General features: G+C 64.4%; 51 protein-coding genes. 22 read left to right on the top strand and 29 right to left on the bottom strand.

Going from position 1 to position 56752, the window contains the following annotated elements:
- Positions 1-302: 302 nt before the first annotated feature.
- From VEA80_RS15385 to VEA80_RS15400, 4 genes are all read right to left on the bottom strand, one after another.
- Positions 303-3461, bottom strand: coding sequence for an NACHT domain-containing protein (locus tag VEA80_RS15385; protein ID WP_325061649.1), 3159 nt, complete (start codon positions 3459-3461; stop codon positions 303-305).
- A gap of 241 nt (positions 3462-3702) precedes the next feature.
- Positions 3703-4650: a DUF2971 domain-containing protein gene (locus VEA80_RS15390; RefSeq protein WP_325061650.1), complete on the bottom strand. Its 948-nt coding sequence runs from the start codon at positions 4648-4650 to the stop codon at positions 3703-3705.
- Positions 4651-4849: 199 nt separating this feature from the next.
- On the bottom strand, positions 4850-5068 hold the full coding sequence (locus VEA80_RS15395) for a hypothetical protein (protein WP_325061651.1): 219 nt from the start codon (positions 5066-5068) through the stop codon (positions 4850-4852).
- A 211-nt stretch (positions 5069-5279) separates the two neighbouring features.
- Positions 5280-6212, bottom strand: coding sequence for a hypothetical protein (locus VEA80_RS15400; protein ID WP_325061652.1), 933 nt, complete (start codon positions 6210-6212; stop codon positions 5280-5282).
- 440 nt (positions 6213-6652) lie between these two features.
- Between VEA80_RS15400 and VEA80_RS15405 the strand changes: the two genes are divergently transcribed.
- Entirely contained in the window at positions 6653-7408 is a 756-nt protein-coding gene (locus tag VEA80_RS15405) for a toll/interleukin-1 receptor domain-containing protein (protein ID WP_325061653.1), read from the top strand.
- A gap of 10 nt (positions 7409-7418) precedes the next feature.
- Entirely contained in the window at positions 7419-8186 is a 768-nt protein-coding gene (locus VEA80_RS15410) for a hypothetical protein (RefSeq protein ID WP_325061654.1), read from the top strand.
- 157 nt (positions 8187-8343) lie between these two features.
- On the opposite strand, the gene VEA80_RS15415 is transcribed toward VEA80_RS15410, so the two are convergent.
- Genes VEA80_RS15415 through tcmP form a run of 3 tightly spaced genes read right to left on the bottom strand, consistent with a single transcriptional unit; the run spans position 8344 to position 10840 of the window.
- Complete coding sequence (locus tag VEA80_RS15415; protein ID WP_325061655.1) at positions 8344-8994, bottom strand: hypothetical protein; 651 nt, start codon at positions 8992-8994, stop codon at positions 8344-8346.
- Positions 8995-9003: 9 nt separating this feature from the next.
- Positions 9004-9909: a hypothetical protein gene (locus VEA80_RS15420; protein WP_325061656.1), complete on the bottom strand. Its 906-nt coding sequence runs from the start codon at positions 9907-9909 to the stop codon at positions 9004-9006.
- Positions 9910-9955: 46 nt separating this feature from the next.
- Positions 9956-10840 (bottom strand): three-Cys-motif partner protein TcmP, encoded by an 885-nt coding sequence (gene tcmP, locus VEA80_RS15425; protein WP_325061657.1) that lies wholly within the window; start codon positions 10838-10840, stop codon positions 9956-9958.
- On the opposite strand from tcmP, the gene VEA80_RS15430 reads away from it, so the two are divergent.
- From VEA80_RS15430 to VEA80_RS15440, 4 genes are all read left to right on the top strand, one after another.
- On the top strand, positions 10805-11677 hold the full coding sequence (locus VEA80_RS15430) for a TrbI/VirB10 family protein (protein WP_325061658.1): 873 nt from the start codon (positions 10805-10807) through the stop codon (positions 11675-11677). The two genes, tcmP and VEA80_RS15430, sit on opposite strands and share 36 nt — an antisense overlap.
- The gene (locus tag VEA80_RS20490) at positions 11674-12048 is read left to right on the top strand and encodes a helix-turn-helix domain-containing protein (protein ID WP_349257269.1); all 375 of its coding nucleotides are present in this window, start codon (positions 11674-11676) and stop codon (positions 12046-12048) included. The genes VEA80_RS15430 and VEA80_RS20490 overlap by 4 nt, the downstream gene beginning before the upstream one ends.
- 89 nt (positions 12049-12137) lie before the next feature.
- A complete protein-coding gene (locus tag VEA80_RS15435) occupies positions 12138-12488 on the top strand; it encodes a hypothetical protein (protein ID WP_325061659.1) in 351 nt (116 codons plus the stop codon).
- Between the two features lie 758 nt (positions 12489-13246).
- Positions 13247-16609, top strand: a complete 3363-nt coding sequence (locus VEA80_RS15440) for a PAS domain S-box protein (protein WP_325061660.1) — start codon at positions 13247-13249, stop codon at positions 16607-16609.
- A gap of 166 nt (positions 16610-16775) precedes the next feature.
- On the opposite strand, the gene VEA80_RS15445 is transcribed toward VEA80_RS15440, so the two are convergent.
- Positions 16776-16916: a hypothetical protein gene (locus VEA80_RS15445; protein ID WP_325061661.1), complete on the bottom strand. Its 141-nt coding sequence runs from the start codon at positions 16914-16916 to the stop codon at positions 16776-16778.
- A gap of 408 nt (positions 16917-17324) precedes the next feature.
- Between VEA80_RS15445 and VEA80_RS15450 the strand changes: the two genes are divergently transcribed.
- Positions 17325-18659 (top strand): MFS transporter, encoded by a 1335-nt coding sequence (locus tag VEA80_RS15450; RefSeq protein WP_325061662.1) that lies wholly within the window; start codon positions 17325-17327, stop codon positions 18657-18659.
- A 10-nt stretch (positions 18660-18669) separates the two neighbouring features.
- Here VEA80_RS15450 and VEA80_RS15455 read toward each other — a convergent pair whose 3' ends face one another.
- The 6 genes from VEA80_RS15455 to VEA80_RS15480 form a co-directional block, all read right to left on the bottom strand.
- Entirely contained in the window at positions 18670-19974 is a 1305-nt protein-coding gene (locus VEA80_RS15455; protein ID WP_325061663.1) for a TolC family outer membrane protein, read from the bottom strand.
- A 13-nt stretch (positions 19975-19987) separates the two neighbouring features.
- Entirely contained in the window at positions 19988-21226 is a 1239-nt protein-coding gene (locus VEA80_RS15460) for an ABC transporter permease (RefSeq protein ID WP_325061664.1), read from the bottom strand.
- Positions 21210-21926, bottom strand: a complete 717-nt coding sequence (locus VEA80_RS15465; protein WP_349257270.1) for an ABC transporter ATP-binding protein — start codon at positions 21924-21926, stop codon at positions 21210-21212. The genes VEA80_RS15460 and VEA80_RS15465 overlap by 17 nt, the downstream gene beginning before the upstream one ends.
- Positions 21923-23470: an efflux RND transporter periplasmic adaptor subunit gene (locus VEA80_RS15470; protein ID WP_325061666.1), complete on the bottom strand. Its 1548-nt coding sequence runs from the start codon at positions 23468-23470 to the stop codon at positions 21923-21925. The genes VEA80_RS15465 and VEA80_RS15470 overlap by 4 nt, the downstream gene beginning before the upstream one ends.
- 110 nt (positions 23471-23580) lie before the next feature.
- Complete coding sequence (locus VEA80_RS15475; RefSeq protein WP_325061667.1) at positions 23581-24195, bottom strand: hypothetical protein; 615 nt, start codon at positions 24193-24195, stop codon at positions 23581-23583.
- Positions 24196-24498: 303 nt separating this feature from the next.
- The gene (locus tag VEA80_RS15480; RefSeq protein ID WP_325061668.1) at positions 24499-24987 is read right to left on the bottom strand and encodes a hypothetical protein; all 489 of its coding nucleotides are present in this window, start codon (positions 24985-24987) and stop codon (positions 24499-24501) included.
- A gap of 173 nt (positions 24988-25160) precedes the next feature.
- On the opposite strand from VEA80_RS15480, the gene VEA80_RS15485 reads away from it, so the two are divergent.
- The 5 genes from VEA80_RS15485 to VEA80_RS15505 all read left to right on the top strand — a co-directional run bounded on the left by VEA80_RS15485 (position 25161) and on the right by VEA80_RS15505 (position 32478).
- The gene (locus VEA80_RS15485) at positions 25161-25883 is read left to right on the top strand and encodes a response regulator (RefSeq protein WP_325061669.1); all 723 of its coding nucleotides are present in this window, start codon (positions 25161-25163) and stop codon (positions 25881-25883) included.
- Positions 25880-27274 (top strand): ATP-binding protein, encoded by a 1395-nt coding sequence (locus VEA80_RS15490; protein ID WP_325061670.1) that lies wholly within the window; start codon positions 25880-25882, stop codon positions 27272-27274. Before VEA80_RS15485 ends, VEA80_RS15490 begins: the two co-directional genes overlap by 4 nt.
- 74 nt (positions 27275-27348) lie before the next feature.
- On the top strand, positions 27349-30408 hold the full coding sequence (locus VEA80_RS15495) for an FG-GAP-like repeat-containing protein (protein WP_325061671.1): 3060 nt from the start codon (positions 27349-27351) through the stop codon (positions 30406-30408).
- Positions 30409-30493: 85 nt separating this feature from the next.
- The gene (locus VEA80_RS15500) at positions 30494-31528 is read left to right on the top strand and encodes a preprotein translocase subunit SecD (protein WP_325061672.1); all 1035 of its coding nucleotides are present in this window, start codon (positions 30494-30496) and stop codon (positions 31526-31528) included.
- Positions 31529-31605: 77 nt separating this feature from the next.
- The gene (locus VEA80_RS15505) at positions 31606-32478 is read left to right on the top strand and encodes a hypothetical protein (RefSeq protein ID WP_325061673.1); all 873 of its coding nucleotides are present in this window, start codon (positions 31606-31608) and stop codon (positions 32476-32478) included.
- A gap of 3 nt (positions 32479-32481) precedes the next feature.
- On the opposite strand, the gene VEA80_RS15510 is transcribed toward VEA80_RS15505, so the two are convergent.
- The 4 genes from VEA80_RS15510 to VEA80_RS15525 all read right to left on the bottom strand — a co-directional run bounded on the left by VEA80_RS15510 (position 32482) and on the right by VEA80_RS15525 (position 35603).
- A complete protein-coding gene (locus VEA80_RS15510; RefSeq protein ID WP_325061674.1) occupies positions 32482-33384 on the bottom strand; it encodes a TraB/GumN family protein in 903 nt (300 codons plus the stop codon).
- A gap of 13 nt (positions 33385-33397) precedes the next feature.
- Complete coding sequence (locus tag VEA80_RS15515; protein ID WP_325061675.1) at positions 33398-33616, bottom strand: helix-turn-helix transcriptional regulator; 219 nt, start codon at positions 33614-33616, stop codon at positions 33398-33400.
- Positions 33613-34500, bottom strand: coding sequence for a hypothetical protein (locus VEA80_RS15520; RefSeq protein ID WP_325061676.1), 888 nt, complete (start codon positions 34498-34500; stop codon positions 33613-33615). Before VEA80_RS15520 ends, VEA80_RS15515 begins: the two co-directional genes overlap by 4 nt.
- A 92-nt stretch (positions 34501-34592) precedes the next feature.
- Positions 34593-35603: a 2'-deoxycytidine 5'-triphosphate deaminase gene (locus VEA80_RS15525; RefSeq protein WP_325061677.1), complete on the bottom strand. Its 1011-nt coding sequence runs from the start codon at positions 35601-35603 to the stop codon at positions 34593-34595.
- Between the two features lie 86 nt (positions 35604-35689).
- On the opposite strand from VEA80_RS15525, the gene apaG reads away from it, so the two are divergent.
- Both apaG and VEA80_RS15535 read left to right on the top strand, forming a co-directional pair.
- Positions 35690-36085 (top strand): Co2+/Mg2+ efflux protein ApaG, encoded by a 396-nt coding sequence (apaG, locus tag VEA80_RS15530; protein ID WP_325061678.1) that lies wholly within the window; start codon positions 35690-35692, stop codon positions 36083-36085.
- Between the two features lie 77 nt (positions 36086-36162).
- On the top strand, positions 36163-36708 hold the full coding sequence (locus tag VEA80_RS15535) for a cupin domain-containing protein (protein ID WP_325061679.1): 546 nt from the start codon (positions 36163-36165) through the stop codon (positions 36706-36708).
- A 609-nt stretch (positions 36709-37317) separates the two neighbouring features.
- On the opposite strand, the gene VEA80_RS15540 is transcribed toward VEA80_RS15535, so the two are convergent.
- Positions 37318-37995 (bottom strand): hypothetical protein, encoded by a 678-nt coding sequence (locus VEA80_RS15540; protein WP_349257274.1) that lies wholly within the window; start codon positions 37993-37995, stop codon positions 37318-37320.
- A gap of 107 nt (positions 37996-38102) precedes the next feature.
- On the bottom strand, positions 38103-38366 hold the full coding sequence (locus VEA80_RS15545) for a hypothetical protein (RefSeq protein WP_349257271.1): 264 nt from the start codon (positions 38364-38366) through the stop codon (positions 38103-38105).
- Positions 38367-38779: 413 nt separating this feature from the next.
- On the opposite strand from VEA80_RS15545, the gene VEA80_RS15550 reads away from it, so the two are divergent.
- Positions 38780-40828 (top strand): alkaline phosphatase D family protein, encoded by a 2049-nt coding sequence (locus VEA80_RS15550; RefSeq protein ID WP_325061682.1) that lies wholly within the window; start codon positions 38780-38782, stop codon positions 40826-40828.
- Between the two features lie 24 nt (positions 40829-40852).
- On the opposite strand, the gene VEA80_RS15555 is transcribed toward VEA80_RS15550, so the two are convergent.
- Positions 40853-41101 (bottom strand): hypothetical protein, encoded by a 249-nt coding sequence (locus VEA80_RS15555; protein WP_325061683.1) that lies wholly within the window; start codon positions 41099-41101, stop codon positions 40853-40855.
- Between the two features lie 401 nt (positions 41102-41502).
- The gene (locus VEA80_RS15560; protein WP_325061684.1) at positions 41503-42003 is read right to left on the bottom strand and encodes a GcrA family cell cycle regulator; all 501 of its coding nucleotides are present in this window, start codon (positions 42001-42003) and stop codon (positions 41503-41505) included.
- A gap of 282 nt (positions 42004-42285) precedes the next feature.
- Between VEA80_RS15560 and VEA80_RS15565 the strand changes: the two genes are divergently transcribed.
- Complete coding sequence (locus tag VEA80_RS15565) at positions 42286-43098, top strand: ABC transporter permease (protein ID WP_325061685.1); 813 nt, start codon at positions 42286-42288, stop codon at positions 43096-43098.
- A 411-nt stretch (positions 43099-43509) separates the two neighbouring features.
- On the opposite strand, the gene VEA80_RS15570 is transcribed toward VEA80_RS15565, so the two are convergent.
- Positions 43510-44520 (bottom strand): alpha/beta hydrolase, encoded by a 1011-nt coding sequence (locus VEA80_RS15570; protein WP_325061686.1) that lies wholly within the window; start codon positions 44518-44520, stop codon positions 43510-43512.
- A gap of 82 nt (positions 44521-44602) precedes the next feature.
- Here VEA80_RS15570 and VEA80_RS15575 point away from each other — a divergent pair, with 82 nt between their 5' ends.
- From VEA80_RS15575 to VEA80_RS15585, 3 genes are all read left to right on the top strand, one after another.
- Positions 44603-45796, top strand: a complete 1194-nt coding sequence (locus VEA80_RS15575; protein WP_325061687.1) for an aspartate aminotransferase family protein — start codon at positions 44603-44605, stop codon at positions 45794-45796.
- Positions 45797-45919: 123 nt separating this feature from the next.
- A complete protein-coding gene (gene argF, locus VEA80_RS15580; protein WP_325061688.1) occupies positions 45920-46855 on the top strand; it encodes an ornithine carbamoyltransferase in 936 nt (311 codons plus the stop codon).
- A 26-nt stretch (positions 46856-46881) separates the two neighbouring features.
- Entirely contained in the window at positions 46882-47808 is a 927-nt protein-coding gene (locus VEA80_RS15585) for an Hsp33 family molecular chaperone HslO (RefSeq protein ID WP_325061689.1), read from the top strand.
- Here VEA80_RS15585 and VEA80_RS15590 read toward each other — a convergent pair.
- Together VEA80_RS15590 and VEA80_RS15595 are read right to left on the bottom strand one after the other, a co-directional pair.
- Positions 47805-48638: a universal stress protein gene (locus tag VEA80_RS15590; protein ID WP_325061690.1), complete on the bottom strand. Its 834-nt coding sequence runs from the start codon at positions 48636-48638 to the stop codon at positions 47805-47807. The two genes, VEA80_RS15585 and VEA80_RS15590, sit on opposite strands and share 4 nt — an antisense overlap.
- A gap of 1 nt (position 48639) precedes the next feature.
- Positions 48640-49494 carry a universal stress protein gene (locus VEA80_RS15595; RefSeq protein WP_325061691.1) on the bottom strand — a complete coding sequence of 285 codons (855 nt, stop codon included), beginning with the start codon at positions 49492-49494 and terminating at the stop codon, positions 48640-48642.
- Positions 49495-49587: 93 nt separating this feature from the next.
- Here VEA80_RS15595 and VEA80_RS15600 point away from each other — a divergent pair, with 93 nt between their 5' ends.
- A complete protein-coding gene (locus tag VEA80_RS15600; RefSeq protein ID WP_325061692.1) occupies positions 49588-49932 on the top strand; it encodes a cytochrome c in 345 nt (114 codons plus the stop codon).
- A 36-nt stretch (positions 49933-49968) separates the two neighbouring features.
- On the opposite strand, the gene phoB is transcribed toward VEA80_RS15600, so the two are convergent.
- From phoB to VEA80_RS15620, 4 genes are all read right to left on the bottom strand, one after another.
- On the bottom strand, positions 49969-50667 hold the full coding sequence (gene phoB, locus VEA80_RS15605) for a phosphate regulon transcriptional regulator PhoB (protein WP_325061693.1): 699 nt from the start codon (positions 50665-50667) through the stop codon (positions 49969-49971).
- A 15-nt stretch (positions 50668-50682) separates the two neighbouring features.
- Complete coding sequence (gene phoU / locus VEA80_RS15610) at positions 50683-51375, bottom strand: phosphate signaling complex protein PhoU (protein ID WP_325061694.1); 693 nt, start codon at positions 51373-51375, stop codon at positions 50683-50685.
- A 70-nt stretch (positions 51376-51445) separates the two neighbouring features.
- The gene (gene pstB, locus VEA80_RS15615) at positions 51446-52249 is read right to left on the bottom strand and encodes a phosphate ABC transporter ATP-binding protein PstB (protein WP_325061695.1); all 804 of its coding nucleotides are present in this window, start codon (positions 52247-52249) and stop codon (positions 51446-51448) included.
- A 157-nt stretch (positions 52250-52406) separates the two neighbouring features.
- A complete protein-coding gene (locus tag VEA80_RS15620) occupies positions 52407-53744 on the bottom strand; it encodes an ATP-binding protein (RefSeq protein ID WP_325061696.1) in 1338 nt (445 codons plus the stop codon).
- A 286-nt stretch (positions 53745-54030) separates the two neighbouring features.
- On the opposite strand from VEA80_RS15620, the gene VEA80_RS15625 reads away from it, so the two are divergent.
- A complete protein-coding gene (locus VEA80_RS15625; RefSeq protein ID WP_325061697.1) occupies positions 54031-55455 on the top strand; it encodes an efflux transporter outer membrane subunit in 1425 nt (474 codons plus the stop codon).
- Positions 55456-55472: 17 nt separating this feature from the next.
- Entirely contained in the window at positions 55473-56744 is a 1272-nt protein-coding gene (locus VEA80_RS15630; protein WP_325061698.1) for an efflux RND transporter periplasmic adaptor subunit, read from the top strand.
- The last annotated feature ends 8 nt before the right edge of the window (positions 56745-56752 follow it).

Consider the following 56752-nt stretch of genomic DNA (forward strand, 5'->3'; position numbering starts at 1 on the left):
CACGCCATGCGCCTGAAAGACGTTCTTGGCGATATCGAGCCCGACTGTAACCACGCTCTGCATGCTGCCCTCCTTTGACGGAGCTGAACCCTAGATCAGGTTCACCGCCGCCGGGTGGGCGCCGTCCACAGCATCAAGAACGGACATCGCTCTACCAGTCTCGGACAACGGACATTTAGCTCCGCGTGCGCCGCGGAATTGGCCGCGGTGCCGAGCGCCAAAATGAGTGGCCCATACCATAAGCCCTAAATTTTGAATCTCTGAAATTAGATGACCTCTGCACGCGAGCGGTCTACTTCCCATTAGGGAAGATGCGTCTTGTGGAATTCCACGACGATTTCATCATATGATCGACGCGCTTCATTCGTGGCCCGCGCACCCTCTAACTCATGCAGCAGGCGATCCAATAGCGATGTGTTCTGTGCGTGCCACTTGGAGCCCACAATCCACAAGCCAGATATCCGCAACCATCCCCGATATGTAACGCGCTCGAATGGTTTGCCGCTCGCGTCAACGCCGCGTTCCGTAACACGAAACTCGTCAAAGCTCTGCTCTTGATCGTCGACGATCACAACACCAGCGAACTTACTGAGAACATCTTTCGACGCTGCGTATTCAGCCATTGTGAGCCGCAAGCCAAAAGTGGCGACGTTGATGCAGCGTATGTCTCGAAGCCGCAACGGCAGCACCTTCGGTGCTCGGAGCGAATCGTCACGACTGCGCAGGCGCGTCTTGCTGTCGCCAGCAAACACCAGCAGCGTGTCCACCAAGGCGCCACCGACAAACGACAGCCTAGAACTCGCCTCCAGCTGAAGGCGACTTGCGCTTAGACTTGAGTCTGTGACGATCACTTCGCGCGTCTCAAACAACGAAAAGTCCGTAGCGTTGAAGTCGGCTCGATCCAATGCGGCGACCCCGAAAATACGTAAGCTGCCGTGACGCACTTTCAGCCCCTCGACAACACTGGGCAACTCGAATTCCCCCGAACAATCCGTGAGGGCGACGTCTTTCAGATACCCAGCCCAACCGACAGCTTCAAACCTGCAATGTTCGAACTGACAATCCACGATCTCGGCAGATGAGAAACTCACTTGCCCGAAAGTGCAATTTACAAACCGACGGCGCCGCAGAGCAATACCATCGACGCGCATGTCCTCGAATGCATGATTGCGGGTCACCAAGTCGATGAACAGCTCTACGACCTTAAGGTTAGTCCGATAGGTCGGCGACGCCGCTTCGCCGACCAAGACCAGATGCTGTCTTACCGCGTCGCCATAATTTTCCCGCACCATGCTGAACCCCCCGACAAATTGCAGGATTTCATAGTTCAGCGGGCGATCTAACTCCTCCGCAACTTCGCGCCCTGCGATCTTTCGACTAATCTCGTCGGCGATCAGAAATTCCATGAAGGACTTGTGCGCAAAAACCACCTTTTCGTCGGTCGTTATCGATAGGAATCCTGAATTGCGCAGCTCCGTGATGACGCGCTCAAGATCTTCCTCCGCTTTAAGTTCGTCGAGTTCCTCCATCGGCATTTTCCGTACAATGTCCCCTATGGCATCGACGGAAGCCACCATCGCGCCGCCCGCATCAAGCATTGCGAGTGCCGCCGCCGCAGCAAACCTGTATTTTATTGTGCGCGCCACAGCGGGGCTGCGCTCCTCCTCTCTGCGTAGATGGAGATCTATGTACTCCCGATAGAGCCACACAGGCCCCACCTTCAGCACAGGGTCGTCTAAATCAATCATGCCCTCGACAAGCAAGAAGAGAAACATCTCCAGGTGCAACGGGCGTGAGACGATGTTCGTCAGATCGTGCACGGACCGCAGCAGATCGTAGACCTGCTCCGGCGTCTTCTGATGCCGTTCCCAGATCTCCTCCGCTTCTGTAGCCAAGAAGCGGATTATCTGTTCCTTGGAAAACGGAGCCAATGTCAAAATAACGGAGCGATGCTCCGCGAACTTCCGAAGACGTGGCTTGCCATACCTTGCCCGCAATCGCGTGCGCATCCGCGACTGCACTTCCGCCCAATCCGCGTACGCGCGCCGCGACGTCGGCGTCTCTCCGTGCGCATCGCGGATGCGCAGGTCTGAAACCTTCCCGACTAAAGCGTCAAACTCAGCGAAATTCGTGAATGCGGTCGCACGCGAAGTGATGAGTACACGTTGCGCACGCTCGGCCATTTCGAAGACCTGACCGAAATAGTAGTCGCGCTCGGCTGCGGTAGAGTTCGCCGCCACCTCATCAAAACCATCCAGGATAAAGAGAAGCTCCGATCGCTTGGCCATATCATCCAAGAACGTGGGTCCAACTTCTTTGGTAGCATCAGCGATCTGCTGGGTCAGGAATTTGTCGGTCGAGGTCGAACTTTTGAGCGTACGCAAATAGAAGATCATCGGAAAAATCTGCGTTAGCCCCTCCAAATAGCCGTACGAGAGGTCCCGGTGCACAATCTCAGCGACAGTCGTCTTGCCGGTGCCATAGTCACCGAGCAAGAAAACAAAATTCTTCTGATTGTTAGCAAACAAGCGCGTTATATGCGACGCGACATCCGATACCTTGTCCAATCGCTCGCCGTGTTTGCCGACGACGCGCGCATCGAGTTCAACATAAGAATCGGTGAAATAGGACAGGTATTTCGCGGCAGCGCCCCTTAAATAGGCATCAGACTTGGAAAACTCACTCTCAATGTCTGAGAGATCTCGGAACAGCACGGGGACAACCCCTGCGCCGGCGAGTTTGGGCGGATCTTCCGTTCGATGACAGATGACCAAGCTGGCGCACTCTCGCTCTTTGCAGAACCTCAACGCCTCGTCTAGGCTGGAATGCAGGAGATCTCGATCGATCCCCGGCTCCAAGCGCGGCCAACAACTCATGGCCACGCGTTGTTGCGAAAACGCATCTGAAAACTCTGCAACGAAGTCGACGGTCCCTTTGCTCGACTCGATCACGTCAGTCGTCCGATAACGGGAGTTGGAGAGCGCTCGGCGCGCGCGCTCTCGAAAGGCGGCCAGCTCGGACCGCGGTTCTACCTCTCCCTTGAGACGCGTGCGGCGGCTTCGCCTGGACGCGCGTTGCAAGCGCTCGATAGCAGCCCTCAGTTCATCAACAATCGCCGGCTTCGTCCAAACGAGAGCTTGCTCGCTGCCAATGTCGGCCGGCAGCTCCTTCAGAAGCGTTTCGTCCAACAGAACTGGAATGCGCGACTTCATCGCGGTAATCGCCCCACGATACTCCGCCAAGCACCAACTCGAGCCAATCCAATCTCGGGTAACAATTAGGACCAAGCAGTGCGATTCTGAGTGCTTTTCCGCCAATTGCCCTGCAAACGGCGCACCGGGCCGCAGGCCGTTACCCGGATCGGCGTCCAAAAACACATCACCGAGGTCGAGGGCTTGAATAATGCGCGAGATGCGTGCCGCCAAAAGCGTGTCGTTCGTGTGGTGACTTATAAAAATCATCGCGAAGTCTCTCAGAACCTCGAGCAGATACCAAGCTAGAGCCGCAACTTTCAGTAGTGTAAAGATAACGCCAGCTTTTTTTCACGTCCGCCTGGTATTTCTCGCCACCTGTCGCTCTTCTCAAACTCCGCAATTTTCTGTCGATTGGGACGGCGAAATTCCAAGTACGGACTCTACACTGGAGCCGTCTCAAAGCGGACATCGGATGTCGGCCAAGCGCCGAGATGAGGCGCGTGCCCGTTCAGATGCGGAGCGGAATATTCGAGATCACAATGCGCTCATGCGCATTCGGAACGCCCGCCTCAGTCAGCAACTCGACAAAGCCTTCCCACATGAGGATAGGATCTGCGCAGGGGCCGATTATCACACGCTCCAACAACTCGGCGACTTCCATCCCCGCCAAGCCCTCCTCTGGCAGACTTTCAAGCGGAATCCGATAGACGCGCTGTGGCGTTCCGTGAATTAGCTCCACGCTGGTGCGCAGTCGCTCCGAGGGCTCAAGCCTCGGATTATGCAGCACGCGCCACTCACGTTCCTCAGCAAATCCAAGGTGCTTGGTGCAGAGCATGGCGAACCGCAGCATCGTGAACGCATTGCCGAGTGTTAGCTCTTCGCCGTGCGCACTCAATACATCCCGGTTCGCTTCGATGTTCGCCGCGAGCGCCGCGAACTCGGAGGCGAAACCAGCCCGCGACAAATAGGCAACCGGGCTGGAATAAGCCTTGAGCGCATCTGACTCCGACTCAAATGGAGTCATCCGCACGACCAGGGCGACACCCGATCCCTGTCCATACGCGCGCCACATCGAGAGCCGCCCCAGCTCGTTCTCCGAAGCCAAATGCTCCGAGAGCGACGTAACAAAAGTGTCCTTCTCAAAGTGCGGGAGCCATCCGTTGAAGGCGCTCTCCAGTTTGCCTTTTATGCCTGGAAACACGCTCTCCAGAGCGCGGGAAAATCGCGTGCCTGCCTCGCCGGCGTAAGCTTCGCGCAAGCACTCCTTGCCGTGCTCGACTTCGCTGAAGTCGTTCATGGCGCGCGTTTTGCGCATCCACACCTCCCGCGAGCGCAGGATGTTCGCGGCGCCCGCGGCGCTGGTGTAGTGCACCAAAAAGCCGGCCTCTTTCATCGCTGCCAGTTGGCGCGTGGCGTACGGGAAGAAGAGAGATCGCAGCTCTGGCGGGTTGCTCATGAGATAATACTGCGAGGATTCGCGGCTTGTTTGGCCGCGCTATACATGTGTAGCAGCGGCTACCCGAGACCGGCCAATTGGAGCTACCGCAAGGCTTTCGCCTTCAAGTGGCTGAATTGTTCGAGGTCCAGCAGCAGATTCATCCCGGAAGCAGAAGTCGGTCGGGTTTCCCAAAGCAGATGAGGTGGATGGCTCCCGCTCACGGCTCAATTGCATCCGGGAAGCCGCCGGTCGGCGAGAGAGGTTTGCCAGTTTGCTGGTGCCGCCCCGTCACGTTGTGCCGGTTTGTGACCAAAACCGGCCCTTTCTTGGAGTTTGCAACGAATGCCGTGCCGGTGGAAAGCGCCGTTCCCTTCACCGTCATCTTGATGATGAGCGATTTGACGGACTCTCCCATAATCACTGGCTGAACGGCCATTTCGTAATCTCCGAGTGCTCAGGATTACCCGAAATGCCACTTCGCCCGCTAGGCATACTCAGTCCGGATCTCTTTCGACCTTGCGAAATGCTCGCGTCGCGGCTGCTCGCGGAATCCCAAGAAGCGACGTCGGCGGCATTGCGTCGGAAACTGGACATTGCGCGGGAACCATCAACCATCGAGGTCCATCCCCGCCCCTATTGCCGGGGCGCTAGCTCTGACTGCAACAGCAAAGGAGACATTCGTTCTCAAAGTTCGGATCGGCGCAGATTACGTTGGACAGACAATCCTCCTCAGTACACTGCCTTCGCTCCACCGCCGTCTCTTCCTCACAAACGAAGCAATACACCTGCGTAGAGGTTGGCAAGTTGGGTCGTAGCTGTGCGAGAGCGATAATCTCCTCGTCGATTCTGTCTGCATCTGCCCGGCACTGCGGGCACGAATACAGACGCGCCTTCGTCGTCCCAAAGTATGTCTGGCGTTCCGCCGGCTTCAGTAGCCCATGTGCTTTACCAAACTCGCGGAGCACTTGGTACCCAACATGATCTGTTGAGTAGGTGATGGCGATACGGTCATTTTCACAATACTCGCGACGGCGCTTCGCCCAACTCTTCGCAGGAAACAAGTCACGCGCCGTTTGAAGAACTCCGATCAGAAGTTCCGTTACCTCAACCTGACGACCTATTCCACCTGCGTGGACAATTGCGTTTCGCTGCAGGCGGACCCTTTCGAAGAACTCTTCAAATCCAGTCGGCAACCGCCCGTTCAAGTCACAGACCGTGTGCAGCACCTTGATTAGATCAGCTGCGTCAATCGTGCGAAACCGCGCGAACGATGTATCTTGCTTCGATGATCCGCTTGGCCATTCGCGGGGTGCGCCTGAGATCAGCAAAAAGGGGCTTATTGCCGCAATGCGCCCCTTAAGCGCCATTTCTTGCGCTTGCTGGACGAGAGCAAATCCATTTCCGAGAGCGGGTTGAGCCAAAGACCAGAAGTCGGCGGTCTCTTTCTTGTTGAGCTCTACGCCGAAGCCGTGCGCCTCATCTAACTCGGTCGCAATATCAATTCCAATCGACCAAGCGAGATTAAGCAGATTGAGCGCCGCAGTCTCAAACTCAGCGGATGTCGGAATGTCGCATATCATCGACCGTTACCTCGGCACTCAGTGCATCGTCAGCGAGAAGCACCCCCGACATTAGGACATTCGCGGCCCTGCCAATAGTCGGAGGATCAAGTCGTAGAGAGCCCCTGAGTTCAGTAAATCCCAACAAGAGACGTCAGCGTGCGGGCAGCCGCTAGCGGACATTCGCCAACCCGACAACTACCCAAGATCGATGTGTGGCTCGTAGTCGAAGTATGGGCATTGTGATGGAGCCCCTCAGCGCGGCGGCGGTACTTGTTGCAACAGTCTCATCAATTCCCATACAAGTTCGGGCCCTGGCACTCTGAGGACAGCCATGCGAGTCCCCGCCGCGCCGTTTGTTGACGCAACGTGCACGGGGCGATCTCATTGCGCACCCTGGCGCGAGCACTATTTGAACAGGCGAGCAACTGGGATCTGAATGGCGTTTGGGGGCTGAAGAAATGGCGCGCGTTTCGGACCGGACCTGGATTTTCGTGTCGCATGCAAGCGCTGACCTGAAGGCGGTTCGCCAAGTCAGAAACTACCTCGAAGAAAAGGATGCGTCGCCACTCCTCTTCCACCTGCTCGCGCTGGAGCACGAAGAGGAGTTCTGGCCGGTCATCGAACGTGAAATCGTGGCGCGAGATTTCTTCCTCTATTGTGAGAGCGATGCGGCGGCGCGCTCACCATGGGTCGAGCGCGAACGCGCAGCAGTCGCCAAGGCGCAGGGCCGCAAGCCGAAACGCATCGGCGCAATTCGCGTCGACGACGGCGAATTAGACCTTCGAGCTCTCGACGCCTTCATCGCGACAACTAGGGTGTTTCCCTCGTTCAAACGCGAGGACAAGCCTATCGTTGCGCCCTTCTTGGACGAGTTGGAGGGACGGGGATTTGAGGTGTTCAACGATCTTGAGGTGCTTGTGCCAGGCGATGATTGGCAGGCGCGCATCGTCGCGGAATTGGAGCGAGCCGCAACTCATGGCTGGGTGATCGCCTTTCTATCTCAACGCTCGATGCAAAGCCCCTGGGTTCAGCGCGAGATCCACCACGCCCAAAACCTGGGCGCACGCTTCGTGCCGGTTCTAATCGATCCCGGTTTATCGCTCTCAACGCTCCCGCCAAACTTACGCGTCCTCCATGTGTTCGACGCAACCCGCGACCCGATCACCGCGCCACGGCGGCTTGCGGATGAACTGCACCTGCGCTCGCCACGTTGAACCAACGAACATGTCCACGACGCCCACCCAACCCAACAAGGCTTACTGGCTAAAAGACGGCGAAGTCGTCGAACAAGTCGATCAGCTTCGGCTCGCCATTGGCGCGGGAGAAGCAGCGCCCGACATGCGCCGGTCCGCTGTCTGGAAGTTTTCAACACGGAAGAAGACGACAGACTTCTTCGTGACGGCAAACACGATCCAAGGCGACATGAAGGGCTCAGTGCACCGAACGCGGGCCCATTTTGGCTTCGCGGATCCCTCAACCGAGCCGGAAGCATGGGTCGGGCCCCCGCTCCACAGCCGACACTATCACGTCCTCGAATTCAACGAGTTGGCGGCCGGCGAGTATCGGAACGTCATGCGTGTTGGACTACCGGGCTTTGCGCTGATGCCGAAGCCCCTCCCGATCGAACCGAAGAAACGCATTCACCTGATCGCCCCGCCTCCCCACGATCACGAGATAACTTTCGGAATGACCGTGGTGGAGGGTGATTGGCGACAGTTTGAGCCAGATGTCGGACAATATGTCGGCCTGCTCACGGGAAGCGCCGATCGGCACGCCCTTATCTCAGTGCGCCTAATGCGCTACGATGATGTCGATGCGGTCATCGCCAACATGAAGCGCAACTTAGCTCTCATCGACACGCACGGGCGAGCGATCCCTGAGGAAGATTTGAGCGTGCTGCTTTGGATGAACCGCGCACCCGATCAGCACATCACCATGATTGAACTCAATGGCGTGCGCTGGCAGCCCAAATCAACGCCGACAGAAATTTGACCACTCTATCGCTCTATCGAGACTAAAGCGTCGAAGCTCGGCGTGATCCCAACAACAGACATTGTCCGCCTGGCGCTCCAAAGCAGACCTAATCCGTCGTTCCACCGCCTGAGCCACTCCGGTACAACGGCCAAACGATCCGCGCACCCGAGCGTGGTCAATCGGGCGCGGGCGCAGTTGGGAATATCCAGTCACGGCCGGTTTTCTCTTTGAGCCGCCCTAGCACCTTTTGCAGTCGGTCATAAAACAACTCGTGCAGAAAATCGACCAGCTCGGACCATCCCTTTGCGCCGCCGGCATAATACCCAAGACTGAGCGTGAATCCGACTTCGAAGCGATCATTATGTAGCGCGACCTCCATCGCGTTACTGGTTGAAGAATGACCCGTATTGTGGGCGAAACGCTTGTTCCTAAACTCAATGACTTCGTCATGAACACTGCGAAGGTTCACAGGAAGTGAATCCCGCGCGAACCCGCCGCTGCTTCCTCCTTGGTGCAGGCGAACATAAGTCACGACAAAAGCGGTCGTGAGCATATCCAGCTCTAGCAGCGCGTCCATCTCCGCAGCAAATTTATGTTCGGACAGCCGCCTCTGAGCGTGCTTCAACGCGGCCAATGCAGGAACAGAGTTTGTTAGTCGGACAAGCTGCGACAATTCCTTGTCAACCGAGTGGAGAACGGCGCGACCGTCTTCGGCAATCTTCTCAAAATGGAGTCTCCATTCCGGTGGAAGAAACTGCAGCGCCGCTTCCGGCAGGATGTAATATCCGCCGTCATGATCGCTCGTACGGTCTTCTTCATTGTGCATGCGCGCCCACTATAGAGAAGGGAGTGGTTCAAGCCTAAGGTGCGTGACACGTGCGGCGCCGTTTGACCCATCCGCATCCAAGACGATGATGATCCGCTTTAGCGGCCTCGCTCGCTCAGCCAGCCAATTGCTTATAGCCATCGTCTTTTGCGAAAAAGCGGAGGGTCGCAGCGGCGTGACTATCCCCTTTACGGCAAAGAGGCGCTGGCGCGCCATCACCGACAGCAACTCGCACGTGGCGCCGGCAGCTAAATCCGCAATCGAACAGAGATCTTCAAGCGCGAGGTCGCCATCGTCCGATCGCGTAGTTCCGCAGCGCAAATGTCCTAAGGAGTGATCGGTCATATTGCCCCAAATACGCGCGAAAACAGAAGTCATCTGCGTAAGCTGCGTGTCGTTCGAGGCAATCTCATCTTGATCGGTGATCCACATCAGGTCTTGGCCTGGCTTTGACACACCTGCAACCACCAACGCGCCCAAGTGCAGGATGCGCATCAAGCGCTCCCTTACCGTGGGCTTCCACGCATTCAGAACGTCGTCATCCCGTTCAACGGGGGACGTCATAAACATGGAGCCATGATCCTTTTTGATGGCAAAGACGATGAGCGCGCCGTCGATCTCCTCAGCCGCCATGAGAAACAACTTTAGAGCGCGTCGCCTTGCCCGATCCTTCAAATTCTTAAATGACATCCTTCTCCGGCTTTTGAGGACCTCCGAGCGAAACGCTCGTTGAGCCCTCAACCACCAACTGTTCCGATCAATGTCGAAAACTAAGAACGCGTAGGTATCGTAACCAGCACTAGCGTGCGCACCGCTAAAGTCAGCAACGGAATAGAGTTGGCGACCTCGAACGCCTTGCGGAAAACCTGCCCCCACCAACGCATCTGCGAGGACCCCGGAGATCACGTCCAGCATATTTCGTGATGTTGTCACGCGTCAGACCTCGGCCTTCGGCTCGATGTCATTTTGAACGAAGAAACATCGGGAAGAAAGAGCGCTGCGCTTTTAGGCGAATAGTGTCGCGCACGTCGATCGTACTTGCTTTCTGACGCACGCCGCCAGTTTCGGTCTGCACCTCCAGATCCTCGCACGCCATGATCGCAGTGTGGATGTCGTCCGTGTGCGCGGCCGTGGCGTTGTAGATTGTCTCGTAGAACTCGCGCACGCCCAGCGCATCGCCGCAATCGGTGATGAGTCGCGGAATGTCTTCAGTCAGCTGCGTTCGCGCGGCCTCGCGCCCAGACATGTCGAACAGGTAGAGCGCGCCCTCCGCGCTCGGATCGTAGGAGAGCATATGAAGGCCGGCGCGGCCGAAATGCGCTTGGCTCGTGGAATTGTCGTGCAGGATGTCGTTGTAAACCTGCCGCGCGCGAGCACTGTTGGCGAAGTGAATGAGCCAATAGCGCCAGCCCGTCGGATTGTGAATCGAAAACGGGCTTACATAGCGGGCGCACGCGGCAAATTGGTCGAAGACGAGCTTCTCAGCGGCGCCCAGCCAGCCCTGATGGCTCATCAGGCCGTCGATGTCGTTGAGATCGGCTTGTCTGACTCCAACGTGCTTGAGCTGGCGCGCCAACTTAAGCGGATCTCTCTTGTGCAGGAACGCGAGCAGCGGCTTGATCGAGAATGTGAAGAATATCTCGGCCGAATGGGTGGACGTCATGATGTCGCCAAGCGTCCCAATATCGACCTTGGAGTGACCGCACTGATCAAGGTTGAAGAGCACGTTGCGGTAGCGTCCCTGCGCAATCAGGTTCTTGATCGCCGGATATGAGGTTTCAAACGCGCCCGTCATGAACTGGCAGGCGATGTGGAGCCGGCGCTCTTCTTCCTTGATCTTGGCCAAGACCGGGGCGCATCCTGGGGCGATCAGCGTCCGGATGGCGAAGCGGAAACGCTGGATGACGCGCCAGTAGCGGCGCACGCTTCGACGCCCGCGCCCTCACCGCTCGAAGTGGAAGCCGATGCGGCGCGTATTTCGGCAATCCGCTTTGGCGCAGACCAGCGATTGCCTCCGGTCGAAGGCGCAGCCTCCCCGCCTGGCCCCGACGCTGCTTTCATCGCCAGTCAGCGCGGCCGCGACGACGATGTGCTCGACGCCGCCTATCGTCCGCCGCGCTCGCCTTACGCCATCCAGGCGGGATCGACGATCTCGGCTGCACTGGTGACGGCGCTCAGTTCTGACCAGCCTGGCCGCGTGGTCGCGCAAGTCACCGAAGACGTGTACGACAGTGTGAGCGGCGATCATCTGCTCGTGCCGCAAGGCGCGCGTCTCCTCGGCGCGTACGACGCCGCCGTCAGTCATGGCGATCAGCGCCTCCTCATTGTCTGGAATCGGCTGGTCATGCCGAATGGCTGGTCAATTGCGCTCCGCGGCATGCCTGGCGCGGACGCGGCTGGCGCCTCCGGCGTTCGCGACAGGGTCGACGCCCATTTTGGCCGCATCGCCGTCGCATCGCTCTTGTCCGGCGCGCTCTCCGTCGCTGCGAATGAAGCGGAGGACGACGACAGCGATCGCCTGACCGAGAGTGTCGGCGACGCCGCTGCGCAAGAGGCTGCGCGGGTGGGCGGCCGCATCATCGACCGCGAGCTCAGCGTGCGTCCCACGCTTCGCATTCGCGCCGGGGCGCCGGTTCGTGTCCTCGTCAGCCAGGACATTGTGCTGAGGCCCTACCGGCGATGACAAAACGGCGAGGCGCGAAACCAGCGGCCGAGCAAAATCAGGCCGATCTCTTCGGCGCCGCCGCGCCCCCATCGCCTCGCCTGCCGAAGAAAGCGCACACGGCCCAGCGTGCAGCGCCGTCCTTGGCGAAAACAAGCCCCGGTCAGGCGCGCTCCAATCCAAGCGCCCAACCGATCCCACCCAACGCACTGCTCAATGTCCGTCAAGCGGCCGCTCGGCTCGGTCTCTCCAAATCGACGCTCGACAAAATGCGGGGCGCCGGCAAAGGGCCGCGCTTCATCAAGTCGACCGATCGGGCTGTGCGTTACGATTGTGACGACCTCGACGCTTGGATAGCCAATCGGCGACGCGGGAGGGCCCCGCGAGACTGATGCAGCACGCCAGGGAGCGAGCGCGCTTGCCTTGCCACCTTCGGCAGGTGCTAACCTTTAAGCCCACCCGAAAACGATTCGGCGAGGCGATGTTCGGCAAGGCCAAGCCATCTTCAAATAAAGGCGCCTTGAGCGAACGCATGCGCCGGGCGGTCGAGCGGCCGACGGCGCCGCCGCCATCTGGCCTTTCCTTGACCCGCCAGATCGAACGCGCAGTTCGTCAAGCTGTGTTCAGAGAGGGCGCACTCATTCTTGCCGAGGGGGAAAAGCTCCCGGTGGCGCTCAAGAACATCAGCGCCACGGGCGCGCGTGTGGAGTATTTCACGCGCAGTGAGTTGCCTGCGGTGGTGATCCTCGTCGAACCCACGCTGCGGATAAAATCGCGGGCCCGCGTGGTGTGGCAACGCGATGGGGTGGCGGGTCTAGCCTTCGCTGAGTGACTTGCCGAGCCGCGCACGCTTGACGAGAGCGCGCCTGTCCGCCTTGCACGCCCGCCCATCATGTCATCCTCGCCCGCACGGCCTGCTATGCCCGAGGCAACGATGGCGGTTCGACCATCGCTCGGCTTCGTCAGAACCCGCCTCCTGTTATCGCCCGCAGTCAGCCGAGCCGGACGCGGCGGCGAAATCACCTGCGCGCGGGCAGCGCTCGCCCGCATCTTCGGCAACGAAGCTGCCGCGATGATCTGCAGCGACCGCAACGGACGAGCGCCTTCTCGCGTAAGCATCATCGCGATGTGACCCGCGAAAAGCAGCGCCGGTCAGGACATTCGGCGCGCGCGTCGGCGCTCGGCGGGATCACGCGTCCGTCTCGCGGTTCAACCCACGAAGGCGCAATGCGGATGAAGTGCGGACGGCGCCGTCCAGTAGTTCCGTGAGATCAACTGATAGCGAGGAAGTACCGACCACTCCACAAATCGCGCCACCACCCAGGCGCCACAGAAATACTGCGCGCTCGGTGCTCCAATACTTCGAATCAGCAAAAAGGATCAGGCGACAACAGAAATGGCGCCCGATGTGGCGCAGATCATTGCATCGTTACACGGCAGGGGCGAGCAAGCTCGTTTACGCTTGATCGCTTTGTGGTTGTGGTCTTCCCTAGAGCTGGGAGCATTTGGCGGTTCCTGCATGCGAGCCCTCGCACGCGAGGTTGGCCCCGCGCCCGCATGAAGAGCAATAAGAAACGGGCGGGCGAAGAGATGCGCGACACCGCAGACAGGCCCAACATTCCGCGCGGGACGATCGCCACGCTTCTCAGCTTCGTTGGCGTCAGCATCGTTTTGGGTTGGGTGGTGGGCAGTGATCTGCCCGAGCTTCACACCATTCTCGACACCGCCATGTTCGTGCTCTCGGGCGTCTTGGCGCTGCTGCTCTGGGACATGGGCCGGAGGCTCGATCGGCCTTTCCTGAAACATCTCTCGATCACGTTCGCGAGCGTTGCGCTGCTCGAGGCCCTGCACGCTTCGGTCTCGGTCGAGTGGTCGGGCCCGATGGCGGCGATTGCTCGGATGAGCGCAGACTTGCGTCCGCTGACCTGGCCCCCGCCCGCCGCCCTCTTGCCGGTGGGCGTCGGCCTTGCGCTCGTTTTACTACAGCGCAGGGTGCGAACCATTGTCGGGTTCGCCGTTCTGCAGGCGATTGCCGCCCTTGGCCTCTTTCTTCTGTTTCAAGGCGTTGCGCCTTATGCCGAGGCTGGCGTGCTTGGCATCACGCGCCCTTCGCTCATTCCCGCGCCGCTGCTCTGGGCGCTGATCGCTTGGGCGTGCTGGCGCTTGCGCGATCGCGAGCGCGCGATCCCCTCGCTCGGTTTGATGGGGCTGACCATCCTCATCTCTAGCGCGGTCATGCTCTATTCGCGCTTTCCGGCCGACACGATGGCGATCATCGCCCATCTGGGCCGCGTTGCGGGCTATCTCGCGCTTCTGTTCTCGCTCATGCACATGGCCGCGCTCGACATGGCCGAGCGGGTGCGCGCCGAAGCGCGGCTTGCGCGTTTAAACGAAGAATTGGACGCTCGTGTGCGCGAGCAGACGGCGCAGCTGCGCGCCAGCAACGGGCAGCTTGCCGCCGAGATCGCCGAGCGGCGCAAAAGTTATGAGCTTCTGGACGCCATCACCGAGCACTCGCCAGCAATCCTCTATGTAAAGGATCTCGACGGACGCTATCTGCTCGTCAATCGCCGCTATTGCGAGGCCTTCCATCTCGATCGCGCGGCCGTGCTCGGCAAGACCGACTACGACATCTTCGCCAAAGAGGCGGCGGACGCGTTCCGCGCAATGGACCAACGCGTCGCCCGAGCCGAGGCCGTGCTGACCGAGGAAGAGACAGAGCCACAGGCCGACGGCGCGCACACCTATATTTCGGTCAAGGCGCCGCTGCTTGACGAGTCCGGCAGCCCCTATGCGACGTTCGCCATCTCGACCGACGTCACCGATTTGAAACGCGCCGAAGAAAGACTGGCCGAGAGCGAAGAGCGCGCCCGTCTCATCATCGAGACCGCCCTTGATGCTGTGATCGGCATGGACAAAGAAGGCCGCGTGGCGGATTGGAGCCCTCAGGCGGCGCCCATGTTTGGCTGGACGCGGGAGGAGGCGCTCGGCCGTCCGCTCGCCGATCTCATCATTCCCGAGCGTTACCGCGACAGCCATCGGGCGGGCCTCGCGCGCTATCTCGCGCGGGGCGAGGCGCGGGTCCTCAATCAGCGCATAGAGATCGCGGCTCTGCATCGCGACGGGCGCGAATTTCCGGTCGAGCTCTCAATTACGCCAATCCGCACCGGCGCCGGGGTGAGCTTCAGCGCCTTCGTGCGCGACATCACCGAGCGCAAGATCGCCGAAGGCAAGCTCAGGGCGCAGCTCGAACGCATGGCCCTGCTCGACCAAATCACCCGCGCGATCGGCGAACGCCAGGACATCGACAGCATCTTCCAGGTCGCCGTCCGAAGCCTTGAGGATCAGCTGCCGGTCGATTTCGTTTGTCTCTGTCTCTATGACCGACCGAATAAAGCGCTCACCGTGGCGCGCATCGGCGCAAAGAGCGAAGCGCTCGCCGTTTCGCTCGCCATGCCCGAGCGCGCGCACATAGAAATCGACGAGAACGGACTCTCTCGCTGCGTTCGCGGCGCGCTCGTCTATGAGCCCGACATTAAAAGCTCGCGCTTTCCATTCCCGCAGCGTCTGGCAAAAGGAGGGCTTCACGCCTTTGTAGCTGCGCCCTTGCAGGTGGAGAGCCAGGTGTTCGGCGCTTTGATTGTCGCGCGCCATGAGGCCAATTCCTTCTCGAGCGGGGAATGCGAGTTTCTGCGGCAGTTGAGTCAGCACGTGGCGCTCGCCTCCCACCAGGCGCAGCTCTACAGCGCCCTCAGCGAAGCCTATAACGAACTCCGCCACACCCAAGACGCGGTCATGCAGCAGGAGCGGCTGCGCTCGCTCGGTCAAATGGCGAGCGGCATCGCCCACGATATAAATAACGCGCTCTCCCCGATCGCGCTCTACACCGAATCTCTCCTAGCCAGCGAGCCGGGGCTTTCGCCCGCAGGACGGGGCAAGCTGGAGGTTATCGACCGCGCCATCGACGATGCGGCTCACACCGTCTCGCGCATGAAGGACTTCTATCGTCAGCGCGAGCCGGAGCTGAAGCTGGCGCCGGTCGAAATGAGCGCCCTGATACAGCATGCGATCGACCTCACCAAGGCGCGCTGGCGCGACATGGCCGAGGAGCGGGGCGTGTCGATCGAAGTGAAGACGGAGCTTGCGCCAGGGGCCCCGCCCGTATGGGGCGTGGAAAGCGAGCTTAGGGAGGCGCTCATCAATCTGGTGCTTAATGCTATCGATGCGATGCCGGCAGGCGGGGCCATCACGCTGCGCACCAGACATGCCGCAGGGCGCGGCGCGGGCAAGGTCCAGATCGAGGTCACCGATACAGGCGCCGGTATGGATGAGGCCACGCGCACTCGCTGCCTTGAGCCATTCTTCACAACCAAAGGCGAGCGCGGGACAGGGCTTGGTCTTGCCATGGTGTATGGCGCGGTGCGGCGTCATGGCGGCGACATCGAGATCGAGAGCGCGCTTGGGCAGGGAACGACGGTGCGGCTCATCTTGGACGCAGCGCCGGCCGATTCGGCGGGCGCGCGCGCACAACCCGCCGAACTCGCACGACCCGCCGAGCGCCTCAAGCTCCTCATCATCGATGACGACCCGATCCTTCTGCGCTCGCTTCGCGATGTGCTGGAGGGCGATGGGCATTTGGTGGCTGCCGCCAACGACGGACCCGCGGGGGTTGCCGCCTTCACGAGCGCGCTGGGAACGGCCAAGGCGTTCGATGTGGTGATCACCGACCTCGGCATGCCCAAGCTCGACGGAAGGCGCGTGGCGGCCGCCGTGAAGGCAGCCTCGCCTAAGACGCCTGTTCTGCTGCTGACCGGTTGGGGCGAAAGGCTGATGGCCGAGGAAGCGCTGCCCGCCAACATCGATCATGTCTTGAGCAAACCGCCCAAACTGCGCGAGGTTCGCGCCGCGCTTGCCGCCTCAACCGGCGCCGCGCCCCAGTCCAAGAGCGCCTGACGCTCGGCATTTGCGGCGCTGCGCTCAGTGCGAAAGCGATCGGACCGAAGGTCCTCGAAAACCTAGAGTCGCTGGGCGCCGGCTGGCTGCGTGGGTGGTTGCACGTCATGTCCTTCGGCCCGCGCTATACTCACCGCGAGAAACGACTGCCCCTGAGGACGGCGAATTATCCCTCGCCCGCGCGTTCGCCGCCAAGGCTGACTTCGTTGCAAAAGCCGAGCACGGATTCGAGAAAGTCGATCAAATCGATCGCCGCCCTCCATTGGTTCGCGCCGTGCCGGTTCGCATGCTCCAGTCGGCCGTCCATGACGCACGCTTCGGGGACATCTGACGCCCCCCGTTCACCGCCTTCAGCGAATCCAACGAGCGTCAATCAGCAACGCGAACGCGGGTGGAGGCTGGCCGCGGCTCGGATGTTTCGGATCGCGATTCCCACGCTTTTTTCTGTTGCAACGGACCCAAAAAACCAAGTGTAATCAATGGCGGTTCACAGGCCGATGTTGCAGCTATCCTATTGTTTTCGCACGTCCGTCATCGGCTTGGGAAGCTGACGTTCTACCTCTGAACTACGCCCGCAATAGCGGCCGAGAGAGATAACGCGTTTCGGGCCGGCTGCAAGCCCAACGCGCGCGGCGGCGCCACTGGCGGCCGGCGGGGCTGAGCGACTATGTGTACCGATCGCGCAGCTGCTGCGCTTCAGGTTCGAAAGCGCGCGATGACGGCCTTCCACCACCTCCTCGGCAACACGCTCGTCGCCAGCATCACCAACTTCACCGTCTGGTTCGCGGTGACGTTCTGGATCTTCCTCGAAACCCAGTCCGTGTTCGCGACCGGCATGATCGCCGGCATCTATCTGGTGCTCACCGCGGCGCTCAGCATCTGGTTCGGGGGCCTGGTCGATCATCATCGCAAGAAGCTGGTGATGATGGGATCGAGTGTGGCCTCGTTCGCGCTTTACGGCGCCGCCTGGGCCATTCACGCCGCCACGCCTGCGGAAAGCCTGACGAACATCGCCGGCGTTCCGCTCTGGCTGTTCGTGCTGACGGTGATGTTCGGCGTCATCGCCGGCAACATCCGCAACATCGCCTTGCCCACGCTCGTCACCGCGCTCATCCCCGAAGACCGCCGTGACAAGGCGAACGGCCTCGTCGGCATGGTGACCGGCATCGGTTTCCTGACCACATCGGCGATCAGCGGTTTCCTCGTGGCCTGGGGCGGCATGGTCGCGACTTTGGGCTTCGCGCTCGCCTTCTCGGTCCTCGCCTTCGCGCACCTGGCCTTCGTCCACGTCGACGAACCGTCTCTCACGCGCGAAAGCCATGAGCCGCGGCGCTTGGATATCGCCGGCACCGTCCGCGTCGTCATCGGCGTGCCGGGCCTCATCGCGCTGATCATCTTCGGCGCCTTCAACAACCTGCTGGGCGGCGTGTTCATGGCGCTGATGGACGCCTACGGCCTTTCGCTCATGTCGGTCGAGCGTTGGGGCCTGCTCTGGGCGTTCGTGTCGACCGCCTTCATCCTGAGCGGCCTCGTCATTGCGCGGACCGGCCTCGGCCCCAATCCGCTGCGCACATTGATGATCGTCAATCTGATCGTCTGGTCGGTCAGCGCCGTCTTCACGATCCAATCGTCGATCCCGCTGCTGGCGGCAGGCTGCTTCATCTGGCTCTTCCTCGGCCCCTATGCGGAAGCGGCCGAGCACACGACCTTGCAGAAAGTCGTCCCGTTCGAACGTCAGGGCCGCGTGTTCGGCTTCGCGCAGGCGGTCGAGCAGGCGGCTTCGCCGCTCACGGCGTTCCTGATCGCGCCGCTGGCGCAGTTCGTCCTCATCCCGTTCATGACCACGGGCGCAGGGGCCGACGCGATCGGGGATTGGTTCGGACGCGGACCGGAGCGCGGCATCGCCCTCGTCTTCTGCATCGCCGGCGTATTGGGCGTCATGGCGACGATCTTCGCCTTCAACTCGCGCTATTATCGCCAGCTCAGCGCCGCCTACGCCGAAGGCGCCGCGGCCGAGACGCCGCCGGACGCGCAGCGCGCCGAAAGCTGAGCCGCGCGCCTCAGCGCCCGCGCAGGTCGTCGTCCTCGATCACGCCGCCGCCGCCGGCCTGAACGCTCAAGATGCCCACCGCCGCCAGCAGCTGCCGCTCGGCCACGACGAGATCGCGTTCGGCTTGCGCCAGCGCGATGCGCGCCGTCAGCAGATCGGCTTCCTGGTCGAGCACCTCGACCGTCGAACGTAGACCCGTCTCCTGCTCCAGCGTCACGCCTTCATAAGCAAGTTCGGCCGCCGCCACCTGCTCGCGCGCAGACTCCACCGCCGCGCGCGCGCTGGCAAGGCCCGTCCAGGCGTTGGTGACGGCCTCCTGCACGTTGCGCTGCGCCGAGGCCAAATCGAGGTTGGCGGCAGAACGCAGCGCCCGCTGCGCGCGGGTGCGCGAGCGGATCGCGCCGCCCTCGAACAGCGGCACCGAAACGCGCACGCCGACACTGTCGCTGGTGCTTTCGAGCGCATCGTCGTTGAAGTCGCCGCCCGTGCCGAAGCCGCCTTCGAGCGTCACGTTCACGCGCCCCTGCGCCGCCGCGACATCGACATTAGCGTCGGCCAGCCGCGTATCCGCCTGCGCGCCGATCAGCACCGGGCTGTTGTCGACGGAAAGATCGAGCGCCGTTGGCAAATCCGACGGCAGCCCTGTCGCTGGGGTCGGCGCCGTCAACCCTGACGGAGGGCGCCCGACCAGGCGCTGATAGGCCTGCACCGCGGCGGCCATCGTGCCTTGCGCCTGCACGAGTTGTGTGCGGGCCTGCGCGTAGCGCGCTTGCGCCTGCGCCACGTCGGTCCGCGTGACGACGCCCGCATCGAACTGCGCCTGCGCATATTCGAGCAGGCGCGAAAGGTTGGACACGGTCTGCTCGCGCGCAGCGACCACGGCTTGCGCTTGGCGTACGTCCGCATAAGCGCGCGTCACATCGAGCAGCAGCGTCTGCTGCGCTAATTCATAATCCGCGACCGCGCCGGCGATCTGCGCCCGCGCCGCGCGCGTGGAAGCGATCACGCGGCCGGAGCCGAACAGGAGCTGCGAGACATTGGCGTTCGCGGTCCAGGTCTCGTCGCGGTCTTCCTCCAGCGCCGGATTGTCGGAATCGCGATCGCCTGCCGTGGCGCCGGCCGAAAGCGAAACTTGCGGCAGCGCCGCGGCCCAGGCCTGCGGCAGCGCTTCGCGCGTCGCGTTCAAGCGCTGACGCTGCGCCGCCAAGGTCGGGTTCGACTCCACCGCCGACACCATCGACTCCGCCAGCGTCTCGGCCGATGCTGGCGCGGTCGCCGCGATCAAGGCGGCCAGAGATGCAATCACCAAACGCATGAGAACTTCTTCCTCATTCCCGCCTGAGCGCTTCGATCGGATCGAGCTGCGCCGCGCGCCACGCGGGGTAAGCGCCGAACAGGACGCCGACAGCGCCCGAGAAGCCGATCGCCAGCGCCGCATGCAGCGGCGATAGTACGAGCGGCAGGTTAAACAAACTCGTCATTAACCACGCGCCGCCGACGCCGATAATGAGGCCAATGATCCCACCCGCAACGGAAAGCGTCACCGCCTCCAAGCCGAACTGATGAAGAATATCTGACCGCCGCGCGCCCAAGGCCTTCCGCAAACCGATCTCACGCGTCCGTTCAGTTACGCTCACCAGCATGATGTTCATGATGCCTATACCACCGACCAGCAGCGACACCCCGCCAATTCCCGCCAAAAGCGCAGTGAATACGCCTGTGGTTTGCGCCATCGCCTCGCTGATCGAACTCAAATTCTGCACCATGAAGTCGTCTTCGCCCTCTCGCGTGCGGTGGCGCTGTCGCAAAAGTGTCTCGACGTCCTCTTGAACGCTGGTGAGCAGGTCCTCCGATTGCGCCTTCACCGAAATCTGGCTGACGCTGTTGCCGCGCCCGCGCCGGCCGGCGATGCGGCGCTTCACCGTCGTCAGCGGCGCGAGAACGACATCGTCCTGATCCTGAAAGCCGGTCTGGCCCTTGGCTTCCAGCACTCCGATCACCTCGTACGTCCCGCCGGACATGCGCACGCTCTGGCCGATCGGATCAACGTTCGGGAAGAGCTCCGTCGCCACCGTCTGGCCGAGCACGACGACGCGCCGCGCCTGCCGCTCCTCGGTTTCGTCGAACATGCGCCCTTGCGCGATCTCCCAATCGCGCGCCAGTAGGAAGGCCGGCGTCACGCCGTTTACTTCCGGATTCCAGTTGAGGCCGTTGGCGATCACCTGCGTGCGCGCGCGTTGCGAAGGCGCGACAACGGCCACGCCCTCCACCTGCGCCGCGATCGCCTCGGCGTCGTCCATCGTCAGCGCGTCCCAGCCGCCGCCGGCGCCTGCCTGCCCGCGGACGCCGCCGCCGCCGCGCTGCGCGCCGGGCACGACGATCAACAGATTCGAGCCGAGCGAGGCGATCGAGCGCTCCACCTGCGCCTGCGCGCCCGAGCCCAGCGCCACCATCGCCACCACCGAGGCGACGCCGATGATGACGCCAAGCGCCGTCAGCGCCGAGCGCATCGGATTGGACCGAAGCGCCCGCGCCGCGCTTGCGATCAGGTCAGACGTGCGCATCATGGCGCGCGCTCCGCTGTTGTGTGTTGTCAGCGACGATGCGCCCATCGCGCATCTCGATCGTGCGCCGCGTGGCGGCGGCCACGTCGTGGTCGTGCGTCACCAGCACGATCGTCACGCCTTCGCTGTTCAGCTCTTCGAACAGTCGCATGATCTCGACTCCGGTGTGGCTGTCGAGCGCGCCGGTCGGTTCATCGCCGAGCAAGAGCGGCGGCTTGCCCGCGAGCGCGCGGGCGATCGCCACACGCTGCTGCTGGCCGCCGGAAAGCTGGGTCGGCCTGTGTCCCATCCGCTCGCCGAGGCCAACGCGATGCAACAGCGCCGCCGCGCGCTCATGCCGCTCCTTCGGCGGCACGCCGCCATAGATCATCGGCAGCTCGACATTCTCGAGCGCCGTCATCCGCGGCAGCAGATTGAAGCTCTGGAACACGAAGCCGATGGTGCGGTTGCGGAAGAGCGCGAGGTCTTCGTCACTCATCTCGCCGATATCGGCCCCGTCGATGACGATCTTGCCGTCCGTCGGCGTGTCGAGGCCGCCGATAATGTTCATCATCGTCGACTTGCCGGAGCCCGATGGCCCGACGATGGCGCAATACTCGCCGCGCCCGATCTCGAAGCTCACGCCGTCGAGCGCATGCACGGTCTCTTCGCCCATGCGATAGAGCTTCAGCAGGTTACGCGCTTGGATCAGCGTATCCATCATGCGCCCCGGATACGCACGCCGCCGCCCGGGCCGCCGCGTCCGCCCATGCCGCGCTGCTCCTCTTCGCGTTGCGGGCCGCCGCCGATGATCACCTCATCGCCTTCCTCGAGCCCGCCATGCACCAGAGTATGTGAATTGTCGGCGACGCCGATCTCCACCAGCACTGGCTCCGGCCGGTTGTTGCGCAACACCCAGACGATCGCCTGCTGACGGATCTCCTGACGCAGCCCATTGCCGGCGCGCATCGCCGCAAGCAATTCGCGCTGGCGCGGCGTGAAGCTCGGCTCCAGCTCCCGGATCACCTGCTCGCGCACCTGCCGCATCGCCGCTCGGCGATTGCCACGGCCTTCGCCGCGCGGCATCGACGCCGCCGCCTGTTCGAACAGCTCGCGCGCCCGCGCCTGCTGCGCTTCGGTGAGTTCGAGCGCCTCGGCCAACTGGCCGACGCCGCGCCCGCCTCGGCCGCCGCGTTGACCGCCGCCTTCGCCGCGCGTCTGCGCTTGCGCCTCGCCGGCGCCGCCGCGACGGCGTCCGCCTTCGCCCTGCATCAGCTCTTGCCCGCGCGCGACCAGCTCTTCATCCGCCGGGCGGAAGCGCAGCGCCGTGTTCGGCACGCGCAGCACGTTCTCGCGCTGCTCCAGCACGATCTCGGCGTTCGCCGTCATGCCGGGCAGCAGCTGACGGCCGGGATTGTCCGCTTCGACCACAACCGTGTAACTGACAACGCCGCTTTCGGCGACGCCCTGCTGGCGCACCTGGCTGACGCGGCCTTCGAACTCGCGGTCCGGAAACGCATCGACGGTAAAGCGCACCGCCATGCCTTCGTTGACTTCGCCGATATCGGCCTCATCGACGGTGATGTTCGCCTGCAGCCGCGACAGATCCTGCGCGATCACGAACAAAGTCGCCGCCTGCAGGCTCGACGCCACCGGCTGGCCCACGTTCACTTGCCGATCGACGACAACGCCATCAATCGGCGAGCGGATCACGCTGCGCTCCAAATCCGTGCGCGCGGTCGCGACTTGCGCCGCCGCTTGCGCCACCGCCGCGCGCGCCGTATCGCGCGCCGCGCGCTGCTGCGCCATCAATTGCTCGGAAGCGAAGCCACGCTGCTGCAGCAGCACGTAACGCTGGTAATCGGAGTTCGCGACCGCGGCCTGCGCTTGCGCCTGCGCCAATTGCGCTTGCGCCTGGACGATGCGTTGCTGGAACGGCGTCGGATCGAGCCGCGCCAATTCCTGGCCGGCGCGCACCTGGCTGTTGAAATCCACCGAAACGCTCTGCACCGGGCCCGACACCGTCGAGCCGACATTGGCCGACACCAACGGCTGCAGCGTGCCGGTCGCGCTCACGACGCGCGTGATGGCGCCGCGATCGACCTGCGCGGTGCGATAGGGCTCCTCGTCGTCGCCGCCGCCGAAGATCATCCAGATCGCCAGCACCACGGCGAGGCCGCCGCCGACGAGATAGAGGTTGCGCCCCCGCAGCACGCCGGGGCGTTTGGACCAGATCTCAGCGACTTTCTGTTTCAGTGCGGCGAGCATTTCCCATCCTCACTTGGCCGCCGGCGCGGCGGCGGCAAGTCCCTTCCCCCGTTGCGACAGAGCAAAGGCGCGACCGGAGGATTGCCCGCCACCCGACCGCGCCCCCCGTGTCAGTGACGCCCGCGCCGATGATGGCGCGCGGCCTCGGCCTCTTCGCGCGTCACGCGACCGTCATCGTTGGCGTCGAGCCGCTCGAACATGCGCTCGCCCATCGACGCGAACTCGCCGCGCGAAATCTGGCGGTCGTTGTTCGAATCGAAGCTGCGGCGGCCATGGCGTTCGCCGCGCTCGCGCCGCTGCGGCCGTTCATTAGCGGAGATCACGCCGTCATCGTTGGCGTCGAGGCGTTCGAAATGCGCGATCGGCCGCGCCAGGAATTCCTCGCGGGTGACGGCGCCGTCCTCGTTCGCATCGGCGCCCGCGAGATGCCGCATGCCGCCGCGATGGCCGCGGCGTCCCCGGCGCTCATGACGCTCGCCGCGCAGCTCGCGAAACTCCGCACGCGAGACCTGGCCGTTATTGTCCTGATCCAGCACGCCGAAGTGCGCCGCGCGCGCGGCGTCGAATTCCTGGCGCGTCAGCACGCCGTCATTGTTTGAATCGCCCTGCCACAATCGCGACACGCCGCGTTCCGGCGCCTGCGCCGGTTCGGTTTGCGCCATCGCGATCCCTGCTGCGCCGGCCAGCGCCGCGAGTCCCGCCGCGGCCGCCAAGATTCTCCGCATTTTGCTCTCCATCGGCCGCCCAACGCTCCGGCCATGCTGCGCTTCTACAAGCGTGCTTTTGCGCCCGTTGGTCGCGCTTGCGACAAAGTTTGTCGGGGTCCCGCAAAAAAAGCGGCCGGCGCTGGGGGAGAAGCGCCGGCCGCCATTCATCTCCGGCTCCTCGGCGAGGGAGATGCGCGAGGAGCCTCGTACGGCGCCATGGGGAGGGGGAATGCGCCGTCCGATGGGTTGAACGCTACGACCGACCTTTGTCCGTCGTTTTTCATCGCACCCCGGACTGGCGCCAGACTTTGTCGGCGCCGATCAGTTCGGCGGCATGGTCGGCGTGATGCGCCGCCGCGGCGGCCGGGCCTGGCCGACCAGACGCACGAACTCGGAGCGCGCCAAGTCGCCGTTCTCGTCCTGGTCGTAATCGACTACGCGACCGCGGATCTCGGTGTCGAATTCCTCGCGCGTGATGGTGTTGTCGACGTTGCGGTCGAAATCGAGCCGATAAGGCCCGAGTTGGCCGCCGCCCAGCACCAGATTGCCCCAGTTCTGAAACTCGATCGGCGACAGCGAGCCGTCGCTGTTGGCGTCAGCGCGCGTGAATTCGCGTTCGCGGCCTGCGTCGATCTCAGCCGCGCTGGTGATCAGGTCGGCATTGGTGTCGAAGCTCACGAACATCAGCGCGTCGGCGGACATCAGCGCCCGGATCGGTTCGTCGGAGCGCGACCCGCTGGCCCCGCCGCTGGCGCAGGCGCCCAACGTCAAAGCGGCGCAAACCAGTCCGACAGCAAATCTGAAGCGCATCGAGTCATCCCTCACATCTCAACCCCTAGAGGGGCGCCGATCTGGGCGGCCTCAAGGCAAGACGCCCGCATTCTTGCCTAAGTGTGTCGCCTCTCCGGCGGCGCCAAGCTTTGGCACAAGTTCGGCACGCGTGCTTAGTAGATTTTTCGCGAGCCCAAGCGCACTTAAGCCCCATGACGCTGGAGGACCCGCACATTCTGGTCGTGGACGACCACCGCGAAATCCGCGAATCCCTGGCCCAGTTCCTGAAGAAGAACGGCCGCCGCGCCAGCGCCGTCGACAGCGCCGAAGCCGCCCGCAAGGCGATCAAGGAAAACCGGATCGACCTCGTCATCCTCGACATCATGATGCCGGGCGAGGACGGCCTTTCGCTCTGCCGTCACATCCGCGAGACCAACCACATCCCTGTCATCCTGCTCTCGGCCCGCGCCGAGGAGCTCGACCGCATCATCGGCCTCGAAGTTGGCGCCGACGATTACGTGGTGAAGCCGTTCAACCCGCGCGAGCTCTTGGCCCGCATCGACGCCGTGCTGCGCCGCACCCACGCGCTGCCGCCCAACGTCGAAGCGCCGACCGGCGAGGTGCTGGCGTTCGACCGCTGGAGGCTGAAGCTCGCCGAGCGCGAACTGGTCGACGACGAGGGCAAGGTCGAAGAACTGAGCACCGGTGAATATCGCCTGCTGCTCACTTTCCTGCAGCGGCCCAAGATCGTGCTCTCGCGCGAGCAATTGCTCGATCTCGCCTTCGACCGCGGGACCGACGTGTTCGACCGCGCCGTCGACACCCAAGTCTCGCGCCTCCGCCGCAAGATCGAAGCCGACGCCCGCTCGCCGAAGCTGATCAAGACCGTCTGGGGCGGCGGCTACGTCTTCACAGCGCCGGTCGAAAAGGCGTGAAGCTCAATCCGTTCAACACGCTGACCGGCCGCATGGTGCTCGTCACCGTGCTAGCCGTGATCATTTCCTACGCGATCGCCTTCGCCATCTACGCCAACGAACGCGGCGCGGCGCTCCGGCGCGCGGCGGAGAGCAGCGTCATCGAGCGCGTCGCCTTCACCGCCGAGCGGCTGCGCGAGCTTCCCGCCGACAGGCGCCCCTTCGTCGCCGAAGCGATCCGCGACTTCAGCTTGCGCTACAATGTCAGCGAAGCACCCCAAGTGGAGCACGCCCCGTCCGGCGGGCCCGGCGGGCGCATCGCCCGCGGCATCGCCGAGCGCTTCGCCAACGCCGACGTGCGCGCACAATCGCGCACGGTCGAAGGACCCTCGCGCCGCTGGCGGCGGCGCACGCGCGAGTTCGAGGGCGAGGGCCCGCGCCATCTTCGCCGCATCGACCCGGAAGAAGGCCCGATCGTGCGCGCAACCGAAGTCATCGTCTCGGTCCGGCTCGAGGAAGGCGCCTGGCTCAACGCCCGCGCCCGCTTGCCCGGCCCGCGCCCTGCGCCGCTCGGCGTGCTCGCTGCGGCGCTCGCTTCGGTGATCATTGTCGGCATCGGCGCCGCCTTGGTCTCGCGTCAGATCGGCCGGCCCCTTGCGGACCTCGCCAACGCCGCGCGCGCGCTCGGCGCCGGACAAGCCAACGTCGCCGCCCCCGTGAGCGGCCCCGAAGACGTGCGCCGCGCCTCGACCGCCTTCAACGCCATGGCCGAACGGCTCGGCCGACAGCTCAGCCGTCAGCGGCAAATGCTGTGGGCGCTCAGCCACGATCTGCGCACGCCGATCACCGCGATCCGCCTGCGCGCCGAACTGGTCGACGATGAAGCGACGCGCCAGCGCCTGCTCGCTTCGGTTGAAGAGATGGAGCAGCTGACCGAACAGGCGCTCGCCCTCGCCCGCGCCGGCGCCAGCGAAGAAGCGCGCAGCAAGGTCGACCTCGCCGAAATCGCCCGCACGCTCTGCGGCGAGCTGCAGGACATGGGCGTTAACGTACGCGCCGAAGCGAACGAGCCGGTGATCGCCGAATGCCGCCCGAGCGAAATCGCCCGCGCGTTGCGCAATCTCGCAGAGAACGCGGCGAAGTACGCCGGCGGCGGCGTCATGCGCGCTTATCGCCAAGGCGGCGAAGCCGTGGTCGAAGTGAACGACGAAGGCCCCGGCGTGCCGCAAGACCAGCTCGCCAAACTCACCGCCCCGTTCTTCCGCGCCGACGAAGCCCGCAGCTCCAGCGCGAACGGCGCCGGCCTTGGCCTCGCCATCGCCCAAGCCATCGCCGAAGCCCACGCCGGCCGCCTCGAGCTTGCAAACCGCACTCCCCGAGGCTTCAGCGCCAAGCTGGTTCTGCCCGGCTGAGCTTGGAGCGCCCTAGACGCCCTAACGGTACGCCCGTAACATCCTTCGAAACGGCGCGCCTTTGGGGGCGATAGATGGCGACCATTACACATTTTGGCGGAGCTAATTCGGGCGACCCTCTCGGCGCCGGCGTGATGGCCTCCTCGGTTGGGCAGCCGGGTTACTCCTCCACGCAATTCCAATCCTACTACGCAGCGTTCGACGAGCGTTGGTTCTTCACCGGGACCGGCTTCGGCAGCTACAGCGGCAATTTGCCAAATAGCGGCACGATCACCGGCATTTCGTTCGTCGCTGGCGGCGTCAACATCGTCAACATCACCGGCCTCTCAATCTCTGTCGCGGCGTTTCGCAACGCCGCGGGCAAGGACGCCTACACGTTTTACAGCATCCTTTTTCAGGGAAATGACACCTTCAACGGCAGCGCCCTCAATGACGGACTCGACGGTTATGGCGGCGATGACATCATCGAAGGCGGCGCCGGCAACGACACCATTAACGGCGGCGATGGCGCGAACACGCTGAACGGCGGCGATGGAGATGACTCCATAGCCTCCCGGGGCCAGGATATCATCGACGGCGGCGCCGGCTTTGATCGGTTAAGCGTCTACTTCGCAGATCCGGGCGCGTACGACATCAGCAACTGGGGATCCGCGTCGCCGGTTACACTGGCGAACGGCACGACGTTCCAGAACATGGAGACGTTCTCGATCCTTTTGGGAACCGGCGCGCAAACCGTGAATTTTGTCGGCGCGCTCAATATTCGCCTCGAAGTCCACGGCACAACGGCCGATACGGTGGTGCTCGATCTCTCTTCGACGAACACCGCTGTGTTCATGTCAACCCATCAGGTAAACGCTGGCGGCTACCAGCTCAAAGTTTACGGACCGAGGCTGCAAATCACGGCAGGCTCGGCAAACGACACCCTGGTTGGCAACGGCGGCTATACGCTGTCAGGCGGCGGCGGCAACGACGACCTGACCGGTTTCGATGGCGGCAACACTCTGTACGGCGGCGCCGGCGACGATTCCTTCGAGTCCTGGCCTGCCGTCATCACCGCCGCCGGCGGCGACATCATCGACGGCGGCGAGGGTACTGACCATTTACAATTCTTGTCGATGTTTGAGCGTGGGCTGAACGGCGTCAACTTCTCCACGGCCGCCATGGCGACCGAGGCCGGCGTAACCTTCGGCACCGTCACGGTTCGAAACGTCGAGACCTTAGGCACTCTCAGGCTTACGCATGGCGACGACACATTCAGCATGTCGGCGTCAGCGATCGGCGGTGGAGGCGTTCAGGTGTATGGCGGCGATGGCTTCGACATCGCCATCATCGATTTCTCATCGCTTACCACTAACGTTGTCAGTCGGCCCGTTTCAACAGACTTCGAAAAAATCATCCTTACGACCGGAAGCGGCAACGACACCCTCTATGGGTTGGGCGGCGACGATCAACTCTTCGGCGGCGGCGGCAATGACGGCTTTTACGGATACGCCGGCGCCGATCAGTTCGACGGCGGGGATGGATCGGATACGGTTTTCTACGCCGGCCCGATAACGGTGGATTTGGAGAACCCTGGCGCCAACGCCGGCGAAGCCGTCGGCGACACCTACGTCTCTATCGAAAATGTCACGAGCGGCGAGGGTGGCGTCACGCTGCGGGGGAACACGCAGAACAACATTCTGACTTCGGGCCTGTTGGGCGACGATCACCTTGAGGGCCGCGCCGGCGACGATCGGCTGGATGGCGGCTATTACGGCAATGATGTGCTGATCGGGGGCGATGGGAACGATGATCTCGTCGGGCAAAATGGGAACGACTATCTGATCGGAGGAGCCGGCGCAGACGATATCAACGGCGGCTACGGCGATACGGATACCGCGAGCTACGAAGACGCCGCATCCGGCGTCGTGGTCGACCTTATCAACTCCGCCGCGAACACTGGCGACGCCGCTGGTGATATGATTGTCGAGATCGAAGCGATCGTCGGTTCGCAGCATGCCGATACGCTGCGAGGGAACGGCTACGCCAACACGCTGGTCGGCGCAGATGGCGACGATAATCTTGAAGGTCGCGAAAGCGACGACATCATCGACGGCGGCGCCGGGTTCGATACTGCGCGGTTCGACATCGAGTCCAGCAGCGCCGGTTGGGAACGCAACGCAGACGGCACGTGGGACGTTTGGAGCGCCCTCGGCTTCGACACGCTCACCAGCATCGAAGCGCTCTCCTTCACCGATCGCGACGTTTATTTCCGCGCGCCGCAACGGACGTTCTCGGGCGACAGCACCTCGGACATGCTGTTCGTGCGCGACGACGGCTTCCTGGTGAGCTGGAACGTCAGCGGGATGAGCATCACGGCGGCCGCAGGCTTGGCGGTTTTGCCCGCCGGCTCCACCGTGCTCGACACGGCGGACTTCAACGGCGACTGGCGCGACGACATCCTGCTGCAGGACGCCGACGGACGCGTGTTCAGCTGGCAAATGAACGGCGCCGCGATCGAGGCCGAAGGCGATATCCTGACGCTCGGCGCCGAATGGAGCTATCTCGCCGCCGGCGACTTCAACGGCGACTGGAAGGACGATCTCATCTGGCGCCATGACGACGGCACCGTCGTCATGTGGCAGATGGACGGGACCGCCATCGCCAGCGGCGGCGCATTGACGGCGCTCGGGCCGGAGTGGAGCCTCGACGGCGTCGGCGACTTCAACAGCGACGGCCGCGAAGATCTTTTGTGGCGGCGCGACGACGGGCTCTCTTTCATCTGGAATATGGACGGCATGAGCATCGCCGGCGCGGCGCCGACCTCGGCCTTCGCCGGCACGGAGTGGAGCCTTGGCGCGGTCGCCGACATCAACGGCGACGGCTTCTCGGATTTGATCTGGCAGCGCGACGATGGGCTGATCGTCAGCTGGCAGATGGAGAACGGCGTGCTGACCAGCGCCGGCGTCCTCGCCAGCATCGATCCCGCCGAATGGACGCTGCAGACCGTGGGCGATTATAACGGCGACGGCCGCGACGACATCGCCTGGCAGAACAACGACACCGGCACAGTGTTCGTCTGGCTGCTGAACGGCAACGCGATCCAATCCGCCGGCGCACTGGCGACGCTCGGCGACGAGTGGGGCTGGATTTAGAATTCGCCGCACGGTCCGGCAGAGCTGATCCTGCCCGGTGTTTGAGTGCAGTCCTGCTTCCGCTATGATCCGGCAGGAGGCCCGTATGAGACTGCTTGCGATCGCGGCCATGACGCTGTTGCTCGGCCTAGCCGGCGCGGCCTTCATCGTATGGCCGAGCGTCTCGAGCCAGTTCACGGCGGCCGCCGCGCAACATCGGTTGCGCACGCAGTTGGTGTTCGAGATCGATCGCGAGGCCATTCGGAGCGAGCGCCTCGAAGCGGCGCGGGAGCGGCTCGCCACCGTGATGCGCGTCGTCAGCCCGGCTATTCCGATCGAGTCCGCCTCGATCGCTGAAGGCGCGGTGCGTCTCGAACTGGCGGACAGCAACGACACCCAACGCGCGCTGAGCGCCGCAGGTCGCTACGGCGCCGAGAACGGCGCCCTGGGTCTCGACATCGCATCCCCCGCGCCCGGCGTCCTCGAGGCGCGCGTCAACGACCAGCAGCTCGAAGCGCTCGCCGGCGAAGCTGCAAGTCAGAACGCCGAGATTGTGCGCCGGCGCCTAGCTTCGTTCGGCGACCGAGTATCGGTAGAGGTCACCGAACGCAATCATATCCGCGTGAACGCATCCGCTGTCGACGACATGAACCGACTGCGCACATTGGTCGGCGAAACCGGGCTGCTCACCTTTCACCTCGTGCGCGAGGTCGCGCCGAAGGACATGTCCGCCGGCGCGTTGCCGATCAACACCATCCTCGCTCCGCCGCACCCGATCGCCGGCGACAATGCCGAAGTGGTCGAGCGGCGCGTGCGGCTCACCGGCGACGAGCTGGCGCGCGCCCATCCCAGCACCGATCCGCAGACGGGTGAGTTCGTCCTCTCCTTCCAGCTGAACAGCGAAGGCGCGCGCCGCTTCTGCCGCATCACGCGCGACCACACCGGCGAGCGCTTCGCTATCCTGCTCGACGGACAAGTGCTGACCGCGCCGCGCATCAATGAGGCCATTTGCGGCGGCTCCGGACAAATCTCGGGCAACTTCACGGCTGAAAGCGCCACAACGCTCGCCATCCTGTTGCGCGCCGGCGCTTTGGCCGCGCCGATGAAGCTGATCGAAGAGAGCGCGGAACAGCAGCCGTGAGGCGCAGCCGCCCCTAGCCCGGCGCCCGCCGGCGTGGCAATGTGGCGGCGATCAAAGCAACGATGCGGGGGAGGAATATGGGCGTTGACGCCGGGGCGCTCGGCCTGATGGCGCTCGCACGTTCGAGCGGCGCGGACTTCTCGCGCGTCGTCACCATCGGCCGCCACCGCATGAACGTCTCCAACGACGAGCTGGAAGCATTCTTCCGTCAGCGAAATCGCGCCGACCTCGCCGCCATCGCCCGCGGCGGCTCGCTGCAAGGCTATTGCGAAGAGCTGCTGAAGAGCGCGTTCGAAGCCGGTCTCGTCAAATCCATGGACGCCTCCGATTACGAGCAGGCCGACATCATCCACGATATGAACAAGCCGCTTGACCGCGGCGAGCAATTCTCCGTCGTGCTCGACTTCGGCACCCTCGAACACGTCTTCAACGTGCCCGTTGCGTTCGACAACGTCGCGAAGCTCAGCGCCAAAGGCGCGCACATCCTGCACGTGCTGCCCAGCAACAATTTCGTCGGCCACGGCTTCTATCAATTCTCGCCGGAATTCTTCTATCAGCTCTACGCCCCAGAGCGCGGCTACGCCGGCACGCGCGTGTTCGCCGCGCCCGCCAGCACGCCCGATCTCTGGTACGAAGTGCGCGCGCCGCGCGACGTCGGCCGCCGCGTCGACATCACCAGCCGCGATCAGCTGCACCTGCTGGTGCTGACGCAGAAGACCGGCGAGCCGACGCCCTTGGTCGAACAGCCGATCCAGCAATCGGATTATGTCGCAGCCTGGCAGGCGCCGCGCACGCTGAGCAAGCAAGCGCGCCGCAGCCCGCTCGAGCGCGCCCTGCGCGCCGCGTTCAACACGCTGCGCCACCGCCGCAAGGTGGCGCGGCGCGATGTCTGCAGCAGCCGCGACGACATCACCCCGCACCGTGTGCTGGCGCTGACCGGCTCGTTCTAGCGGCTACTCGACCCGCTCGACCGTATAGCCGCGCGCGCGCAGCTGGGCGACGACGCCGTCCTCGCCCAGCATGTGGCCGGCGCCCACGGCGACGAAATCGACGCCGGCGCCGCGCAGCTCCGCGTCCAGCGTCTCCACCCACGCATCATTGCGGTCGGCGAGCAGCTTTTCGTAGAATTCCGGGTATTCGGTGCGGAACTCGGTCACCACCATGCGTTCGAGCGTCGCGAGATCGCCGGTTTCCCAGGCCGTCGCCATCGTCTCCATCTGCGTGCCGCCCTCGTCGATCTCGTCGAGCGCTTCCAGCACCATCTGGCGCTGCACCTCGTCGCTGAAGCCGGCGAGCATCCGGATCTGCTCTTCCGCCGTCTCGAACGAACGCTGCGTCTTGCCATGCTGATCGGCGTACGCGTCGATCAGACGGTCGGCGCCTTGCGCCGGATCGTAACCCGCCTGCAGCATCGGCATGACCGACAGCGTGACGCCGACCAGCCACGGCTTCATCCGCTCCAGCATCTGCATCTGCAGCCCGAGCCGCTGCGCCGTCGCGGCGATGCGGGCATTCTCCTCGGCGCTGAAATAGCTGGAGAGCGGCCGCCCCTCCTCGGCCATGCCGTGTTGGATCGCCAACGACTGCGTCTGCGCGTCGGTCTCCGGCGAAATGAGCATCTCGGTCCAGACTTCCGCCGCTTCGGCGAGACCGGCCTGCGCCTGCGCCCCGCCCCAGGGCGCGCCCGAGCGACGGATGTGCAGCGTACCGAACAGATACATCGTCGAATCCGCATCGCGCGCCACGAACAGCGCCGGCCCGGGCGGAAATTGCGGCTCGGCGGGCGCCGTGGCGCAGCCCATCAGCAGCGCGCCCGCGGCGGCGAACAAAGTCGTCTTGAGTTTTCCGAGCTTCATCTCGATCCCATTCTCATTCCGCGGCGTCCGCGCCGGCTTCGGCGTCGTCGAAGAATATCTCCTCTATGTGCCGCCCGAACACACGCGAAATCTTGAACGCGAGCGGCAAAGAGGGATCGTAGCGCCCCGTCTCGATCGCGTTCACGGTTTGGCGCGACGCGCCGAGCTTTTCGGCCAGCTCGGCCTGGCTCCACGCCCGTTCGGCGCGGAGCACGCGCAGATTGTTTCTCATGCCAGCTTACCGAACACCGAGGATTCGCCCATCATCTTGGCGGTCACGTAGAAGGTCGCGATGATCTGGACGAAGATCAGCGTCAGATAGAGCGCGGCGGCGTCGATCGGCGGCGCGCCGACAGATGCGTCGACAACAGCCCAGATGAAGGCCCCCATCGTGACCAGGATGGCGGAGATGGAGAACGCGTCGACGACGTGACGCCGCTCCAATTCATCGAAGCCGCGCCACAGCACGATGCTGGCGATGTTGTACAGAACGAAGCCGACAATGGAGCCGATCACCGGCCCGAACGCGGCGCCCTCCCCCGCTTGCCGCGCGACCGCGAGCGCGCCGACCGAAAACGCAAGCCCCAGCATGCCCGCTGCGCTCCAGCCGAACGTGACGCGTTCCGCCTTCAACACATCGAGCGCTTCGGCATCCACTTCCTCGACGTTGATCGCCACGACGGCGCTGCCGCCGATCAGCGCGAGCGCGAGCACCATCAGGCCAAGCACTGCACAGATCCCGGTCATCGCCCACAACAGAATCTCGATGAGGCCCGGCTCGGCTAGCGGCCCGGTCACGGTCTCGATCAGGCCTGGCGCGGCGGCGAACAAGTTGAGGCACATCGCCATGGTGAAGCCGGCGACGGCGCCGAGGCCAGCGTAAATCAGCATGCGCACCAAAACCGGCTTGCCGGGCGCGAGCCACGCGCCGACCAAGAGCGCGGCGAACGAAACCGCGATCGGCGCGAGATAAAGCACCATTGTCGGCAGACCCGCCTCAGCGATCCACGCCGCCGCCTCCGAATCCGGCCGGCCGGTGGCGACGACAAGGGTCGCGGCGAGACCAAGGGTCAGGACGCCATAGGTGCGGGCTTTGGAAGTCTTGGTCTGCGGCATGACAAATCCATTTGCCTAAATGACAAACATATTTGTCATTCGTGCCTATATAGTGTCAAGCATGTTTTCCAAAAGGACGCATATGTTTGTCCTTACCGCCAGGGCGCGAAGTGTTTGGAGAGCTTGAGGCCCTGCCCCTGATAGCTCGAGCCGGACTCGCCATAGAGCCGCTCCACCGGCCCCGACAGCGGCTCGAACACCAGCTTGCCGACCGGCTGGCCGTCCTCGACGATGAACGGCACGTCGCGCGAACGCACTTCGAGCACGGCGCGGCCTTCGTTCGGCGCGATGCCGAAGCCGGGATCGAAGAAGCCCGCATAGTGGGCGCGAAACTCGCCGAGCTCCGGCCGGATTGGCGCCATCTCGGCCGCTTCGTCGGGCGGGATGACGACGTTTTCCTTCGACGCGAAAATGTAGAACTGTCCGGGATCGAGCACGACGCGGCCGCGCCGGGCGTCGAGCGGCTCCCAGAAGTCGCGCGGATCGTAGCCGCCGATGCGGTCGAGATCGATGACGCCGGAATGGCGCTTCGCCCGAAACCCGACCGGGCCCGTCAGCGACAAGTCCATGGTGAAATTGATTTCGCGCTTCGGATGCGGCGGCCCCCGCCGCAGCCGAATTTGCGACAGCCGCGTGCCGGTGCGCGCCAGCACCGAGAACGTGCACGGGGAAATCTCCGCCCACATCGGCCCGTGATAGCCCATCGGAATGTGATCGAACGATTGCGCGCCGTCGGTGATCAGCCGCGTGAACACATCGACGCGGCCGGTCGAGCTTTTCGGATTGGCGGCGGCGTGCATGTGCGCCGGCAGCGTCAGCTCTTCCTGCACCTGCACGAGATAGACACAGCCGGTTTCCAGCACCGCGCCTTTGGTGAGATCGATCTCGTGCATGACGAGTTCACCGTCCAACCGATCGCGCACCTTGGCCCCGGCGCCCGGCAGGAAGCTCGCGCGCAGGCGGTAGGCGGTTTCGCCGAGCCGGAGGTCGAGGCTCGCCGGCTGGATCTGGTCGTCCAGGAACGGCGCGTCGGCGGCGATCCAGCCCTGCTTGATCGCGCGCTTGATTTCTGTGTCCGAGAGAACCCCGTGCGTGGCCGTCACTTTCGCCTCGTTTTCCCCAACGGAGCGCCCTTGCTGGCTTGCATCGGCCGCTTTGTCCAGCGCCCGGACGGGGCTAAGATCAGCCTATGTACGAGCAAGAGACAGCGGGCATGATCGTGCGGGTTGAGCCGGCCTTCCTGGCCGATCAGTCCAAGCCGAGAGAGGGCCGCTTCGTCTGGTCCTACACGATCGAGATCGAGAACCGCACCGGCGATCCGGTGCAGCTCATCTCTCGCTTCTGGCGCATCACCGACGAGAACGGGCTGACGCAGGAAGTGCGCGGCGCCGGCGTGATCGGCGAGCAGCCGGTGATCCCGCCGGGCGAGAGCTTCCGCTACACCAGCGCCGCCCCGCTCGCCGCGCCTTCGGGTGTGATGAGCGGCGCCTATTCGATGCAGCGCGTCGAAACCGGCGAAGCCTTCGACATCGGCGTGCCCCTCTTCGCCCTCGACTCCCCGCACCACTCGCGGCTCGCCAACTAGCCTTCGTGATCGTCGTGTACGCTTTGTGTCTTCGTGTTTAAACACGAGGGCACGAAGACAACACGAGGGCCACGAAGATGAGCGACTTCGCCGCAGCCATGCGCCGCGTCATCACCGGCGACACAGCAAACGGAAACTCCGTCGTCATCGTCGACGGCCCGCCCTCCGGCGAGATCGGCGAGCCGAACCTCGGCGGCTTGTTCGAGATCTGGCACGAAGCGCTCGGCGAGCCGCTCGATCCGAAAGAAGTGCGCGATCGCGGCGAAACGCGCCCGGGGCTCGCGCCGGCGGACGGCCACGTCAAAGTGCGCTGGTTCGTGATCGCGCCGACGCCCGAAGGCGCGCCGCCGCAAATGCTCAAAGACATCGCGCGCCAGCGCTTCGCCGACTTCGACGCGGCCGATTATCTCACCGATCAGGACCGCCACCCGGCGATGCACCAGACCGACAGTCTCGACATCATCTGCCTAATCTCCGGCGACGCCTCGCTCATCCTCGACGACAGCGAAACCCGCCTGAAGCCCGGCCAAATCGTGATCCAGCGCGGCACGTCACACGCATGGACAGCTCACGGCGGCCCGGCGCTGTTCCTCGCCGTGCTGATCGATCGAAAGATGAAGTAGCGCCGCAACACGCTTGCGCTAACGGTCCGAACAAGCGCCCCGGCCAGAGCGAAGCGGAGAGCCGGGGCCCAGAGGTCATAGCGCGATAGCGGGCTCACGGGGTGGCCCAACACGCGACTTCTGCATTTCGCCGAGAACCGCCGTCCAGTCTTTATGTAGCGCCCCTCTTTTTGGTCATGTCCTATCACGTCTCGATGAGGCTTCTCTCGACGTGGTGCTTTAAGGACGGGGCATCTTTCGTATAAGTCGAGCTACTCCCCACGCGATTAGCCCCAGAGCCGCCATCGGCGTCACCAAAAGGGCAATCGCAACGATTGTCAGCGCCACGGCCCAACTGTTCGTCGTGGCAATAGTCAGCGCCGCGTAGGCTGAGGGTATCAGCAACAGAACGCCGACAACGATTAGGACGATAGCAGAGCGCCTATCCATGACGCTAAAGCATGACCCCTGCCGGGCTTTTTCTCAAGCCGCAGCGCAACGCGCCGACGCGATTCAATCCGGTCAATAACTAAGCACCCTGGCACGAAGTCGCCGAAAAACGGAAGAGCCCCAACCTCTATCGACAGCGCCGCGTACACCCGCCCCGCGCGCCACACGCGCATGCGTCCCTCACTGCCGGTCGGCCCGTGCGCGTCTTCCCTCGTTGCGTTGCGCGCTCTCGCGGCTTTGCGCGAAATCTGGGAAGGTTTCCGCCAACGGCGCGCGATCCGGCAAGACGTAGAACACCCCGCCCCGCTCGAACGTCGGACGGATGATCCGCTCGTAGAACTCGGGCGAGACGTTGATGCAGCCATGGGTGATGCGGTTGTCGTCCGGCGAAGGCGATGCAAGGCGTTCGCCGCGCCTCTCGGTCGGGCCGTCAATGAGAGGGTGGATGGAGACCGCGGACTCGTAGTCCACCCACAGCACGCGCCCTGCGTCGATCGACGGACCGAATCCGCCGACGAAGCGGCCGGCAGGCGTTGTGCGATCCCGCCCCGGGATTGCGCGCAACGCGAGCCCCGCGATGCCAGGCGCCGTATGATCTCCGACCGCAGATCCAAACAGCCCCGGCGCCGCGCCGCGAAGACGGCCATCGCGCCCGAACACCAAAATCTGCGCCGCGCGCTTGTCGATGATCGCGAACGGGTAGCCTTGGCTATCCCTGCTCGCGACAACCCAGCCGGCGAGCTCAATCGCGGTGCCGGACACATCCTGGCCCGCGGGGAGTTGATCGGCGGCGGAAACGGACTGCGCGCTGGCATCCTCGGCCTCGGCCACGCCGAAGGTCGCGAATGCCAGCGCCAGCGAGCCGAGAACGGCCCTAGTTGTAAGGTGCGTCCACATACCCATGAGGCGGTTCCTTAGAACGAGGTCCCGAGTCAAACCGTCGTCACGAAGTGTGCGCGACGCGATTAACCGCGCGGCCTGCGGGCCGGTTGCGTTTCGAGTTGCTGGATGCGGCCCTCGATTTCGTCCAGCCGCTGGTTGGCGCGCTGCGCCGACTGATTGGCGGCTTGGGAGTTCTGGGCCGCGGTCTGCACTTGCGCGTCGATGGAATCGAGGCGTGCATTGATATTGGCAATATCTTCTCTGGTCGCGCAGGCGCCCAGGCTCAGAGTCGCGACAATCACGACGCCGAGGGTACGGGCCGTCGTCAGATGCTTCATCATAGGCATTCTAATATCCCTCATTCTACCCGACCTAAAGGTGCGGAACGCAGCTTACGCCCACCCCACGGCGGTCGCTGCCCCCGACGGGCCTAAACCCCGGTAGCCAGTTATGGTTCCTCTAAGCATCAAGCCACCCCTCGCGCGGTTACAAAATCCTAAGCTCCAGCGGCGGGAACATCCCAGCAGCGCCGCGTGACGCCAGCCTCTCCGCGCAAGGGCCGATTTCTCATCCGCCCTGCGGTTCGACCTCCTTCCGGCCAACGGCGGAACAGCGCCAATTTGCCGAAGCACGTCCATCCGTCCCTCTCCTTTTCGCGGTTTATCGATCTCCGCTTGCTCCCCACCCGTTCGCGCGAAGACGCCTCGAACGCGCCCTGACTTTAGGGGGCGAGGCGGGCCCGAGATTGGGAGTGAAATCGATGAGCGGACATGCAACGCGCAGGTCGCTGCTGCGGCAAGCTGCGGCCCTCGGCGCGGCTCTCGCTTTCGGTCAGAGTTGCGCCCACACGCCGACCGGTCCGCGCATCGAACGGCGCGACCTCTATCCGCAAGGCGTGGCGTCAGGCGATCCCGCGTCGGATAGCGTGATCTTGTGGACGCGGCGCGCGCCGGACGCTGGCGCGAGCGCGCACCGGCTGATGGTGGAGGTCGCCGGCGACGAGGCGTTCACGCACATCGTCGCGCGCGGCGATGTGGAGGTCAGCGCGGCGACCGATTGGACGTGCCGCTTCCTTGCCGCGGGGCTCAGGCCCGCGCGCGAATATTGGTATCGCTTCGTCGACGAAGCCGGAAACACCAGCCGCGTCGGGCGCACGCTCACCGCGCCCGCATCGAACGACGATCGCCCGGTGCGCTTCGCGTTCGTCAGCTGTCAGGACGTCACCATCGGCGCGCTCAACGCCTATCGGCGTATGATCTACGAGGACGTGCGCCGCCCGCGCGCCGAACAGATGAGCTTCGTGTTGCACCTCGGCGACTTCATCTACGAGATCGTAAAATACCCCGAGGACGGCCGAGACGGCAGGGATCGCGGCCGCCGGTTGCGCGACGTCGTGCGCTATCCGACCGGCAAGAGGGTGCGCAACTTCAATTTCCCAGCCGATCTCGAGGATTATCGCACCGTCTATCGAAGCTATCTCACCGATCCCGATTTGCAGGATGCGCGCGCGCGTTGGCCGTTCGTGCCGGTGTGGGACAATCACGAATTCGCGTGGCGCGGCTACCAAGGTATGTCGAAACTCTTCAATGACCCGGCGGAACCAGCGCAAACACTGAAAGTCGCAGCGAGCCAAGCCTGGTACGAATACCAGCCCGCGCGCGTCGTCAAACCCGGCGCGGGCGATGCGTTCGAGGCGCCCGCCGTGACGAACACGCCGCTTGGAGAAGTGGACGCGCGCGGCCTCAGCCACGAGCCGAACAACATCACCGCGATCCAGGCGCTGCGGATCGAGCGTGCGTTCCGGTTCGGCAAGAACGTCGACATGATCTTGACCGACAATCGCTCGTACATGTCGGCGCCGCTCGACGGCTCGAACCTGCCCGTGCCGGACTTCGGCTTCACGCCGGAGATCGCCAACGACGTTCTGGAGGCGGGCCGCGAGTACAATAACGGCTCGCCGCCGGCCACCATCCGCCTTGGCGCAACAGAAGTCCCCAACCCACAAATCAACGAGCCGCCGCAAGCCTATCTCGGCGTCGAACAAATGCTTTGGTTCAAGGACCGCTTGCGCACAGCAGAGGCGCCTTGGAAAATCTGGGGCCATTCGTTCGGGACGCTGACGGCGCGCAGCGATCCGCAAAACCTACCGCCCGAATTCTCGGCGATGTGGCCAAGCCCCGAATATGGCGACTACTATCGCTCCTACGTGGTGGAGCACGGCGAGATTTTCCGCATGGTGCGCGATGAGGGAATCACGGGGTTTGCGATCGTCGTGGGCGACAGGCATTCGTTCTGGGCCGGCTATCCGAGTGAGACGTTGCCGCCGCTGCCGTTTGAACCGGTGGGCGTTGAATTCGTCACCGGGTCGATCTCGGCGCAGAACGCTGCTGAAGTGCAGGCGCTGACGTTTCCGCGCGACAACCCGCTGCGGCCGTTCTACGTGCATGACCGCCCCGATGGCGCGACGCAGTGCGCGCTGAACACGACGCTGCTCCACGGCGTGCGCGCGGCGCTCACGCTGCGCGACACCGATGATCCGGCGCAGGCGCGCGCAGCGCGCAACCCGGATAACGCACCGCACCTCTCCTTCCTCGACTATGGCGGCTACGGCTACGCCACGGTGCGTGCTTCGCCCGACGAACTGGAGACGGAGTTCGTCTGCATCCCGCCGCCGCTGGAGCGGAGCGAAACCGAGGACGGCGGCCCGCTGCGCTACCGTGTCGTGCATCGCGTCGCGCGCTGGGCGCCAGGCGCACGCCCCCAGATGCGCCGCGAAATGGTTGAGGGCGACGTCGAGCTGTCGATCTGACTACCGGTGGGTCCGCCCCGCCGCTCAGCGCTTCTTCTTCGCCGCTTTCTTCCGCGCTCCGCCGCGCGGCATCGCCACCGCCTTTCCCGGATTGCTCAACGCGACTTCGATCGCCTTCGCATCCTCGGTGCGTTCGGCTTCGCCGGCGGCGAACAGATCGCGCGTCACGTCCCAAGCTTCGAGCGCGGCTTTTTTCGAACTCGTCGCGACCACGTACTCGTCGAAGCCGATCTTCGTGCGGAAGACCTTCAGACCTTTGACGAGCTTCGCCATGGCGGGCGTTAGAGCGACATGCCGAACAGCGCGACCGCCAGCAGCATCAGCACGGCCGCGGCGAGCACCGACAGATGCACGAGGTCTTGGCTGGTGTCGTCGGACGGATCGAACATGGGAAACTCCCCTGTCGGGCGAACGCGCGAACCGCGCCGAAGTTGCCTCGCAACGCGCAATATCCAGGGGATAGGCGGGTTCAACGATCTGAAAACAACCAGACCTCCCCTCGCCCCGCAAAGCGGGGGAGGGACAGCGGGCGAAGCCCGCAGGGAGGGGGAAACACACCGTCCCTCCCGTCGGCTGCGGCGACACCCTCCCCGCTGCAGAGCAAGGGAAAAACGCAAACAAAAACGCCGCGGCCCGTTCGCCGCGGCGCTTTAGTCTCTACAGGGGTAGTCTTTTTACATCGCCGCGAGGCGCAGCATGCGGCGCAGCTCGTCCGGCTGGCTGGCGCGGCGCTTCTTCGCCTGGCTCGGCTGATACGCCAGCCGCGCATGATCGGCGCAGTACGGGCCGTTGCACGAAGCGCGGCCGCAGAACGCGAAGCTCGCGTCGGTCGGGTCGCCGATCGGGTACTTGCACATGCTCTCGTTGAGCGTGAGCACGCTGGCGGTCTTGCCGTCCTCGAACTTCACCGGTTCGAGCTCCGGAATGACCACGGTCGGCAGGTGCGACGGCGCCCGCAGACGCGGCGCGCTCGGGCCGACGATGCGCGGACGGGCCGTGCGGACCGGGCGCTTGGCCGGGCGCGACGGCGTCGCGCGGCCGGCGAGGCCCAGACGGTGCACTTTGCCGATCACGGCGTTGCGGGTAACCCCGCCCAATTGTTTCGCGATTTGGCTGGCGGACAAACCCTCAGCCCAAAGCTTGCGTAGCGTGGCTACGCGGTCATCAGTCCACATGCTCAAGCCCCCTTGGCCCATGGCCTTGCCCGTGTCTGACAAGGTAAAGACACACTCGCGCTTCTGGAGAGCGAAAGTCAATCTGTTGCGGTCGGTTCTTTGGGGATACACCATATGATGTAGCGTTATCCCCAAATCGGTAATCTTTTCCTAACAGGCAACTCAAGGGCTGCTCCTCGCGGCCAACGCACATTATCTGTGGCGCGACGGGCGCTTAGCGCGGCCGGTATGGTTAATGGGCGCTTACAAGCGTTAAGAATTTATGAAAGGCGCGTTCTCGTTATGGACACACAAGTCGTTGCGCCGCCGCTCGCCAGCCGCCGCTATGGCGGCGTCAATTGGCTCGGCCTGAAGACGCTCACGCAGCGCGAGATCCAGCGCTTCCTCAAAGTCGGCATGCAAACGGTGTTCGCGCCCTTGGTGCAGACGCTGCTGTTCATGATGGTGTTCGGCCTCGTGCTGCGCGGCGGCGCCTGGCCGGGCACCGAGCGCGCTTACGCCGACGGATTGGCGGCCGGCCTCGTGATGATGTCGATCCTGTCGAACGCGTTTCAGAACGCCTCGTCGTCGATCGTGATCGCCAAGGTGCAGGGCAACGCGGTCGACTTCCTGATGCCGCCGCTCTCGGCGCTCGAACTCACCATCGCCTTCATCGTCGGCGCCGCCGCGCGCGGCATCCTCGTCGGCGCAGCAAGTCTGCTCGCGGTGTCATGGCTCGCCAACATCACGCCGGCCGAACCTTTGGCGGCGCTCTATTACGGCGTCGTCGCCTCGGTGATGTTCGGCGCCATCGGCCTCATGGGCGGCATCTGGGCCGACAAGTTCGATCACATCGCCGCGGTCACCAACTTCATCGTCGTGCCGCTTACCTTCCTCTCCGGCACCTTCTACTCGACCGACGTCCTGCCCGAACCCTTCCGCACGCTCTCGCACTACAACCCGGTCTTCTTCCTCATCGACGGGTTCCGCTACGGCTTCATCGGCTCCCACGACGCGCCGCTCATGCTCGGCGCCGCGATCTCCGGCGCCCTGACCCTCGCGCTCTGCTGGGCCTGCTGGGCGATGCTGAAGAGCGGGTACCGGCTGCGTTCGTGATCGTACTCGTAACGCTCTCTCTACTGGTCGGATGCTGGTTGGGCTTGTCGCTCGCTCGATGGATCGGAGCTCGCACGTGGCCAAGACTATTAGTGGTCCTTGTTTGGGCGTCAGCGCTCGTCTTGCTTGCGATCGCCTTGTCCGCACATCACGGAAATTGCGCTGGCCGTGACGATGGCGTGACGGAGGACGTGATCCCAGAGCCGCGTGTATTTGCGCAGCTTGGAGTGGCGTGGGCGAGTGCGCTTCTCGTCGCGATCTGTTGCGGGTTCTCAGCGCGCCTCCTTCTCACGTGCGACTGGCTGGCACTTGGAATCGGCATCCTCAACTTAAGCATCTGCTGCGCGACGGCTGTCATCCTCTTCGATCCAGCGGTATTCACCCCTTGCGTGCCGACTCCACTGACCTGATTCAACGGTTCAACGCCGCCGCCAGCTTCGGCAGAAACACATCCATCCGATAATCAACGTCCGAGTGATCGTCGTCGTATTCCTCGTACGTATGCGCGATGCCGGCGGCCTTCAGCTTCGCGGCAAACCTGCGCATGCCGTAATGGATGCGGAATTGATCGTGGTTGCCGCAGTCCATGTAGAGCAATTTGAGGCCGCGCAGATTCTCGCCGAGCGTATCGAACATCACGACCGGGTCGTGCTTCATCCAATTGTCCCAGCGCTCGGGTATGAGCTCGGCCGTGTGCGGATCGAGCGGCAGGCGCATCGAGCGGAATTGCGTCGGATCGGGATCGTAGAACGCGCTCATGGCGAGGTTCATCAGCGTCATGCGGTCCTTGCCGTCGAGTTTGGGCTTCGTCTCCAGATGCGTGATATAGCGCTCGATCGAATAGTCGTGCTTCCGCAGCCGCTCGAGGTCGTCATAGAACGTCGGGATGAACACCGCATCGAAGCCCATGTCGCCGCTATTGATGGCGATAGCGCTCCAGACGTCGCTCCGGTTCATGCCGTGCCAAGCGGCGCCGTAACCGCCGGAGGATTTGCCGAACACGCCGCGCCGGCCCGCTCCGCCGCAAGCGAAGCGCTGCTCCACAAACGGCACGATCTCGTCGCAGACATAATCGCCGTAGCGGCCGCTGCCCGCGCTGTTGAGATACTGGTTGCCGTAGAGCTTGGTGAAGCAATCGGGAAAGGCGACGATCGCGCGCGCCATGCCGGCATGCGCCAAGCGGTCGAGCCGCTCCGGGACATTCTCGCCGTAATCCTTCCAGCTCGTGTGCTTCAGCCCCGAACCCCAATAGCCGGTGAGATCGACCAGAAGCGGCAGCCGCTCCGCCGCCGTCCAGCCCGGCGGCGTCCAGACATGCAGCTCGCGCTCGGCCGGATCGCCAAGCGGATTGCCCTTCAGCACCTCCGAGCTGTGCCAAAGCCGATGCACTTCGCCGCGTGGCAGGGAATGGTCTCGTCTCATAAATTGTTGATTATACCGACCGCTTGACCTTGCAAGCGGCGCGGACCAGAACCCCGCCTTCCCCAGCCTTCCGAGAGCCAAAATGAGCGCCGCAGAAAGCCATATCCTTCCCGTCTACGCCCCGCCGGAGCAGATTTTCGTGCGCGGCGAAGGCTGCTGGATCTGGGACGACAAGGGCGACAAATATCTCGACTGCATCGCCGGCATCGCCGTGAATGCGCTCGGCCACGCCCCGCCTGTGCTGCAGAAGGCGCTGACCGAGCAGGCGTCGAAGCTCTGGCACACCTCGAACATGTTCAAGGTGAAAGGCCAGGAAGAGCTCGCCGCCAAGTACGTGCGCGACAGCTTCGCCGACGTCGTGTTCTTCACCAACAGCGGCACCGAAGCGATCGAAGGCGCGCTGAAGACGGCGCGCAAATATCACACCGCGAACGGCAATCCCGAGAAGATCGACATCATCGGCTTCCAAGGCTCGTTCCACGGCCGCTCCTATGCGGCGATCAACGCGAGCGGCAATCCGAACTATCTCGAAGGCTTCGGCCCGCGCCTGCCCGGCTTCATCCAGGCGCCGTTCGGCGACCTGGAAGAAGTGAAGAAACTCGTGGGGCCGACGACGGCGGCGATCATCATCGAACCGGTTCAAGGCGAAGGCGGCGTGCGCGCGGTGAGCGACGAATTCCTGCGCGGCCTCAGGAAGCTCTGCGACGACAACGGCGCGCTCCTCATCTTCGACGAAGTGCAGTCAGGCGCCGGCCGCACCGGCCGGATGTGGGCGCATCAATGGAGCGGCGTGACGCCTGACATCATGGCTGTCGCCAAAGGCGTCGGCGGCGGCTTTCCGATGGGCGCATTCCTGGCCACTAAGGAAGCGGCCAAAGGCATGGTGAAGGGCGTGCACGGCACCACGTTCGGCGGCAATCCGCTGGCGATGGCGGTCGGCAACGCCTGCTACGACGAACTCTCGAAGCCGGAATTCCTCGAGCGTGTGAACGTCGTCGCGAACCACCTCGGCCAGGCGCTCGAAGGCATTAAGGATCGTCATCCCGAACTGGTCGTCGCCGTAACCGGCAAAGGCCTGTTGCGCGGCTTGAAGCTGAAGATCGATCCGAAGGGCATCCAAGGCAAACTGCGCGACCGCAAGGTGCTGGTCGGCGTCGCCGGCGACAACGTGCTCCGCCTCGCGCCGCCGCTGGTGATCGACGAAGAGCAGGTTCGCCAAGCCATCGATGCGATCGACGCGGTGCTGGCGGCGCAGATGGCGGAAGCTGGTGCGTAACGAGTGCGCGCCGGTGCGTGGCGTCGCCCTTCGACAGGCTCAGGGTGACGCCATTGTCAAACCGGTCTGCTTCAACGGCAGCGTCAGCCTGAGCTTGTCGAAGGCAACGCGGGAAATAGCGCCATGAACCCAGAGGTCCGCCACTTCCTCGACATCAGCGCCATGAGCGCCGAAGAACTGCGCGCCATCCTCGACGAAGCGCATGCGCGCAAGGCGGCGCGGCTCGACTGGCCGAAGGCGAAGCGCGACGACGACGCCCCGCTCGACGGCTATGCCTTGGCGATGATCTTTCAGAAGAACTCGACACGCACGCGCGTCTCGTTCGAGATCGGCATGCGCCAATTGGGCGGCGTCTCGATCGTGCTCGATGCCGCCAGCACGCAGCTTGGCCGCGGCGAGACGGTGGAAGACACCGCGCGCGTGCTCTCGCGCATGGTCGATGCGGTGATGATCCGCGCCAACTCGCATCAGGACGTGATCGATTTCGCGCTCGCGAGCGATGTGCCGGTGATCAACGGCCTCACCGATCTCTCGCACCCGTGCCAGATCATCGCCGACATCCAGACGATCGAGGAGCGCGCGGGCGCCATCGCCGGCAAGACCATCGCCTGGCTCGGCGACGGCAACAATGTCTGCACCTCGTTCATCCACGCGGCCGAGAAGCTCGACTTCAAGCTACGGATCGCCACGCCGCCGGCGTACGCCGCGCGCGCGCAAGAGGTGGCCGCGGCGAAAGCAGCCGGCGCGGACATCGAGGTCGGAATTGACGCACGCGAGGCGGTCGAAGGCGCCGATGTCGTCGTCACCGACACCTGGGTGTCGATGGGCGATACCGACAAGGACGCGCGCCTAGCCGCGTTCCCGCCTTACGCGGTCGACGAGAAGCTGATGCAGGCGGCGGCGCAGGATGCGCTGTTCCTGCATTGCTTACCCGCCCACCGCGGCGAAGAAGTCGCCGACGCCGTGATGGACGGCCCGCAATCGGCAGTCTGGGACGAAGCCGAGAACCGCATCCATGCGCAGAAAGCCGTGCTGATGTGGTGCCTGGGAAAGCTCTAGGCGCTCGCCTATCTAAGTCGCTTCCAATGTCCCTCGCCACAACCACTCCGGCGCAGAGCGCCTCCGACGACATCGTCGCCGCGTTCAGCCTCGATCGCGCGCCGGTGCGCGGGCGCACAGTGCGCGTCGGCGCCGGCGCGCTCGATCCGATCCTGCGCCGGCACGACTATCCGCGCCCGGTGGCGATGCTTCTCGGCGAGGCGCTGACGCTCGCGGCGCTCGTCGGCTCGCTGCTCAAAGCCGAGGGCCGCCTCGTCGTGCAGGCGCAGGGCGAAGGGCCCGTGGCGTTGCTGGTGGCGGAGTATACGCCCGGCGGCGGCTTGCGCGGCTATGCGCGCATGGCCGAAGGCGCGGCGGACAAGCTAAGCCAGGCGAAGCGGATGGCGCCGGCAACGTTGCTGGGCGCGGGCAATCTCGTGCTCACGCTCGACCAGGGCGAGAACAAGACCTCGTACCAGGGCGTCGTGCCGCTCGACGGCGAGACGCTGGCGGCGTGTGCGGAAAACTACTTCCGCGTCAGCGAGCAGACTGACACCTGCATCCGTCTCGCCGTCGGCGAAGTCTATGCGGGCGATGCGCCCCCGCTCTGGCGCGCCGGCGGGATGCTGATGCAGCGTCTGGCCGGCGATGAAGCGCGCGGCGACACCGGCGAAGACTGGAACCGCGCCTCGCTGCTGTTCGCCACGTTGCGCGATGAAGAACTGATCGATCCCGCCCTGCCGGCCGATCGCCTGCTCTATCGGCTCTTCCACGAGGAAGGCGCGCGCATGGATACGCCCACGCCGCTGGAAGACCGCTGCACCTGCGACGAGGAACGCCTCACCAATGTGATGCGGCAATTCCCGAAAGAAGAGCTGCACGACCTGATCGAACCCGACGGCATGCTGCACGCGCGCTGCCAGTTCTGTTCGCGCCAATACCTGATCGATCCAAAGGAGGTCGGCGCCGCTTAGTGCGAGAGCAGGAGCGGCAAGCGGCCATGGCCGAGCAGCTCGCGGGTGACGCCGCCGAAGACGAATTCGCGGGCGCGCGAATGGCCGTAGGCGCCCAACACCATGAGATCGGCGCCGATCGCGATCGCATCGTCCTCGAGCGCCTTGGCGTGGCTGCGCCCGAGGCCATCGACATTGCGCACGTCCGCCACGACGCCGTGGCGCTTGAGATGATCGGCAAGTTCGCGGCCCGGCCGCTCGACATGCCCGCCCGGACTCGGCGTCGCATCGACGGTCGTGACGACGACCTTGGTCGCGGCCTGTAACAACGGCATGGCGCCGGCAATCGCGCGCACCGCCTCCTGGCTCGCATTCCATCCGATCACGATCGTGTCGAAGCGCCTGACCCGGCTCGCTTCCGGCGTCAGCAGCAGCGGCCGGCCCGACCTGAACAGCACATCCTCGATCAAGGCTTGCCGCGCGCGCGCATGCGTGCCGGCGCGTGTTGCGACGATCAGATCGGCCATGCGCGCGTGCGCGGCGATGCGGTTCTGGTCGACGGCGCTCTCGATGGTCAACTGGCGAAGGTCGAACTCCTGTTGCTGAGCGCCGAGCCAGGCGGCGAGGCGCTCGTGCTCCTGCGCGGCCGCCGAGCGCGCCCCGGCCAGCAAATCCTCGAGCACGGCCGAGAGCGGCTGCGCTCGCTCGGCGTACTCGGACGAAACATGCACGGCGAGAACCATCGCCGTGGCTCGCGCTTCAAACTGCGCCGCAAGCGAGGCGGCGGTCTCCAGCGCGGCTTGATCGCTGTCGATCGAGATGACGGGAACGAGGATGTCTCTGAAGGCCATATCAGTGCGCGAGCAGCAGGTTAGGCCCATCCGCCGCGTGCACAAGGGCGCGCGTGGTGCCGCCCAGCACCATTTCGAACAGGCGCGGCCGGCCGTAGGCGCCGGCGACGAGCAGCTCGCAGCTTTCCTTGCGCGCCGCGTCCAGCAGCGACTGCGCGACGTGCCCACCATGAAGTGTGCGCGTCTCCACCTTCGCGACGCCGTGCAGAGCGAGATAGGCGCCCAAGCGCGCTGGGTCGCCGCCGGCTTCGCTCTCGGGCGTCTGATCGTCGACGTTGCGCAAGATCACGACGCGCGAAGCGGCTTGCAGCAGAGGCAGCGCTGCGCGCGCAGCGCGGGCGGCCTGGGCGCTGCCGTCCCAGGCGACGGCGACTGCGCCGTTGTCGAACGCGCCCTGCTTCACCAGGAAGCACGGCGCGCGCGTGGCGAGCAGCGTCTCGGCGAAAAGGCCGCCAAGGCCTGCCGAAGCGGCGACGGACGCGCCGAACAGGACGAGGTCGGCGAGAACGGCCGCCGGCGCCAACGCCACCGCCGGCTGCAGCGCGCGCTGCTCGACCGTCATTGAGGCGGCGCCGGGCGTCGCGATCGACTTCAGCCCTTCAGCGGCGATGATCTCGTCGGCGAGCGCCTGGATGCGCTGCTGTGCGGCGCGTTCGGACTCCGCGATCTGTTCGGGGATCACCGAACTCGATTGCAGCGTGAGGCCGTAATAGACGAGGTCGGCTGCTGGGTCGGGGAACGCAGGCATCACCCGCACGTGGGCGCCGTGGCGCTGCGCGAACTTAGCCGCAGCGCGAAAAACATCCGCATCCTCGGGAGCGCCGGAAGCCACGGTCAGAATCGACTTGAAGCTCATGTTCGGTTCCCTTCCGCTGAAACGGGAACTACGAGGCCGCGCCGACAAGGTGCCATCGCAATTCCGCGCCCATTTGCGTTACACTACCCGGCCATGAAGCGCTTGTTCCTCGTCGCCGTGTTGATCTCGATCAGCGCTTGCGCCTCGCAAGCGCAAACCGCCGAACAGACGCCGGAGGCGCGCGGACAGGCGCTGGTCGAAACCAATTGCGGAAGCTGCCATGCGACCGGGCCGGCGGGCGAAAGTCCGGCGCCGGAAGCGCCGCCATTCAGGACGTTGTCGCAGAACTACAGAGTCGCCGATCTCGAAGAAGCGTTGGCGGAAGGCATCAGCGTCGGCCATCCGGCCATGCCGCAATTCCAATTCGAGCCCGAAGACGTGAACGCGATCATCGTCTATCTGCAGTCGATACAAACGCAGCCGCCGCCGGCGGAATAATCAAACGCGCTTAGGGAGCTGCGCCGGCGGCCGCTGTCAGGCCGCTTCGATGTCGAGCGCATAGCCGGCGCTGCGGACGGTGCGGATGGGATCGGTTTCTTCGCCGACCATCAGCGCCTTGCGCAGGCGGCCGATGTGAACATCGACGGTGCGCGCTTCGACATAGACATCCGAGCCCCAGACGGCGTCGAGCAATTGCTCGCGGCTGAAAACGCGGCCGGGGTGCTGCATCAGGTGGTCGAGGATACGGAATTCGGTTGGGCCCAGATGCACGTCGCGCGCGCCGCGTTTCACCCGGTGCGAGACGCGGTCCATGACGATATCGCCGGCGACGACCTTGTCGTCGGCCAGCGCGGGGCGGATACGGCGCATCACGGCGCGAAGGCGCGCGAGCAATTCACTCATCGAGAACGGCTTGGTGATGTAATCGTCGGCGCCGATATCGAGGCCGCGGATGCGGTCGCTCTCCTCGGTGCGGGCGGTGAGCATCACGATCGGCGTGTTGCGCGTGTCCTGACGCGCGCGCAAGCGCCGGCAGACCTCGATCCCCGGCGCCTTCGGCAGCATCCAGTCGAGCACGACAAGATCGGGCGCGGTCTCGTCGGCCGCCATCAGCGCCTCTTCGCCGTCGGTTGCGACGGAGACGCGATAGCCTTCCTTCTCGAGATTGTATTTCAACAAGTCGGCAAGCGCCGCCTCGTCCTCGACCACCAGCACGTGTGGAGCTTTGGCCATCGCTGAGCAATCCTGCTAGTCAGATGCCTCCGCATCGGCTCTGGGCCGCTGCGTCGCGATTTCCTCACCCGTGACCAGGAAGTGGATGTACTCGGCAATATTGGTGCCGTGATCGCCGATCCGTTCGAGATTCTTGGCGATGAAGAGCAAGTGCGCGCAGGAGCTGATCGTGCGCGGATCCTCGATCATGTAGGTCAAAAGTTCGCGGAACAGCGAATTGTAATGTGCGTCGATGTTGTCGTCGCCGTTCCACACATTGATGGCCGCCTGCAGATCCTTGTTGGCGTAGGCGTCGAGCACCTGCTTCAGGTGCGCGGCGGCGATCTTGCCCATGCGCTCGGCGCTGCGCGTGAGCTGGATCGGCTCGGCCTGGTTCAGGATCAAAGTGCGCTTGGCGATGTTCTTGGCGAGATCGCCGACGCGCTCCAGTTCGCCGGCGATGCGCCAGGCGGTCAGCACGACCCGGAGATCGCTCGCCATCGGCTGGCGCAGCGCGAACAGCTTGATGGCGCGGCGCTCGACCTCGCGCTGGGCGTGGTCGATCTTGGCGTCGCGCTCGATGACGCTCTGCGCCAGCTGGGTGTCGCGGCGGCCAACGGCGGAAAGGCTGTCGTTGACGGCGGTCTCGGCGAGACCGCCCATGCGCGCGACTTCCTGGGTCAGCGCGTCCAGCTCTTCGGTAAATGCTTTGACGGTGTGTTCGGCCATGGTCGCTTTTACTCGGCGGGCAAGCGCTGGCGATGCCGCGCTCTTCTTGGGCTTCAGCGCGGCCATGAGACTAGCCGAACCGGCCGGTGATGTAATCCTGTGTGCGCGTATCGCGCGGATTGGTGAATATCTCCTCGGTCGCGCCGGTCTCGACCAGCTTGCCGAGGTGGAAGAACGCCGTCTTCTGCGACACCCGCGCGGCCTGCGCCATCGAGTGCGTGACGATGACGATGCAGTAGTTCGCGCGCAGCTCGTCGATCAGTTCTTCGATCTTGGCGGTGGCGATCGGGTCGAGCGCCGAGCACGGCTCGTCCATCAGGATGACATCCGGGTTCACCGCCACGGTGCGGGCGATGACAAGGCGTTGCTGCTGGCCGCCCGAGAGACCGGTGCCGGGCTGGGCGAGCCGGTCCTTCACCTCTTCCCACAGGCCGGCGCGGCGGAGCGAGCGCTCGACGATCTGGTCCATGTCGGTCTTCGACTTGGCCATCCCGTGGATGCGCGGCCCGTAGGCGACATTGTCGTAGATCGATTTCGGAAATGGATTCGGCTTCTGGAACACCATGCCGACGCGGGTGCGCAGCACGACGGGGTCGACCGTCTTGGCGTACGCGTCCTTGCCTTCGATTTGAATCGAGCCGCTGACTCGGGCGTTCTCGATCAAGTCGTTCATGCGGTTGAAGCAACGCAGGAACGTGGTCTTGCCGCAGCCCGAGGGACCGATGAAGGCGGTGACCGCGCGGTCAGGGATGTCGATCGAAACATCGTGCAGCGCCTGCTTCTCGCCGTAGAAGACGTTCACGTCGCGGGCGTTGATCTTCACCGGCGCGCCGGTGAGTTCGCCGGCGGCGGCTCTCACGGTCGGAGCGGTCATCGACAAACTGGTCATCGCGCGCTCGGCTCCGGCGGAAGAAAATTCCATGACGCACCCCTGACGGGCAGACCTCGCGGCCGCCGACTCGCCCACTCCCCACGGGACGCCTCTCTAGGGGCGTTTCGTGACACTGATGTGAAACGGCCCCTGCGAAGCATCAGTCCTCCCCTGCCGATTCCACATAGGCGGCGAAGGCTGAGCCGCGCCCGGGCCGGCTCTCGACCAGGAACCCGCCGCGATGGCGGTTGATGATATGCTTGACGATGGCGAGGCCTAACCCGGTGCCGCCACGTTCGTTGCCGAGCTCGCGCTCGACCCGGAAGAAACGCTCGGCCAGGCGCGGCAGGAAGTGCTCTTCGATGCCGGGACCGGCGTCCTCCACGCGGACATAGGCGTAGGAGACGTTCGCGGCCGCGGCCGGCGTCAGGATCGCGACGCGGCCGGCATTGTCCCAGCGGCGGCCGGCGCGGAGGCAGGTCTCTTCGCGATCGCCGCCCTCGGCCACTTCGACAACCACCTCGCCGCCTGCGGGCGTGTATTTGGCGGCGTTGTCGACAAGGTTCTGCACCACCTGCGCCAGCTGAAAGCGTTCGCCGACCACCCTGACCGGGCCGGCCGGCTCGATCAGCCTGATGCGCACGTCACGCTCGGCGGCGACAGGCGCGAGCGCGTCGATCACTTCGCGCGCGACGGCGGCGAAATCGGCGCGGTCGGAGGGCGGGACGTGCTCGTCGAGCTCAATGCGCGAAAGCGACAGGAGATCGTCGATCAGGCGGCGCATGCGGTCGGCCTGCACTTGCATCATGGCGAGGAAGCGGTCGCGGTCGGCGGCGCTTTCGCGCGCCGGGCCGGCGAGCGTTTCGATCAGCAAAGTCAGCGAAGCGAGCGGGGTGCGCAGCTCGTGGCTGGCGTTGGCGAGGAAGTCCGCGCGCATGCGCTCGGTGCTGATTCTCGCGGTTTGATCGTGAAAAACCAGCATCGCGGCGCGTTCGGAGCCCCAGTTCATCGGCGCCACGTAACAGCGCATATGACGCTCGACCTGGAGCGCGCTCTCGTATTCGACCGCGCGCGTCTCGCCTTCGCGCATCGCCGCCTGCACCGCTTCGAGCACGTCCGGATGGCGCAAGATCGAGGTCAGAAACTGGCCGCGCGCTTCGAACTGCATTTGCCGGCGCGCGGCGGCGTTGGAGCTGACGATGCGGCTCTCGGCGTCGATCAGCAGCGCCGGATCGGGCAGCGCTTCAAGCAGCGGGGCAAGTTCGGCGAGGCCGACCAGCTCGATCTCGTCGTCGGCGCGCGATTGGATCGTGAAGCGCCTGCCCTCGCGGAGCGCCCAATAGCAGGCCGCCCCCGCGAGCAGCATCAGCACGGCGGCAGAGGCGTCGGTGGCGAACGCGAACAACGCCGCGAGCGCGGCCAGGCTCGCCGCCGCCCAGGCCGCGGCCGGAATGCGCTCGAGCCGCCAGCGGCGGGCGCCGGTTTCGTTGAATGCCATCGGGCGGGGCTTAGGCCCTGGGGGCGGAGTCGCCAAGGGCGCGCGGCGGCGATGTCGGTTCGGGCCGGTTTGGGACGTCATAAGGCGGGAGCCCGGTCGTTCGGCGTGGAAATCGGCGCATTCGTCGTGGGACAGCAGGGTCCGCATCCAAAAGCGACAGCGCCGGCATCCAAGCAGCGACAGGGGACGTACGCCTAGCCGGCAGAGAACGAAACCTTATCGAATTTCAATATAGGTTTATTGACTTTCGAGAGGGCCAGGACTAGAGCGGGTGCTGCGAGGGAACATGAAATACGGGGTGCGTCTCTGGATCGGCTTGGGGCTCATGGCCGCCGCCGGCTCATGCGCGGGACGCAACCTGCCGCCGGAGCCGGACAGCTACGTCGCGGCTGACGCAATCGGCGCCGAGCGCGCTGCCGAGCTGGCAGCTTCCCCAGCGGCAACATGGCTCGACGACATGAACTCTCCGGAGATGTCGACACTGGCGCGCGAAGCGCTCGCAGGCAGCCCGGATCTGCAAATCGTCGAAGCGCAGTATCGCGCGGCGCGCTGGCGTGCGCGCGGTTCTTTCGGAAGCAATTTGCTGCCGAGCCTCGAAATCGGTGTCGACGGCACACGCGAAGAAGAGCCGACCCCCGGCTCCGACGAGCGCGTGCGCACTGAATTCATGACGTCGAGCGTCATCGCGCGCTGGGAGATCGACTTGTGGGGCCGCCTGGCTTCACGCGCGCTGGCTTCGGATTTGAACGCTGACGCGGCCGAAGAGGATTTGAACGGCGCGCGGCTCTCGGTGGCGGGCCAAACCTCGCGCGCCTGGGTCGACTTGATTGAAGCGCAGCAATTGCTGGCGCTGGCGCAAGAAGATCTGCAGACGCGCGAGCGCGCGCTCGATCTGACGCAACGCCGCTATGACGCGGGCATCGCGACGTCGCTGGCGCTGCGCACAGCGCGGAGCCAAGTGGCGTCGGCGCGCGCCTTCGAGGCGCAGGCGCAGGATTCGCTGCTGATCGCCTCGCGCCGGCTGCAGGAACTCATGGGCCGCTATCCCGACGGCACGTTGCGTGCGGAAGGCCAACTGCCGCAACTGGCGCCGCTTGCGGCCGCCGGTGCGCCGGCCGATTTGCTCGAGCGGCGGCCGGACGTGCTCGCTTCGGAAAATCGCATGCGTGCAGCGGGCTTCCGCATGCACGAAGCGCGCGCGGCGATGCTGCCGCGGCTGACCCTGACCGGCACCGCCGGCAATTCGGGACAAGGCATCAACGACATCGACGACAGCGCGAACATGGTCTCAAACCTGATCGCCGGGATCACCATGCCGATCTTCAACGGCGGCGCCCTGTTCTCCGAATCGCGCGCCACAGTCGCCGACCGTCGGGCCGCGGCGGCGGACTACGTGCGCACCTCGATCGCGGCGTGGCGCGAAGTCGAAGGCACGATCAGCGCCGACCAGAGCCTCGAAGTGCGCGAGACGCAATTCGCGATCGCCGCCGACGAAGCGCGCGAAGCGCAAGCATTGGCCGAGCGCGAATATGCGCGCGGCGTCGCCACTTTGTTCGAGCTGATCGACGCCTACACGCGCCGCATCGACGCAGAGCGCGGCCTCATTCAGGCGCGCGCAGCGCGCGTCTCCAACCGCATCACCTATCACGTCGCCTTGGGCGGCGGCGCCCGCACGGGCGGCATCGACGAAGACCGGGAATTGGCGCCATGAACATGATGGATCGCAACATGACATCCGCGACTGCGACTGATGTAGAAGAGAAGCCGAAGGGCTTCTTGAGCAAGATCGGGCGCGTGCTCGCTTTCGCAGCGCCCGTTGTCGTTCTGGTCGGCGTCGCGGCGCTGATGTTCCTGATGTTCGCGACGGCGAACCAGGCGAAGGAAAAAGGCACGCCGCCGCATCCGCCGGCGGTGCAGTTCGCGGTGGCGCACGCGCGGCCGACGACGATCTCGCTCAATGTGCAAGGCGAGGCGCGCCCGCGCGTCGAAGCGACGCTGGCGGCGCAAGTCGCCGGCCGGATCGTCTGGGCAAGCCCGAAATTCGCCGAAGGCGGCTCGTTCGCCGAAGGCGAGGTGATGGCCCGCATCGACGCGGCCGATTATCAACTCGCCGTTGTCCGCGCCCGCGCGCAAGTCGCGCAATCGCAGGAAGCTTTGGCGCGCGAGGAAGCGGAAGCGGAGCTGGCGCGGCAGGACTGGCAGGCGTTGGGCCGTGGTGAAGCGCCCCCGCTCGCCGTGCGCGAGCCGCAGCTGGCGCAAGCCCGCGCGCAACTGGCGGCGTCGGAAGCCGCCCTGCGCAGCGCAGAACTCGATCTCAACCGCGCCTCGATCCGCGCGCCGTTCGCCGGCCGCGTGCGCGAGCGCCGCGCCAATGTCGGCGATTATGTCGGCCCCGGCTCGCCGGTGGCGGTGATGTTCGCGACCGACGCGATGGAAATTCGCGTGCCATTGACCGACTCCGACCTCGCATCCATGCGCATCCCGGTTGGCTTCCAAGCGAGCGCAGCCAATCCTGGCCCGGCCGCCCACGTCACCAGCGTCACCGGCGGCCGCCTCTATACCTGGGAAGGCCGCTTGGTGCGCACCGAAGCGTCCGTCGATGCGCGCACGCGTCTCGTCTATGGCGTCGTTCAGGTGCGCGATCCGTTCAACTCGCGCAACGCGGCGCCGCTCGCGCCTGGCATGTTCGTGCAGGCGCGCCTCGAAGGCTCGAGCCGTGAAACCCTCGTCGCCGCGCCGCGCAGCGCCTTGAAGCGCAACGAGTTCGTGTACGTCGTCAAAGCCGACAACACGATCGACGTGCGCCAAGTGCGCGCGGCGCAGACGACCGCAGATGAAGTGCTCTTCCGCGAAGGCGTCGCCGACGGCGAACGGGTCGTCGTGTCGGTGCTGACCTCGCCGCGCCAAGGCATGGCGGTGACGCCGATCGACCGCGCGGGCGAAGCGAGCGAGCAGCCCGCTCAGCCGGCCAACCAAGAACAACTGGAAATTCGCAGATAAGCGCGCGG

The sequence above is a fragment of the Vitreimonas sp. genome (genome assembly GCF_035627415.1).
Taxonomy (GTDB): Bacteria; Pseudomonadota; Alphaproteobacteria; order Caulobacterales; family Aquidulcibacteraceae; genus Vitreimonas.

Bases quoted from the DNA above. Each gene is read 5' to 3' on its own strand.
- VEA80_RS15405 (WP_325061653.1), top strand. From the start codon at position 6,653: ATGGCGCGCGTTTCGGACCGGACCTGGATTTTCGTGTCGCATGCAAGC.
- VEA80_RS15495 (WP_325061671.1), top strand. From the start codon at position 27,349: ATGGCGACCATTACACATTTTGGCGGAGCTAATTCGGGCGACCCTCTC.
- VEA80_RS15455 (WP_325061663.1), bottom strand. From the start codon at position 19,974: ATGCGTTTGGTGATTGCATCTCTGGCCGCCTTGATCGCGGCGACCGCG.
- VEA80_RS15535 (WP_325061679.1), top strand. From the start codon at position 36,163: ATGAGCGACTTCGCCGCAGCCATGCGCCGCGTCATCACCGGCGACACA.
- VEA80_RS15485 (WP_325061669.1), top strand. From the start codon at position 25,161: ATGACGCTGGAGGACCCGCACATTCTGGTCGTGGACGACCACCGCGAA.
- VEA80_RS15420 (WP_325061656.1), bottom strand. From the start codon at position 9,909: ATGCTGGACGTGATCTCCGGGGTCCTCGCAGATGCGTTGGTGGGGGCA.
- VEA80_RS15515 (WP_325061675.1), bottom strand. From the start codon at position 33,616: ATGAGAAACAATCTGCGCGTGCTCCGCGCCGAACGGGCGTGGAGCCAG.
- VEA80_RS15550 (WP_325061682.1), top strand. From the start codon at position 38,780: ATGAGCGGACATGCAACGCGCAGGTCGCTGCTGCGGCAAGCTGCGGCC.
- VEA80_RS15435 (WP_325061659.1), top strand. From the start codon at position 12,138: ATGTTCGGCAAGGCCAAGCCATCTTCAAATAAAGGCGCCTTGAGCGAA.
- VEA80_RS15595 (WP_325061691.1), bottom strand. From the start codon at position 49,494: ATGAGCTTCAAGTCGATTCTGACCGTGGCTTCCGGCGCTCCCGAGGAT.
- VEA80_RS15510 (WP_325061674.1), bottom strand. From the start codon at position 33,384: ATGAAGCTCGGAAAACTCAAGACGACTTTGTTCGCCGCCGCGGGCGCG.
- VEA80_RS15480 (WP_325061668.1), bottom strand. From the start codon at position 24,987: ATGCGCTTCAGATTTGCTGTCGGACTGGTTTGCGCCGCTTTGACGTTG.
- VEA80_RS15555 (WP_325061683.1), bottom strand. From the start codon at position 41,101: ATGGCGAAGCTCGTCAAAGGTCTGAAGGTCTTCCGCACGAAGATCGGC.
- VEA80_RS15600 (WP_325061692.1), top strand. From the start codon at position 49,588: ATGAAGCGCTTGTTCCTCGTCGCCGTGTTGATCTCGATCAGCGCTTGC.
- VEA80_RS15400 (WP_325061652.1), bottom strand. From the start codon at position 6,212: ATGATATGCGACATTCCGACATCCGCTGAGTTTGAGACTGCGGCGCTC.
- VEA80_RS15385 (WP_325061649.1), bottom strand. From the start codon at position 3,461: ATGATTTTTATAAGTCACCACACGAACGACACGCTTTTGGCGGCACGC.
- VEA80_RS15585 (WP_325061689.1), top strand. From the start codon at position 46,882: ATGTCCCTCGCCACAACCACTCCGGCGCAGAGCGCCTCCGACGACATC.
- VEA80_RS15500 (WP_325061672.1), top strand. From the start codon at position 30,494: ATGAGACTGCTTGCGATCGCGGCCATGACGCTGTTGCTCGGCCTAGCC.
- VEA80_RS15625 (WP_325061697.1), top strand. From the start codon at position 54,031: ATGAAATACGGGGTGCGTCTCTGGATCGGCTTGGGGCTCATGGCCGCC.
- VEA80_RS15395 (WP_325061651.1), bottom strand. From the start codon at position 5,068: ATGGCCGTTCAGCCAGTGATTATGGGAGAGTCCGTCAAATCGCTCATC.
- VEA80_RS15570 (WP_325061686.1), bottom strand. From the start codon at position 44,520: ATGAGACGAGACCATTCCCTGCCACGCGGCGAAGTGCATCGGCTTTGG.
- pstB (WP_325061695.1), bottom strand. From the start codon at position 52,249: ATGACCGCTCCGACCGTGAGAGCCGCCGCCGGCGAACTCACCGGCGCG.
- VEA80_RS15620 (WP_325061696.1), bottom strand. From the start codon at position 53,744: ATGGCATTCAACGAAACCGGCGCCCGCCGCTGGCGGCTCGAGCGCATT.
- phoU (WP_325061694.1), bottom strand. From the start codon at position 51,375: ATGGCCGAACACACCGTCAAAGCATTTACCGAAGAGCTGGACGCGCTG.
- argF (WP_325061688.1), top strand. From the start codon at position 45,920: ATGAACCCAGAGGTCCGCCACTTCCTCGACATCAGCGCCATGAGCGCC.
- VEA80_RS15465 (WP_349257270.1), bottom strand. From the start codon at position 21,926: ATGATGGATACGCTGATCCAAGCGCGTAACCTGCTGAAGCTCTATCGC.
- VEA80_RS15415 (WP_325061655.1), bottom strand. From the start codon at position 8,994: ATGCACAATGAAGAAGACCGTACGAGCGATCATGACGGCGGATATTAC.
- VEA80_RS15440 (WP_325061660.1), top strand. From the start codon at position 13,247: ATGCGCGACACCGCAGACAGGCCCAACATTCCGCGCGGGACGATCGCC.
- VEA80_RS15565 (WP_325061685.1), top strand. From the start codon at position 42,286: ATGGACACACAAGTCGTTGCGCCGCCGCTCGCCAGCCGCCGCTATGGC.
- VEA80_RS15475 (WP_325061667.1), bottom strand. From the start codon at position 24,195: ATGCGGAGAATCTTGGCGGCCGCGGCGGGACTCGCGGCGCTGGCCGGC.
- VEA80_RS15630 (WP_325061698.1), top strand. From the start codon at position 55,473: ATGACATCCGCGACTGCGACTGATGTAGAAGAGAAGCCGAAGGGCTTC.
- apaG (WP_325061678.1), top strand. From the start codon at position 35,690: ATGTACGAGCAAGAGACAGCGGGCATGATCGTGCGGGTTGAGCCGGCC.
- VEA80_RS15450 (WP_325061662.1), top strand. From the start codon at position 17,325: ATGACGGCCTTCCACCACCTCCTCGGCAACACGCTCGTCGCCAGCATC.
- VEA80_RS15575 (WP_325061687.1), top strand. From the start codon at position 44,603: ATGAGCGCCGCAGAAAGCCATATCCTTCCCGTCTACGCCCCGCCGGAG.
- VEA80_RS15590 (WP_325061690.1), bottom strand. From the start codon at position 48,638: ATGGCCTTCAGAGACATCCTCGTTCCCGTCATCTCGATCGACAGCGAT.
- VEA80_RS15545 (WP_349257271.1), bottom strand. From the start codon at position 38,366: ATGCCTATGATGAAGCATCTGACGACGGCCCGTACCCTCGGCGTCGTG.
- VEA80_RS15470 (WP_325061666.1), bottom strand. From the start codon at position 23,470: ATGCTCGCCGCACTGAAACAGAAAGTCGCTGAGATCTGGTCCAAACGC.
- VEA80_RS15460 (WP_325061664.1), bottom strand. From the start codon at position 21,226: ATGATGCGCACGTCTGACCTGATCGCAAGCGCGGCGCGGGCGCTTCGG.
- VEA80_RS15520 (WP_325061676.1), bottom strand. From the start codon at position 34,500: ATGCCGCAGACCAAGACTTCCAAAGCCCGCACCTATGGCGTCCTGACC.
- VEA80_RS15390 (WP_325061650.1), bottom strand. From the start codon at position 4,650: ATGAGCAACCCGCCAGAGCTGCGATCTCTCTTCTTCCCGTACGCCACG.
- VEA80_RS20490 (WP_349257269.1), top strand. From the start codon at position 11,674: ATGACAAAACGGCGAGGCGCGAAACCAGCGGCCGAGCAAAATCAGGCC.
- phoB (WP_325061693.1), bottom strand. From the start codon at position 50,667: ATGGCCAAAGCTCCACACGTGCTGGTGGTCGAGGACGAGGCGGCGCTT.
- VEA80_RS15410 (WP_325061654.1), top strand. From the start codon at position 7,419: ATGTCCACGACGCCCACCCAACCCAACAAGGCTTACTGGCTAAAAGAC.
- VEA80_RS15505 (WP_325061673.1), top strand. From the start codon at position 31,606: ATGGGCGTTGACGCCGGGGCGCTCGGCCTGATGGCGCTCGCACGTTCG.
- VEA80_RS15445 (WP_325061661.1), bottom strand. From the start codon at position 16,916: ATGGACGGCCGACTGGAGCATGCGAACCGGCACGGCGCGAACCAATGG.
- VEA80_RS15560 (WP_325061684.1), bottom strand. From the start codon at position 42,003: ATGTGGACTGATGACCGCGTAGCCACGCTACGCAAGCTTTGGGCTGAG.